Source organism: Tamlana flava, assembly GCF_041287255.1.
Lineage (GTDB): Bacteria > Bacteroidota > Bacteroidia > Flavobacteriales > Flavobacteriaceae > Tamlana > Tamlana flava.
The window spans coordinates 288,357-346,027 of record NZ_JBGGTX010000002.1 but is presented as its reverse complement, the minus strand read 5'-3'; the positions used below and the strand labels follow the sequence as shown (position 1 = coordinate 346,027).

Below are 57,671 nucleotides of genomic sequence, written 5' to 3'. Positions count from 1 at the left end.
TGGCCACAAAGTTTAAATCTGTATAGTTTATTATGGCATCTCCGTTAACATCCAGAGGAGGGGTTCCTCCCTGCGTGGTTTGATATGGAGCAAAAAATCCATTGTAATAATCTATTGGAACATTGTTATAAGCATCGCAAAAAACAGATATTACGTCCCCTGGAGCTCTGTTGGGTGGTATTGGGGCAAAGTCGAATGGCCCTGTAACATCCAAAGCAAGTGAACCTGAAGCCTCAACATCACCTATTCTTGCTGAAATAGTAGCGGTTCCAACATTTAACACCGATACAATCCCGTTTTCGTTTACCGTAGCAACATTAGTGTTAGAGGATTCAAAATTAAAATATGATGGCATTGCAAGAACTGATACATTCCCTTCTGGGGTGCTTAATGTCTGTGAAAGTCCAGTAATCTGAATCGGGATATCAAGAAAAGCACGTTGCTCTAAATCTTCACCATTTAAAATTGCTGGACGCGCTTGGGCAACAGTGCCCAATTTTTCAAATTTTACCTCATCTAACCAAAATGTGTACGCAAACCCACCCGTGTCCTGTGAACCGGCAGCGTACCAAAGCATTCCTCGTTCTTCTGTTAACTTGGATGGGTCAGGAATTGGAATGATGTATTTTACCCAATTAGTGCCTAAAGATATATTGGTTCTGGTAACCTGGTACTTGTTCCCCAAAAAGTCCTGTCCGAAACCAATTTCTCCTATATTTACACCTTGCGAAGCTCTAGCCCAAAATGTGAGCGCATCAAACTCAGTTAGATTTCTACCAGCTCCATCTATTCTAAAAATGGCGCCTGCAAAATTTCCTTCAGGATCGTTAGCATTGGGCACATCAAAACGCATAGATGCGCTACTTTCATAACCTTCATCCTCATCAACGCTCCAGGCTGTTGCTTTTGAGCCTGAAAAGGGGAAATAGAAATTTGTTCCTAAACCAACAGGTGAGTCTGTAAATATTTCTCCTTGTTTGCCAAATGTGGCAGGCTCGGCCTTATCTGATAAATCTCTTTCGCAACCTGTAACGACAATGAAAAGGAAGCTAAAAAAGACTGTTATATTTCTGTAAGTGAATTTAATATTTTTCATTTTCATTTCGATTTATTTGCCAATATTAATGTGAACGTAAGTTCTTATTTCCCATTCTTGTCCATCATCAAATCCTACTGAACTCAACCTAGGTTCTGGAGGAAATGTGTTTGGAATCGCAGCGTTTGGAGAATAACGAGGTGAAAACTCGTTAAGGGAGCGCCAAGTGCCTCGTAATCCTATTTTCGTGTCTGGAAGAATAAACCAATCAGGCTTACCCAAACTTGTAGAAATATCTAGCATTAACTGAACCGGAAAGGTCAAGTTGAAATCTCGATGATAATCATAAGGACCCCAATCGTCAATCTTAAATGAATGCTCAACCTTCCATTTTTTGTATATAAGCCTTATATCACCTCCTATTCTTTCTATAACCCTTTTGTCATCACCATTGGCTTGACCGTTACCTACATATAAATTACCTATTAATGCCAAATCTGGACTTACTTTTGAAACTATGCGCGAATGGGCTTCCCATAAATCTTCCGCCGGTGCAGAATTACCAAATGGTGCACCAATACGAGAGTTCTCAAAAAAGCCAATCGCGGCATCCATTGTAGTTGGTAAATGACGATAAACAAACCCAAGATTAAAAGCAAGTTTAGCGTCTTCGCTTCTGTCATTATCCCACTCATAAAACCAAGATCCAGGTGTGGGGTCATAGGTAAATAAAATCTCTCCGGCAGTAGTTTTCCTGTTGGCCCTGACAGCAAAAGGGTCATCCTGTATATTTCTCAACCTAGCTGGAGCTGGAGCATCATTTGGTATGGCATCAACAAGAGGTTCTTGCCATAAAAAATTTGGCGCTATTTGCACATTACCTATTGTATAGGCAAATCCGGTTAAGAAACTGTTTTGGTTTCCACTTCCATTGTCCTTCAATTTCCATCCTGTAAATGTTCTTGTTTGATCGTAACCTCCATTAGCTACCAAACCTGCTGTAGCGCCAAGGGCATACCAATTAAATTTTCCCTTTTGGTATGTAATTTTGGCTTTTGCCCCCCAATTGTCTTCAGTGCCTATTTCATCATCATAAACCGTGTAATTTCCGGGTGAACCTGTAACGTATTGAAATTCTCGGCCGTTTAGAGGCTGTCCTCCCCAAATTCCGCCGGCTTCCAATTTAAAACTGCCCATTTCTCGTTCCACATGTAAAGTTGCCCTTCTGGTTTTCGGCATAGGTATGGCAATCGATGAAACAGCTGCACCTGCATTATCAACATCCTCATGATACAAACCTGTTAATCCCCAATGCCCTAAATGTGTGCTATACTTAACTAAAAATGCCGGATTTGCACCCCACCATAACTGTGGCCCAAAAGCTGCTTTGAAGCCTTTAAATGCTCTGTGTCCATCAATTTCCATACCTAATATTTCACCTTGATAGATGTCCAAATTAGGTCCATAATTCGCTTCTGGATATAAGCCAAAAAAATCACCCTCATATCCCCAATGGTAATGGCCTGTTCTGTAAAATCCTCTAACATCGGCTTGTTTTGTCTTCCATTCATATTCTGCACTGTAAACCTGTAAACGGTTGATATCGGGTATCGTTACCACATCACCGTCTTCACCCCTTACTGAAACAGGGCGACCACGATTTTCGTAAAAAATTTCATTAATAGGATTTGATGCTACATTACCAATAACATTGAAGTTTACATCGGCATGCATATTAGGTGCTGGATTTCCCTCAACACCAATATAAAAAGATTGCATGTGGTCAAACCCTAATTCATCAGGAAAGACCGTACTATTTGGATCGGCAGTTTTAGGGGTAGTAATCAAGGAACCACCTGTGCTGAAGGTTGTAAACTCGGCCCTTAGATTGCTCAATTTTATTTTTCCTCCGCCTTTAGCTTCAAGAGCCGCTTTATCTCCACGAGCTCTTAAAACCGCATCCATTAAGTTGATGTTATTAAAATAATTTTGAATAAAATCTGCGTCAACACCATCTTCATATGGATTTAATTGATGTGCTTCCTTTAAGGCATAATAAGCGGCTCGTGGATATAATTCGTAAAGCCCTCTTGGACTAGTTGGTCCTTTGGCACAGATACCAAACCACTCCTCGTTCATATTGTTTTCTCCTGGGGCAAGGTCAATTGAATAACCACCGTTCGCCCAAGAAGCATTGGTATCATGCACATCTGCATTCTCACGATTATCAAAACCATACTTCCACCAACCATCACTAAACTGAAATGTAAAACCCCCTATGGAATTTTCGGCTTTACCCAATCCCGCCGCATTAGCGTAAATTTCTCTCCAATTCTCAACCATATAATAAGCCTGTGATTTTTGATCCTCTTTATTTTCAATGGCATTAAATGCATCAGCCCCAAATTCAGTAAACATAATAGGCTTATCGAACTTTTTCTTTACAACATCGAACATGTCTGTAAATGAAGGGCCCCGATAACAATTTACCCCGTAGATATCAACATCTTTGCATTCATCCGCAACAATGTCAATAAACAATACATCTCCGTTACAAATAGCTACTGGATGAGAGGCATCCATCTCTTTCATCATTTTAGCTGCTGTGTTCATCAAACGATACATAGGCCTCCCTCGGCTTTCACCAATAAAATTTATTCTGCCTTCATCGTCTGGAAAATCTTCGGTTTCGGCTCCAGCCCAGAACAACCCATAATTATTTTCGTTACCTAAGAGGTATAGCAATAACCCAGGTGTGTTCTTATATTCTTGAACCAAGGTTTTTATATCGTTTAGAAGATGTTCCTCAGTTGTTGGGTCGTCGTAAATGGTTACGGGAGTCCAAACACCATTTAAGGTTAGCCCATAACGTCCAAAGGAGTGGTTCAACATGGTGTAAATACCGTAATTTTCATAGATGTATTTAATCCATCTTGCCGGAACACCAGTATATTGACGAATTACATTTACATTCATGTTTTTGAGGAGTGACATCTCGGTGTCTAGACCCGCTCTGATAACATCGTCAGGCTTATTCCAGAAATCGGCATTTACAGTATTTGTACCTATTGGTATATAGTCCCAGTTTACACCGTTAATCATAAATTTCTTATTATTAACAGTTAGATACTTGCCCTCACTGTTACTTTCAACTTTCACCCTATCTGTCTGAGCAAAAAAAGTGGTTGTAAACAAAATCAAGGCTAATTTTAAAAGGTGTTTATTCATGATGTTTCAGTTTAACTTCTCTATTCGTTTTATTTAGTTGACTACCCAAAAAAGGTAATTAAAGATTGTTAATCGGTGGAAGGTTAAGGTGGGGTGGGGCGTGGTTTAGTAAATTTAGGCCTTTAAAATATCAAATTCGCATTTTAAACCACTACAAAAAGAATACATCACAAAAAAAATTAAATATTATTACAAAAACCTCAATAAAGCCAATGTTTTAATGCAATTCTTACTATTCTTAAACAATGTTAATTTGAAAGAAAAGCGAACAATGTTGTGGTGTTGTATGGGTGGAAGCTCCTTTTTTATCAAAAATGTTTTAAAGAGAGTATTTGCCAAAAGGCAAATACTCTCTACTATCATTACATTTAACTTGATAAGTTGGCTACATCACAGGTTTTTCGGTTTGGTAAAAACAATACCAAGCCCTAGGACCTTCTTCAATTCTAACTTTTAAAGTGTTGTTTGTGATTTCTATAATTTCCAATTTACTCGAGGTTTCGCCAACATACCAACACATAAACCCTCCGTCAGAAATATTTATTGTAGTACCTCTGTAGGTAGGATCAACCGCATCCTCTGTTGCAATTGAAGATGATGGGGTGAACTTGACCTTCTTAATTCCGTTAACCGATGGTGCAACTTCTGGCCCGTGGCATGTGTCTCCAGCGACACCAATGGACCCGGCGTAGTCTCCTGGTGTATAGACTATATCAGTCAATTGCTCGAAAGTTAACTCGCCGTCAACAGATTGTGTGAATTCAAACTCTGCATCATACATACATAATTTGTCTGGCCACCAAGGCCCAGCATCAAACCAATTTGCATACGTGTGCTCGCCACCTGACATCACATCATTTGGTCCTAATCCAATGTTACCGGTTTTATCCGCAGCCCAATACCAGATTTTGCTATTTCCTGCACCGCCACTTAAAAAATCTTTAGCCTCTTCGTCTTCAAAAGAGCTAAAAACATCAATATTCATTGATTTTGCTGTAGTAACACCTCCACGCCCAGATGCCAAAACGGTTACTGAATAGGTGTTTAAATCTGTTAAGCTAAACCTATGTGTCACTTTGCCCGAAGGTGCTGCGACTAAACCTGAATCATCACCAAAATCAAACAAATAGGTTATAGCTCCTGTGGCCGATGCTTCAAAATTTACAAATCCAGAACCATCTCCATTAGGGTTATCCGCATCTACACCAACTATCTCTGCTGTAAGTGTTACATTGGTTGGCGGGATAAGTTCTCCAAATTCCCCTTCATCGTCTTGACAGCCTGTTAATAAAAACAAGCTTAAGAAAGGAATTAAAATATATTTTAAGTTTTTCATAATTATCTTTGTTTAATGCATTAGTTAGAGGTTAAAGCAACATTGTCAATATTAACTTGCCCAGCTTCAGCACCCATGTCAAATATTACTCTAGCATCTAGGGCGCCCCAATCTGCAGCTAATAATGTTAAGGTGTATGTTGTTCTGGTTGTCGTGATATTAACAGTTTCTACAGTACTTGACCACGGAGCTGCGCTCAACCCAATACCAGATATTATTGCTCTGTTGGTATCTGACCAAGCATCAAAGGTCAAAGTATAGGTATTGCCTGAAATAATTTCAACTTTCTGGCTCATGTTTACATCCCATGGGTTTCCGGCTGCGGCAACATCTACCGAAAAGTATGTGTTTCCTCCATCCGTTACAACGCTTATAGGCGCGTTATCATCTGTTCCAACAATCCATGGGTCTGCCCCTGCTTCAAAATCGCCATTTACCAATAACCCATCATCAAAAGGACCATCTCCTAAAAACAGACCAACGTTATCAATATTTACCATACCTGCTTCGGCTCCTAAATCGAATATCACTCTAGCATCAGGTGCGCCCCAATCTGTAGCCACTAGGGTTAGTGAATAAGTTGTTCTTGTAGGTGTAATATTTACAGTTTCTACACTGCTAGACCACGGCGCCGCACTCAATCCGATACCAGTAACAATCGACCTATTAGTATCTGACCAAGCATCGAAAATAAAGGTATAGGTTTCGCCTTGAATTATTTCAACCTTCTGGCTCATGTTTACATCCCAAGGATTTCCGGCTGCGGCAACATCTACAGAGTAGTAGGTGTTTCCTCCATCTGTTACGACATTTACCGGTGTATTATCATCGGTTCCTACAATCCATGAATCACTACCAAAATCAAAGTTTCCATTGTTTAGTAAGCCATCGTTGAAAGGCGCTGCACTTGGTTTATAGAAGTAAAGGTTGTCTATAAATACCGTTCCTGTTGCCCAAGGTTCACCAACAAATTTTAACTGGAATATTTCCGTTACCGTAAGTCCTTGGTCGGTATATTCTGAAATAGGAATGTCCAGGCTTGTCCATTCTCCAGCGGTTAAATCACTCCATACTGGTTTTTCAGTTACAGTGCCAGAAGCATTATTGATTAAAGAGGTTTCTAATGATAAACCTTCGTCCGCAGTCCATACATCCAAATGCAGGAATTCCATGCCAGAAACATCAATGGAAGTTCCGTCAGCCAAGGCAATACCTTGATAGCTTAGATTAATGTATTGTAACATTTTGTCTCCGTTTAAATCGAATTCTGCCCAAGAACTTCCTTGACCACCCTGACCCCAATCTGGGAAAAAGTTAGTGTCTGGTACATCGTTATATTTCTCACTGTAAAGTGAGATAACATCTGTTTCTTGTCTTGTTGGAGGCGCTGGTGCCGAAGCAATTGGTTGAAGTATTTCGGTCACTTGAAATTCTTCCACATACTCCGTTGTTTCAATTGCGGCTCCCATGACCACGACACGAATGGTGTAAGTTCCGGGCTCCTGATAACCATAAGAAACGGTGTCGCCAATATTGGCAATAACCGGGTCGTCGATTCCTTGTTCGCCAAAATAAACTTCATATGACACCGCAAAATCTGCATTGGCCGTAACGTTTACTTGTTTAGAAATGGCTAAATCGTTTTCAATAGTAACCACTACGTTTTCTGGAGCTTTGAAGGATACAACCAACTCTTGAGAAATTTGTGTTTTTAATCCAGTAATACCTAAAGCTTCAATGTTAACGGTATAGGTGCCTTCTTCGTAAACGTGCTCTACACTTTCACCTTGAAGTAAGTTTACCGTCTCTTCTGTACCATCTCCAAAAGAAACATTGAAATTTGAAGCTCCTGTAGCGTTTGGTGTAATTGTCACCAAACCTGTGTTGTCTTGAGTAACCTTAAACAACGCAGAAACATCTGTTGGAGCAACTACATTGTCTAAGAAACCTAAATCGTTATCGTCCTGCTCGCAATTGGTAGCTAAGACAACTACCATAAGAAGACTAAATATATATTTTAATGTTTTCATATCAATTTTTTATTAATTATCATATCCTGGGTTTTGTGCCCATGTTCCACCCGCCAATTCAATTTCTTCAAATGGAATTGGAAACAACTCATGCTTACCTTTTACAAAGCCAGGGATGGCTTGTTCAGCCCGATCTGTTCTTACAAGATCAAAGAAACGATGACCTTCGCCCATCAATTCCACACGACGCTCTTTAAAAATGTCATTAGTAAGGTTAGAACCCGAGGTTGTAACATTTGATAACATGGCTCTATTTCTTACCTGATTTAGATAAATTTTTGCTCTATCATCACTTATGTTTCCTCTGTTTAACGCTTCCGCTGCCATTAGTAAAACATCTGCATATCTAATTGCGCGCGTGTTATTAGGGTTTGTTAGCGCCGCATCTGGACGATTGGCATCTCCTTTTCTGGCAATATATTTTCTGTTAAAGTATCCTGTTTGCTCATAACCGGCTGTTTCGTCATAACTTGCCGTTGGGTTATCGGCTATCCACTGCTCGATATCAAGAATTGTGTAGCCCAATCTGATGTCGCCGTCTTCAAAAGCATCAACTGCCTCTTGAGTAGGTACGTTGAAACTATAGCCAAAGTCAAACACAGGACCTGAATAGCCTCTTACACCATTAAAGCCAATAGCGTAGTTGCCTTCAAGACAATAGAAACAATCGTAACTACCCCCGTCCACATCAGAATACTGAACTTCGAAAACAGATTCAATGTTGTTTTCATACTCATTCTCCCACATTAAAGGGGCAATATTTGACGGCAATAAATCATGTGGGCCATTATTAATAAGGTTTTCAAGTACTTCGGCAGCTTCAGGGAATTTATTTTGATACAAATAAGCTTTTCCCAATAAAGCCTGAGCCGCACCTTTTGTGATTCTTCCCGTTTCACTCTGTGTGTACGGTAAATTGTCTGCGGCAAAAATTAAGTCTTGCTCGATTAATTCATAAATGTCTGATGCGGGTGTTCTTGCAAGGTCAAATTGATCACCGAACTGAATGCGCTTATCAACCACCAATGGCACATCGCCGAACCATTTTACCAATTCAAAATAGTAAAAAGCTCTTAGAAAACGGGTTTGTGCCAACACGCTTTCTTTGCTTGGAAAATCTGTTTTGTCCTTGAACTCCATGATGTAATTTGCACGGTTAACTCCGGTATACATCCAGGTCCAAATATCTCTTAATTGCGCATTTACCGGCGTGTGTTCCATATCATCAATCTCCTGAAAACCAGGAGTATCGGTGGCACTTTCACCTCCACACAAGGTGTTGTCTGAAGCTATCTCGCCTAATTGAAAGTTTTTTGCTGTTGCCTGTAACATGTCATATGCAGCAACAAGCGCTTCTTGGTAATCTGCCTCTGAATTGAAAAAATCTTCAGAGTTTTTCTCAGGTGAGGGTACGTCTATAAAATCATCGGCACAAGAAAACACGAACACCAATGAGATTAACAGTATGTATTTAATTTTTAAAGTTTTCATAATTTCTTGTTTATAGTTTCACGTTTACACCAAATAGAAAGGTTTTTGCGCTTGGATAGAAGCCTTGGTCTATGCCTCCGCCAATAGGAGCTCCGCTTGAAGCTGTTGGATCAAAGCCTTTATACTTGGTTAGCGTAAACAAATTATTTGAAGACACATAAAGCCTTAAACTAGTAACTTTGGAATTTTCCAATAGTTTTTCAGGAAACGAATACCCTAATTGAATGTTTTGTAATCGAACAAAAGAACCGTCTTCAACATAAAAATCAGAGAACAAACCATTTGGCGTTGCTCCATTTGACACTCTCGGGAAAGAGTTGCTTGTGCCTTCTCCAGTCCATCGGTCTAAATAAGAAATAGTTCTATTTGTTAATTGTTGCCCACGTTCGTAGTTACGGACTATTTCGTTACCTATCGATGCGAACGCATAGGCTGAAAAATCAAAATTTTTGAATTCCAAAGAAACGTTCATACCCATAGTTGCATCAGGCAATGGATTTCCTAAATCAACACGGTCGTCTAAATTTATAACGCCATCATTATTTTGGTCAACATATTTTAAGTCTCCTGGCTGCGGCGCAATATCTCCTATTGCCGAAGCATCAATTTCTGCTTGGTTTTGAAATACACCCGCTGTTTGATAACCATAAAAATAACCTAGTGGAAAACCAGCTTCCATTCTTGATGGTGCAGGTTGGCTTATACCAAATGACCCACCAACAAGAAAACCATCGTCAGTGTTTACTGAAACAACTTCGTTTTTAAGGTAAGTAACGTTGTAATTAACACTAAGTTTAAAATTATCATTAAACCTGTTGCTATAGCCAATAGCAAACTCAAGCCCTTCGTTATCCACAACACCTCCATTAACCACTGGAGCGCCACCTACACCCAACAGACCCGATACTTGAGGCACTACAAGTAAATCCTCTGTTCTTCGTTTAAAATAATCGGCTGTTATATCAACCTTATTATCTAAAATCCTCATATCAACACCAACGTCAAAGGTTTTTTGTTTTTCCCATCTAATTTCCGGATTGGCAATACCTCCGGTAGCAGTTCCTATTACCTCTTGGTCGTTAAAAATGTATGTTCCCTCTCCGTTTAACAGAGAAACATATCTGTAATCTGGAATTCTATCGTTTCCTAAAATTCCATAAGAAGCTCTAAACTTTAACAGGTCGAAAAAATTATTGTTCTGAAGAAAATCTTCGTCTGAAGCAACCCAGCCAATAGATCCTGAAGGGAAATAACCGAACTGGTTTTCTGGACCAAACTTGGTTGACCCATCTCTACGAATAACTGCAGAAAGAAGGTATTTTCCTTTGTAATCGTATTGCAACCTTGAGAAATAGGACAATAACCTAGAATCAAAAGTTGGGTTTCTTCCGGTAAATCTATTGATGTTTTCTATATCTGAAGCTTGCTCCAAATTGGCGTTTGCTTCAATATTACCAACAATATCAAAACCTGTTGCGCCTGTAAACTCACCTGTGGTTTTAAACACCGATGTTCCTAAAAGTATGTTGACCTTGTGAATATCATTAAAAGTGTTCTCATATTTGATGAAGGCATCAAAAGTGTAATCTCTAAAATAATTTAACCCTTCGAAAACGCTGCTTCTTTCAACATTGCTGTTCTTTCCACTACCGAAAAAAGCTATGGGGTTAAACACTTTTGAATCTACCTCAGAATAATTAAACTGTATATTGGATTGGGCAGTAAAGTGGTCTAAAAAATTATAGGATAACCCAGCGTTTCCGCTCAACCTAACCACTTTGCTATAGTCGTAAGTGTCATCAATTTGGGCCAATGGGTTTATAACCTCGCCCCCTAAACCTTCTGCCAAGGTATAACGCCCGTTTGCATCTCTAACACTAAATGTTGGTGCCATGTTAATGGCATTGAAAAGCACTGATGAGTTTGAATTTTCAGGAAGGTTCTTCTTGTTGGTACGCATCAACGTAAGTCCTGCATTAAATTTAAAGTTATCTAAAAAATCTAGGCTATAGCTCGCATTGTTTGTAAAACGTCTAAAAGCTGATTTGCGACCTCCTACTATACCGTTCTGATTTAAGAATGAACCACTATAGGAATATGTTGATTTTTTACCACCACCTTTGAACATAATGTTATGGTTGGTCATGGGTGCGGTTTCAAAAACCTCGTCTTGCCAATCGGTACCCACGCCCAAGCTAGACACATCTGTAAAAGGAATGGCACTTCCTCCTGCCGCAAATGCCTCATTAACCAATAAAGCATATTCTGTAGCATTTAACAATGGTATCTTTCTTGTAGTTTCTTGAATACCATAATAAGCATTGTACTCTACCGTAATAGGCATTTCCTTTCGGCCTGTTTTGGTTTTAATTAAAACCACACCATTCGCCGCACGCACACCATAGATCCCTGCAGTTGCGTCTTTAAGAATGTTAATGCTTTCAATGTCGCCAGGATTTACAACGCTTAAATCTTCAATAACGTTTCCGTCTACCAAAATCAACGGTCTACTGTCTCCGTTTGTGGAAACACCTCTGATACTGATGGTAGAAGCTCCACCAGGGGTACCGGTCTGTGAAGTAATGTTCACCCCTGCAACTTGACCTTGCAGAGCTTGCTCAATTCTGGTGGGCTTTAAAGCTTCAATGCTTTCACTAGACACCACACTTACAGCACCTGTTACTTCTTTTTTGGTTTGTGTACCGTAACCTATTACCACAACTTCATCTAGTTGTGCTAAATCTTCTTTTAATTGAATGGTCAATTGTTGGTTACTTGAAATAGTAATTTCCTGAGTTACATAACCTATATAACTTACCGAAATTACATTACCTATTTCAACCCCTGCTAAAGTAAAGTTACCATCAAAATCGGTGGTTGTACCTTTACTTGTATTCTTTACAATGATATTGGCTCCAGGAATAGGGAACCCTGTTTCATCTTGAACAACTCCAGATAGGTCAATAGTTTGAGCACTGGAGAATGCCACAAAGAAAAAGGCTAAAATTTTAATTAGCGTTTGTCTCATAAATTTTAGTTTTAAGTTTCGGTAAAATTATAAACACATTTTGCTGAATTGAAATTTTTAGCCACAACAAAAAATATACAATATAAAAAATGTCGTTGTTTTTTAAGGATATCTTAAAAAAACACGATGTTTATTGGCTTTTTCAATTATTGATGTTTGATCGTGTATTATGAAAAACCTATAAATGTTGTGTGGTTGTATAGGTAAAAATAAATAATGTAGTGTTGTTATATTTCTAAAATGTAGTCTGTTAAGCTAGCTTCATGCTCTAATTCTAGCTTTTTTCTAAGTCTATATCGTTTTACCTCTACACTCCGGGGTGATATATTTAATAATGGGGCTATCTCTTTGGAGGATAAATTTAACCTTAGGTAAGCACACAACCTTAAGTCGTTTGAGGTTAATGAGGGGTGCTCAGTCTTTATTTTCTTTAGAAAATCCTTATCAGCATTGTTAAAAGCTTCTTCAAACAATTGCCAATCATCCGTATTATTTAAGTTTCTGTCTATTATCTTTATAACCCTTTTAATATTCCTTTCATCATCCGCATGCTGCAGCTCCTTCTTTATACTGTTTAAAAACTCATTCTTTTTTATTAGGCTCATTGTAGATATGGCCAACTCATTGTTTTTATTCTCAATATCCTGCCTTAGTTTATCATTGTTAAAACGCATAAGTTGCTGCTTATTTTCAAGCTCCTTTAATTCCAACTCTCTTTGAGCTTTCAACAATAAGCGCTCTCTTTGTTTTCTGTAGTAACGCTTGTATATGTTATGCATTAGTAATGAAAAAAGTAGTACTATAAGAATGTATGTGGCTATCATTATATTAGACAGAAGCCACGGCCGTTGTATTATAAAACTATAGGACGCTGTGTTGGCCGACATTGTACTTCCTACCCGCGCCCTTATCTTAAAGGTATAATTACCGTATGGAAGGTTTTCAAAAGTTGCATTTGGTTCTGAAAACCAATTGCTCCAATCATTTTGTAAACCTATTAATTGATATTGGTACTCGGTATCCAAGTATTTTTCGAATTCAATAACATTAAATGTAAAGCTTAAATTCTTAAACCTGTTCTCAAAGTCGCCCATTTCAGCAGCTCTATTAAACTCGATGCTTTCGCCCTTAAGGCTGCTTACCGAAATATTATTTATTGATATATTATATGTTTTTTCCTTTAATTTTTCCAAATCCAGTAAAATGTAACCTGAAGAGGTTCCTATTAAATATTTTTCATCCTCTAAATATGATATGTTTTCATATCCTGTAAGTGCCCTGGGCAAGGCTTTAGATAATGGTATTTTATCTATTTTTGGCACACCACTTAACGAACTAACCGATAAATGGTTTAAATTTCTGCTCGAAAAAGCCCACAGCGTATTTGTTTCTGTAACTGAGATTAATCTTCCTGAGGTATATTCTTCCCCGTCAAAAAGATTCGATAGAATTGAATCTCTAACAAAAGTGTCGTTTTCTAATTTATACTTAAAAACACCTGTTTTAAACCCTAAAAACAAATCGTCTTTATAGGCAATAATGCTTGAATACTTTTCTCTGTCAAATATTGGGTTTTTATCAGCTTCAATAATTTTTTTGAAATCATCGTCAACCGTTAGCCTAAAAACTCCTTTATATTCATGACTCACAAAAATATAGCCTTTATAAAATTCAAAAAACCTACTGGACAGATCAAATCCTTCAATTTTATTTCTCAGACCCCAATTCCCATTAATCTTTTGTAATATGTAAAGCCCGTCATAACTCCCTTGAAGTATTAAGTCATTATTTACTGGAATTGGTTTTAAGTTCCAGGTCCCCTGATTAATGCCTTCTATTTTGGTAACTTTCTTTGTATTAATAATTGAAGTCCCGGTATCGTGGCCACAAAAAAGCGTGTCATCAATAATCGTAAGACTCCAAACAGCCTCTTGAACAGTATTGATATTAACAAAGTTAGATTTTGAATCATAAGGTTTATAAAACAACCCTTGGTTAGTGCCAACATACATAAAACCTTTATGAACGGCTGAAGTATAAATAGTTCCTATTTTGCCTTTGTCATCATTATAAATTCGAAATGGTGAGGACATATTAATGCAGTTTATTCCATTTTCCAATGCCAACCAAATATTGTGCTCAGCGTCTTCAAATATCCAGTGTACTGTGTTGTTGCTCAATCCATTTACAACATCCATTCTCAAAATAATTTCCCCATTGGCCGAAATATGTAAAATACCATTTGATCGTGTTCCTAAAATATAGCTTCCGTCATGAAGTTTTAAACTTCTAAAAACACTTAAATCAGACAAGGTTTTATTAGCCGGTATATCCCATTTAATTAAACTACTTTCATCAAAAATGTAAAATCCATCATTTTCTGTTTCGAGCAGCAATTTTCCGTTTTGCATAAACACATTTACCAACCTATTTTTGTTTAAAATAGGATGATTTGAGACTAGTTTTGGTTTACCTTTTTCTATTTTAAACAGGCCTTCTTTGGTCATCTGGAAATAAATATCTCCATCAACTTCAAAAACTTTGTAAATGATTGAATCAGAATTAATAATTTTAAAAGTCTCATTTACCGTATCGAAAATATAAATGCGTTTTAGCGATTGAAACAAAATATAATCATCAATATTAATGATATTCCAAAACTCTTCATCTTCCATTAAGGGAGTTTCTAAAGTTTTAGACAAGGAAGTATACTTAAGTGCTTCATTTTTGTTTTTTTTCCAATAGCCAAAATCCCCATTACAACCAGTATAAATCGAATCATCGATAATCTTTACCGACCTGATGATAGTTTCATTGGGCGATGGATATAATTCCCAATGAGCACCATTGAACTCCAACAATCCTCTATTGTTGGCTACATATATATAATTATTTGCAGCTTGAGAAATAGACCAATTTTGTGTTTCTGCTTTGTAGTCTTTGGTTGAATAAACTTTTATCGGTGGATGCTCTTGAGCATTGATAAAAATACTTGCTAAAAAGAATAAAAAATTTGCTAAAGAAAACCTCAAAACTTATAACAATTATTTTTGTTGTAGCACTAAGGTAGTGAAAATATAGCTTTCTCGGTTATCTGTATAGTGGATGTATGGTAAAAAAATAGAGCCTGTAAAACTACAGGCTCTATTAATTATATTGGTATACAGTTAGTCCATTCGTTTTACCCTACCGCCGAGCATACGGTTTTCATTTATTGTTTCTGGATTACCATAAATAAAAACATCGCCTCCTGCCCTTATTTTTGCATCCACTAATTTTGAGGCATTAACATAAGCTTCGCCAGCTGCGTTAATGGATACTTCCGTGGTTTCGGTTACCAATGTTTCGCCATTATAAATGCCACCCGTTAACAAGGAAACGTTCTGTATTTTTGACGTTCCTGTTGTAGTGATAGAACCGCCTGTAACGGCTTTGATATTGGCATATTTCACATTTACTGGCACATTAACCATACCTCCTTCTTGGGCTCTTAAGTCTATTTCGAACTGTTTAATAACATCTTTAGACTCCACTTTTGCTCCTTCATTAACATCAATAACATCAACAGAAGTGTAATATAAAACAACTTTGGTGTCTGAACCATCAAAGGCTTCTTCTAATTTCATTTTAATTTTTAGCTTGCCATTATTGTTGTTTACAATCACATCGGTTTTGTTTTCACCGGAAATGATGACTTTGTTTTCGGTTGATTTTATTAACTCTACCCGAATTAAATCAAATACCTTCAGTTCTGTAAATTCGCCAACGGTTTTTTCTATAGACTTTTGTGCAAATAATGTTGTGGTAAGGCAAAGCACAAAAATTTTAAATAGTGTTTTCATTTATTTTTGATTTGGTTTTTTAACATAACGCAAACCTATCAACAATTATTCCATTGATATAATATTTTATAAAATATTATATCAATAAGCTAAACTACCTTTACTGCAGTTCCTGTTATGGAAACAAAAAAGTAGGCTCCAGATTCTGATTCCAAATCTAATGTAATACCAACCACCGCGTTTGCCTTTAATTTTATCGCATTATCTCTTAACTGTTGAAATGCTTCTTCTTTGGCTTTATTGATAACGTCTGCAATTAGCTCCATATTTCTTTCTGTTTTAAAGGAAAAAGATCTTTTAAGATTACTGGAAACACCGGTGACTATACCCAAATAATTTTCAATTTTATGCCCCTCAATGTTGTTTGTAGTTGTTAGTATCATGATGGTTAATTTTTAATATTGGTATATAAAACAACGCTAAAGTTACATGTATTTAAAAACCTATAAAAGCAAATTGTATTGGTTCTGTAAAAATTTACTGCTATCTTGGCTTATTGCCTAATTTGTATAATCAAAAAAGCCAGATTATTGAAGTTGTACTTCATTCATAAACCACCAACCAAATGATAAAGTTCTTTAGTAAAATACGACACAACCTTATTAAGCAAAACAAAATAGGTAAATACTTTAAGTATGCTATTGGAGAAATTCTACTTGTAGTAATAGGCATTCTGATAGCATTAAATATCAACAACTCGAATGAGAAACGAAAAAATCATATGTTTCTAACTTCAAATCTTCAAGGAGTATTGGAAGAGTTAAAGATTGACAGTACCATAATTGATAAAAGGAGAATTGAATTAAATAAAAGAAATGAAAACAGAATAGCTTTTATAAACCATACAAATTATGAATGGTTTACTCGTGATAGTTTAGAACAAAGTATTGAAAATTATGTTAAAGAATTAAGTATTGAATACAGTTATTATCAAAAAATTCGAAATTCAAACATTACAGAATATGGAGTTTATTCAGGTATAATGGAAGATATAATTGTATATTATGATTTTATCTTGCCGTTTCTAAAAAAGATAACAGTTCATTTCGACCAACAAGTAGAAAGGGAAGATGAGTTTTGGCGTTATGAACAAAAAACCTATGAGTTTAATTATGTTGAAGGTTTAAGTTCTTTTCAAAATAATGAAGTGGCTAAAAAAGAGATAATTGAACTTATAAATTCAGTTACCGCTAGAAATATTATGAAAATTGATGTTAGACGAAATAACTATATGTTAGAGAATTTAGAAGGTGCTCAGAATTATTTAAAAGAAATGATTCTTAATCTGGATAAAGTTTTACAATAGAACGATAACTTAAGCACAGCATTGCCTATAAATTCCTTTCTTCAATTAATCAAAACTTAAAATCACTACTCAGGTTTCCCAATCAAATTAAAATCAAGATGTTTTTTAACTAAATCAGTGTTTTTAACTTTTACAATAACCTCGTCTCCTAATTGATACATATTTTTAGTGTTACGGCCAACCATAGCATATTGGTCTTGGTCAAAAGCATAATGATCATCAGTCATATCGCGAACACTCACCATGCCTTCACATTTATTGGAGATAATCTCCACATAAATGCCCCAATCCGTAACCCCTGAAATGACACCCAAAAACTCTTGGTCTTTGTGGTCTTCCATAAAACGAATTTGCATGTATTTAATGGAATCGCGCTCAGCTTTTGTGGCCAGCATTTCCATATTGCTGGAATGTTGACACTTTTCTTCATAAACTTCTTCATTGGCACTTTTTCCACCATCTAGATAATGTTGCAACAAACGGTGCGCCATCACATCCGGATATCGGCGAATGGGTGAAGTAAAGTGGCTGTAATAATCAAAAGCCAAACCGTAATGACCAATGTTGTGCGTGGTATATTCGGCTTTGCTCATGCTGCGAATGGCCAAAGTATCAACCAAATTTTGCTCTTTTTTTCCAACAACATCTTGCAATAAACCATTAAGTGAAGCTGTTGTAGATTTTCTGTCCTTAAAATTAAGCTTGTAGCCAAATTTGCTCACAATATTTTGTAAAGCAGCCAATTTACTGTCATCCGGCTCATCATGAACACGGTACACAAAAGTCTTTTTTGGTGATTGCTTCCCAATAAATTCAGCAACCTTTTTATTGGCCAACAGCATAAATTCCTCAATTAACTTATTGGCATCTTTAGTGGTTTTGAAATACACACCTTCAGGATTATTATTTTCGTCCAAATTGAATTTTACTTCAACTTTATCAAAAGAAATAGCACCGTTTTTCATGCGTCTTTGTCGCATAATTTTTGCCAATCTATCCAAAACCAAAACAGCTTCGGCAATTTCTAGTTTTGTTTGGTATGCTTTTCCTGTTAAGGAAACTTCCTGTGGAATTTCGGTTTTAATTTGAGACGTTTCCACTCCACTCAACGTGACGTTTGGGTTACTTTCAATAATGGCTTGGGCTTCTTCATAAGCAAAACGGGCATCGCTATAAGTAACTGTTCTGCCAAACCATTGGTTTTTTATTTCCGCTTGATTAGTTAACTGAAAAACTGCTGAAAATGTATATTTTTCCTCATTAGGCCTTAGTGAACAGGCATTGTTTGACAACACCTCTGGAAGCATCGGCACAACTCTATCTACCAAATAAATTGATGTAGCTCGCTCGTAAGCTTCGTCATCTAAAACAGTACCCTCTTTTACATAATGTGACACATCGGCAATATGAATGCCTATTTCATAAAGTCCGTTATCCAAAACCTTAAACGATAAGGCATCATCAAAATCCTTAGCATCTTTCGGGTCTATGGTAAAGGTTAAATCCTTTCGCATATCCCTGCGTTTGGCTATTTCTTCATTTGTAATTGAGGTATCTAATTTATTTGCGAATTCTTCAACTTCATAAGGAAATTCATGGGGCAAACCGTATTCAGCTAAAATAGCATGGATTTCGGTGCTGTGCTCTCCAGGTTTACCTAGTATTTTTAAAACCTTTCCATAAGGAGAATCTGCTTTTTCTGGCCAGTCTTCAAGTTTCACCAAAACCTTATCGCCATCTTCAGCTTTAAAGGTTTTATTTATAGGTACAAAAATATCTTTGTACATTTTAGAACTATCTGGCACCACAAAAGCATAATTACTATTCTTTTGAATTTGGATAACACCTACATACTCAGATTTGGCTCTTTTTAAAATCTTAGTGATTTCACCTTCCAGCTTACCACGCTTTCGTCGTTTATACAGGTAAAACTCAACTTCATCACCTTCCAGAGCTTTATTTATATTATTTGATGCAATAAATACATCTTCATTAAAATCATTTGAAATAACATATCCGGAACCACGTGCTGATAGATCTAAAATACCCACATGGTATTCGGCTGTAACAATCCCTTTAAACTTACCTCGATCTACTTGCTCTATTTCCTGTTTTGCCGCAAGTTTGGCAAGGGTTTTTATAATTTGGTTCCGGCTACTGGCATCATTTACACCCAATTTAGCCGCTATTTGTTTATAGTTATAGGATTGGTTTCTATCTTTTTTTAAAATACTAAGTATGGTATTTGTAAGGTTGGAAATTCCGTTTTTGGATTTCCTTTTTCTTTTTTTGCTCATTAATTATTGTAATCTTAAATGAATTTCTAAAGTTAATTGAAATTCGGTTATTAAATAGCTATAATTTAGGCGAAGAATTTGCTATTTGTTTTCACAAAGCTACGGTTTTAATATTTAACCATATTATTCTACTGTTAAATTCAAGTTATCCACACTATATATAACATTAATAAATTCTTTTTTAAAATTTAAAAAATAAATAATGGTTATTATAGCTTGTTAATAGCGGTATAACTTTTCTAAATTTTATTTTGATTACAATAAATTTACGTTCTGTTAAAAGGTAATTAACAATAAAAATTATTTTAAAAGCTTCATATATAACTTATTTCAAACTTGTATTCACAATTGTTAACAACTAAATTTCACGGGTTTTTATTGATAACTTTTAAAAATAATGTGTTTATAGATTCAAATGTTTAGACTGAAAACTTATCTAGAAAAAATGAATTAAAAATTTGCTTTTCATCTAGAGGTTTTGGTTTGAAAAAATTATTGAATTAACCCAATTTTTATTTCAGAAAATAATGAACACTTATTAACAAGTAATGAATAATATCATTCACAAGTTTATAATTATTACCTTTGTATTAGGTTATATTAAAATACAAAAAATGAATATTTCTATAGGAAACGACCACGCCGGAACCGATTATAAAAAAGCCATTGTTAAACATCTTGAAGCAAAAGGATATACCGTTAAAAACTATGGTACAGATAGAAGTGACAGTGTAGATTATGCCGATTTTGTTCACCCTGTTGCTGATGATGTTGAAAACGGAAAAGCCGATTTTGGTATTCTAATTTGTGGTAGTGCCAATGGTGTTGCCATGACGGCAAATAAACACCAAAAAATACGTGCTGGTTTGTGTTGGAACAAAGAAATTGTTCATTTAATACGCAGCCATAATAATGCTAATATTTTATGTATTCCTGCAAGATTTACGGCCATTCAACAGGCGATTGAAATGGTTGATGTTTTTTTAAATACTGATTTTGAAGGTGGCCGCCACCAAACTAGAATAGATAAAATGCCGGTATCTTGCTAAATGCCACATAACCATTCCCATAATCACAGCCATAGTCACCCCGATTTAAAAGGTAGAAATCTTTTTATATCCATTTTACTAAATATTCTTATCACGGCATCGCAAGTAATTGGTGGTATACTGTCTGGTAGTTTGGCTCTTTTAAGTGATGCGCTTCATAATTTCAGTGATGTGTTGTCTTTGATTGTTAGTTATGCGGCCAATAAACTTGCCAAAAAAGAAGCTTCCTTGCACAGAACGTTTGGTTATAAACGTGCCGAAATTTTGGCGGCATTTGTTAATGCCTCAACGTTAATTATAGTTGCTATATTATTGATTATAGAAGCTATAAAAAGATTCAGAAACCCTGAAGAAATTGAAAGTGGCTTGGTTATATGGTTGTCATTGTTAGGTATTGTGGCCAACGGCTTAAGTGTACTACTACTTAAAAAAGATTCAAAATTAAATATGAATATGCGTAGTGCCTATCTGCACTTATTAACCGATATGATGGCCAGTGTTGCGGTGTTAATAGGTGGTTTGCTCATGAAATTCTATCAAATTTATTGGGTAGACAGCGCATTAACTTTGGCCATAGCCCTTTATCTTATCTATATGGGCTATGATTTATTAAAAACATCCACCAAAGTATTAATGCTTTTTACGCCAGATAACATTCCTATTAAAAAAATTGTAGATGAAATAAATGCATTTGAAAGTATTAAAAATGTGCACCACGTACATGCTTGGCAATTAAATGAAGACGAAGTGCATTTAGAGGCCCATATAGATTTTACCGAAGACATTACGCTTTCTGAATTTGATTCTATTTTACGTAAAATAGAAGATTTGGTTTTCTCAAAATATGACATTAACCATGTAAACATTCAACCCGAGTTTGAAAAAGTTGATCCCAAAGATGTTATTGTACAGGATTGAGTCGTTATTCTAAGGAGGAACGACGTAGGAATCTGATAAATTTATCTAATAAAAATTCATTTTTAAAGATTGCCACGACTTTTTTAAAAAGTCTCGCTATGACGTTTTTTAAGATGTTAGAAATTAAAATAAAATCCTTCAAGGAATTAACCAAACAAGAACTTTACGATTTACTTCAGTTGCGTAGCGAAGTATTTGTGGTTGAGCAGAATTGTGTGTATCAAGATGTTGACGGAAAAGACGAAAAGGCTTTTCATGTATTAGGTTTTAAGCATGATAAATTAGTTGCATATTCTAGAATTTTTAAGCCAGGGGATTATTTTGAAAAAGCCAGTATAGGTAGGGTTGTGGTTGCCAAAAAAGAAAGACGCTATAAATATGGTTACGATATCATGGAAGCATCCATCAAAGCCATTAAAAACAACTTTAAGGAATCTATCATAAAAATTTCTGCACAATCCTATCTCAAACAATTTTATACAAATGTTGGGTTTAAGGCAATTGGCGAGGAATATCTTGAAGATGACATTCCGCATATAGCCATGATAGGTTCGTTCTGAAACTTCAAAACCTAATTACCGCTTCAATGCAAAATAGTAAGTAGGTTTTATAATGCATAAGCTTTTAATTAGCATTGCCAACGTAGGTAATAAGTATTTCTACGCGTCTATCAAATTTTGGATCGCCACCAAGCGGAAATTTTCTTCGCATACCTAAATGGCGCATACGTTTTGGGTCAACCCCTTTTTTAACAAAATAGTCGTAAACATATTTTGCTCGAGCTTCAGATAGGTTGCGTTTTTTGGTTCGTCTATCTACGGCATCCCTCGTATACTGGGTACAACAAACATGCCCTTGTATAGTGAAATAAATATCGTCGCGCTCCGCTAAAACCTTAGCTATTTCTTCCAATGTTTTTTTTGAAGCAGGCACAACGGCAGCATAACCTGTTTTAAACAATATGTTATTAAAAACTATTTTATCACCTTTTGAACTTTCCCTAATAAGATCTATAACATCTTTTTCTTTTGGCTCATCTCCATTCATCGCAAGAAGATCTTCTTTGGGTTTGGAAGGCTTTGGCTTAACAATAATTTCTACTTTTCTGTTTAAGCCCCTGATTTTCAATATATCTTTTTCCTCAACAATTTTTAAAAGAATTTCCCCTTTACCATCAACATTTGTAATTAAATCTTCACTTATTTCATTGTTGGAAAAAATTACTTTGATAGCATCGGCACGTTGTTGTGAGAGTTTTAGATTGTAATTATTGGCACCCCGATCATCACAAAAACCGAATATGGATATTGACTCAATGTCCAAATCGTTTAAGGTAGAAATAAATAAAAGCAAACGGTTTTCCTCGGTTGGCGGAACAACGTATTTATCAGTATCAAAATAGACCTCGTGTTTTAATTCTTTTTGGGAAAAACCAAACACGTGGCTGAGTATCAGTAATATTAATACCAATAATTTATTCATAGTAGGGTTTATAATAGGAGTTAAAGATACTATTTTTAATCGAAAACCATGTCAGAACCCTGTAAACAGTGGTTTTTACAAGTTGAACACATATGTTACAAAACTAAAATACCAGTTTTTTCGATAAAAAACACCTTCAATTTACTTTAAAAAGCCTTGATAAGTAGACAGGTTACCAAGAATTTCAGTTGCTTTTTTAATTTCAGCGTCATGAATTTTATAATAATCGTACAGGCCTTCTCTATACACATAACGCTTAACGATATCTTCGGTTAAAAGCTCCAACAAAAATTCTTTATTTTCGTCAATAACACTTGTTTTTGATTGCTCTAAATTTGAAATCAATACCGTATAATCCTTTTCAATATCATCATTCAATTCTTCCTTTTTAGCGGCTTCAAAAGCTTTTTTAAGAGCTTTTTCTGTATCGGTTTCAAATGAAAAATTATTGTGCTTTAGATAGTTTTTAAACTCAATAAAGTCTTGGTTTGAAAGCTTTAAGTTATTTATATCTTCGACTTTATGATTGTAATAATAGTTTGTGCAATAATCGAAAATTAAATTATTGTTAATGATGGCGTTAGTAATAGGCGAGGTCTTATACAATCCCATAGCAACGTCTGGAAAAACGCCACCGCCATCAAAAACCTTGCGCCCGTTTTTAGTTTTAAACTCATGGTAATTTTCTTGATTAATTTTAACAGCCTCACCTTTTTCGTTTCTGTTCCAATAATCCAAAGCTTGAAGGCACCTTCCGGATGGGGTATAATATCTAGAAATGGTTATTTTTACTTGGGTGCCGAAGGCCACTTCCATGGGCCGTTGCACTAAACCTTTTCCAAAACTACGCGCCCCAACAATAACTGCACGGTCCAAATCTTGTAAAGCTCCAGAAACAATTTCACTTGCTGATGCGCTTTTTCCATCTATTAAAATAACCAGTGGAATTTCTGTATCTATAGGCTCGTTTTTTGTTATGTAGGGACGATTGAATTGTTTAACCTTAGATTTTGTTGTTACCACCAACTGTCCTTTAGGGACAAAAAGGTTTACAATATCAATGGCTTCATTAACCAATCCACCAGGGTTGCCTCTTAAATCCAATATGATTCTTTGAGCCCCTTGGGCCTTTAAATCGCGCAGAGCATAATTAGTTTCATCGTGTGCTTTTCTACTAAACCTGCTCAAAACAATATAACCTGTTTTGTCGTTGACCATTGAAAAATGAGGAACAGCCTTTATTTCAACTTCGGCGCGATTAATGGTAGCTGTTTGTGTTTTCCCTTGGCGTTTATAAGTTACTTCAACCGACGTATCTGGGGAGCCTTTAAGTAAATCGCCAGCATTTTCTTTATAGTTTTCAACCAATACATTCCCTACTTTAATGATTTCATCGCCGGCTTTTAAGCCCGCTTTGTCTGCTGGATAATCTTTATAAGGCTCTACCACTACCAACTTATCTTTAAGGGTTTGAATTTTGGCACCAATACCAGTATAATCGCCCGTATTATTAATTCTGGCAGCCTCAACATCTTGCTCATTCATAAAATTGGTATAGGGATCTAAATCTTCCAACATACTTTTTATGGCTGTGTCCATTAAATCTCCAGGGTTAGTTTCATCAACGTAGTTCATGTTAAGTTCTTTGAACAACGTGGTGAAAATTTCAATTTGCTTAGCTATTTCAAAAAAGTCATTTTTAAAGGCTGTGGTGCTAAAAAATATAATACCAGCCAATAGCGGAATAATAATTTTCTTTTTGGATAATTTCATGATTTTCATTTTTATTGATTCCCTAAAGGTTTTCAGAAACTTTGCTTAAAAATTTGGCAAACAAAAGGTTCATAAATTTTTCAATTTGGCCAAACGTGGGTTTGTCTTTGCCAATGTACAAAATCATAAACGCATGTTGTGCTTTTAAATTGTTAAAATAAGTGGCTTTGTTTAAACGATAAGCTTCTCGCATTAAACGTTTTATACGATTTCTGTCAACAGCTGTTTTAAAACTGCGCTTACTTACAGAAACACTTGCTTTGGCCATTACATCGTCTTCAAAGGAGGTTTTTAGATACACCAAACGCAAGGGAAATGCCGAAACCGATTGCCCTTCGGCAAACAATTGGTCAATCAGCTTTTTGCCTTTTAATTTTTCTTTTTTAGGAAACGATGCCCGCATAAACAATTTTGTGAACACAAATGTAGCAATATCAATTAACACAGTAATTCACATTTTGCCATATGATAAAAATCATATTTAAAATGTGTGAATCCAAGTACTTTTAATTGTTTAAACCGTAATTAAAATTTGTGACCATGGGAGATTTGAATGTTGCTAAACTTAAAACAAAAAAAGATAGGGCTAACTACATACACCATTTATTAAATGATATTAAGGCTTTAGATTTGATGTGTGAAAAAGGACTAATTGAAGATGGTCCCTTACGTATTGGGGCAGAGCAGGAGTTTTGTATTGTGAACAATGAGTTTTTACCCGTAAACAAGTCGTTGGAGCTACTTGAAGATATTAACGACGAGCACTTTACCACAGAAATAAGCAACTATAATCTCGAAATAAACTTAGATACTTTTCAATTGGGATCAGACAGTTTTTCTAAACTACATGAGCAATTGGATGAATTATTCAATAAAGCAAAGCAGGCGGCTTTCAGAAAGAACACAAAACTGATTTTAACGGGTATTTTACCTTCGCTTTCTGTTAATAATGTTGACGAAAAAAGCATGACGGCCGTAGAGCGTTATTCCTTTTTGAACGAGGCCATAAAACAACACAGAAGAAAAAGTTTTGACATTCATATTAAGGGTGTCGATGAGCTTAATTTATTACACGATTCCGTTATGCTGGAAGGTTGCAACACAAGTTTTCAGGTACATTTACAATTAAGTCCCAAAACATTTGTGGATGATTATAATTGGGCACAGGCTATTGCGGGGCCAATTTTGAGTGCTTGTACAAATTCACCCATTTTATTTGGTAAAGAATTGTGGAGCGAAACCAGAATTGCATTATTCACCCAAAGCATTGATACACGGGCTAATTCCTATTTGTTGAATGAAAAACAGTCGCGCGTAAGTTTTGGCAATCATTGGCAAACAGGTTCCATTTCAGATATTTTTAAAGACAACATTTCAAGGTTCAGAAGTTTTTTAACCACTCATTTTATAAAGGATAGTGTTGAAATGATAGAAAACAATGAAACTCCAAAGTTGCGAGCACTTGGTTTGCACAATGGCACGGTCTATCCATGGAACAGGGTTTGTTATGGCGTCATAGATGGAAAACCTAACCTTAGGATTGAAAACCGATACCTCCCCTCGGGACCAACTACTACTGATGAAATTGCCAATATGATGTTTTGGGTAGGCGTGATGCTGGGTAAACCAAAAAAATATGAAAACATCCACAAACAGTGGGATTTCAAAGATATTAAAACCAATTTTTTCAATGCAGCACGATATGGGTCTGCTACCCAATTTTATTGGAACGGTAAATACATCCCTAGTCAAGCCCTTATTTTAAACGAACTGTTACCTATGGCTTATAAAGGGCTCTACAGATATGGTGTAACTCCCAAGGATGCGGAATATTATTTAAAGGTGATTAAAGACCGTGTTCGTGGAAACAATGGTTCAGAGTGGCTTACACGCAACTTTAGGGCTTTATTACAAACCCATAAAAGGTTTGAAGCCATGCAGGTGCTTACGGCTAACATGTATGAAAAACAGGAAAGAGGATATCCTGTTTCAACCTGGGATAAACTATATCCTGAAAATGACGCAACATTTATAAAGACTAAATTGGTGAAACACGCCATGAGCTCAGATATTTTTTCTGTTGATAAAAATGATAGCATTGAGCTAGTTTTAAACATTATGAAATGGAAGAACATTCACCACCTACCAGTTATAAACACCGATAGCGGTCTTGTTGGGCTTTTAACTTGGACAGATGTTGAAACTTATTTGAATCAACCAAAGAGGCAAAACTATAGTGTTTCCAAATTAATGAAAACAGAACTTTTAACAACAGGAGAATACACCACATTGGAAGAAGCAAAACGTTTAATGATGGATAATGCCATTGGCTGTCTTCCGGTTGTAAAGGATAACAAACTTGTTGGTTTAATAACGAAGAACGATTTAGACTAAAAAGATTCTAAAAAAACGAAATAGTCAAATTTGCTTCTTCTATTAGAAAACAGTTCAGCTAATTTAAGATAGTGTATCATGATTGATTTATATAGCAAAGCACTAAGTTCTAGTTTAAAAGTTGACCGAATATTGGGTAAAATAGAAGGCTCAGATTCCGGGCCTACGGTTGTCTTTTTTGGCGGTATTCATGGCAATGAAAACTCAGGTGTTTTTGCTTTAAAGGATGTGTTTCTTGGAATAAATGCGGCCTACTTAAAAGGAACTGTTTACGGCATTTCAGGAAATTTAAGAGCGCTAAGGGAACACAAACGATACATTGATCAAGATTTAAACAGGTTATGGACTAAGGCCAATATAGAGGAAATTAAAAGCAAATCCATTCTAAATGCTGATGAAACAGAGCTAGTGGAATTGCTTGATATATTGGATGCCATTTTAGAAAACAATTGCCCCCCGTTTTACTTCATTGATTTACATTCAACCTCAAGTAAAACGCTTCCATTTATAACCATAAACGATGCCTTAATAAACCGAAAATTCTCAGAGCAATTCCCGGTGCCCATTGTCTTAGGTATTGAAGAATACTTGGAAGGTCCACTGTTGAGTTACATCAATACACTTGGTTATGTATCATTAGGGTTTGAGTCTGGTCAGCATGATGATTTTTTTGCCATTACCAATCATATTGCTTTTATCCATTTAGCGTTGGTGTATTCCGGTATTTTGGAAGTAGCAGCAGTTATGGATTTTTCTAAATATTACCAGCAATTAAAACAGCATTCTGAAAATACTTTTGATGTTTTTGAAATAGTCTATTTACATACTATTAAACCGAAAGAGGAATTCAAAATGCTAAATGGTTTTAAAAGTTTTGAGCACGTTAAAAAAGGAACCAAATTGGCTATTAGTAACAATAAGGAAATCAGAGCACCTTCAAACGGCAGCATTTTTATGCCACTTTACCAAAAAAGAGGAGCCGAAGGCTTTTTTATTATTAAACCCATAAAACCATTCTTTTTGAAACTGTCTGCGGTTTTAAGAGATATTAAAATAGATGGTTTTTTGGTACTATTGCCGGGTGTTTCTTGGGCAAATAAAACAGAGGGAATTTTACAGGTAAACCTAAAAGTAGCCAAATTTTTCGCTAAAGCCATTTTTCATTTGCTGGGTTATAGAAACCGACAATTAACCGAAACCCATTTAAGACTTAATAATAGGGAACGTGTTGCAAAAACAGCAATTTATAAAAAGGAGCCTTGGTATTAAAAGTCAAGAACGCTAAAGAAATAGATTAATTTTTCTTTGCGTTCCGGATACGTTTTACATAATCCTTGTACAACTGTCGCCAACTTCGGCCGTTATTGTTAAGGTATTGCTCATTTTTAGTTTTGTAAATTTCAAAAATGGCAGAAATCTGCTTCATACTTTTAAAATCTATGGCCATCTCACGTGCTTCTTTTAGATTTTTTAGAAGCTCAGCATCTTCCTCAGGGGTCATATCAGTTACAATTTCGCGATAGGCTTTCATTGTAAAAGCCACTTTGCCTATGGTGTATTTATCAAGAATAGTTTCAATCTGGGCTTCAGCTAAATTGTCATTCAGTACTACCATTAATGCGCCGTGAACGCTTTTTGGCATGGCCGAATCTGCAATAATAGAACGGTCTAAATTAGATAAGGATTCTCCGGTTCTTGGGTTTATTCCAGCAGGGACGGTAGTGTAAGGATGGCTATTGTGCCAGTTCCTTACTTCAGTTAAGTGGGTTGCAATTGCATTTGCAACATTGTTTTCTTTCTCTAAGTTCTCAAGATTTAATTCCTTAACCCAAGATTTTGCTTTTTCTAAAAGTTCTTCATTTTGTGCTAAGCTAACATTGGCAAAGAATAGCAGCAGAGATAGTACGATTACTTTATTTTTCATTTTCATAATGACCTAATAATTTTTTGGTTTACATTTTGTTGTTTTCCTTTTTAATATCAGCCATCATATTTTTTGGGTCTATCTCAACAGATTTTATTGGTTTTGTGGTTTCAAAAGTATAGGTAGGATAAGCCCAAGCCCAGTCTTTAATAATGGTGGCGCTTGTTGGTTTTTCACCGCGCATCATTTGTAGCGGAATATAAAAATCTTCGAAAGTTCCATCGTTGTAGGTAACTGTTAAATCAATAGGCATTGGCATTAAACCTATACGTTCTAGGGTTACGGTATTTTCATCTACCGATTTAACTCCATAATCAATGGTATTAATAGTGCGCGTCCAATCGTTTAGGTACCAGTCAAGCTCTAGTCCAGAAACTTTTTCGGCAACTCTAATAAAGTCGTTGCGTGTTGGATGCTTAAAGGCCCAATCTTTAAAATACTGTTTGATGGTTTCCTTTTGGTTATCTTCACCTATCACGTAGGCCAACTGATTTAAGAATACATAGCCTTTATAATAAGCCGATATTGCCGAAGACTGATTAAAATTAAAACGGTCTGCGTGGGTGGTTTGTGACTGTTCAGCTCCCGAATTTACATAGTAAAAATAAATATCGTAAACACGCATGGTGGGTTTTTCAAATGGTTTGTTGAAAATGGCACATTCAGCCAATTCGCCAAAATATTCTGTAAAGCCTTCGTCCATCCAATAATTTGTTAACTCATTGGTGGCCAATAAAAATTGAAACCAAGAATGGGCCATTTCATGCGCCGTAACACCAAATAAGCCATTAAAATCACCTTCACCAACTATCAAGGTACACATACCATATTCCATACCACCATCTCCTCCTTGAATAATGGAGTATTGCTCATAAGGATATTGACCAATATTTTCGCTATAAAATTGCATCAATTCCACAGCCTTTGGCTGCAACTTTTTCCAGTTGTCGCGCTTTTCGTTGGTCATGGTGCTTTTATACAAAAAGTGCAACAGCGGTCCATTGGTCACTTGTTTGGTGTCGTGAATGTAATTAGGATCTGCAGCCCAAGTAAAATCATGTACATTTGGTGCCACAAAGTGCCAAGTTAATTTTTCTGAATTTGGTTTTTTCACGACATCGGTTTCGTAGCCATGGCCAATTTCGTTCGGGTTTTGTAAATAGCCCGTGCCGCCAACGGTATAAGTTTTATCGATGGAGATTTTTACATCAAAATCACCCCAAACGCCATGAAACTCTCTACCAATATAGGGGTCAGCATGCCATCCTTCATAATCATATTCTGCCAATTTTGGGTACCATTGCGCCATTGACAAGACTACACCTTCACTATTATTTCTTCCAGAACGACGAATTTGTACTGGAACTTGCGCATCAAAAAGCATATCAAAAGTTACGCTTTCACCCTGTTTTATAGGTGTTGACAAATTTACTTCCAAAATGGTCCCAACAGTTTCGTACTTTAACTCTGTACCGTTTTGTTTTAGGGAATTTACCTTTATATAACCAATTTCGTCTGGTTTTAGTTTACTTATACGGTCTTTAACACGTCCGTCCGGGTCTGCTATGGTGCGCGAGCGAACATCCATTTCACTTCCAGGCTGAAAGGCGTTAAAATATAAGTGATAAAACACTTTATCCAACACGTCTGGAGAGTTATTGGTGTAAACCAAGGTTTGTTTTCCTTTATATTGGTAATTGTTCACATCCATGTCTATTTCCATTTTATAATCCACATGTTGTTGCCAATAACATGGATTAGAATTCGAAACAATTTTTGGTGGTTTTGGAGGTTCGGGAGCATTGGGAGCTTCAACCCCTTGAGAACTACCACATGACAATAGGATTAAAATGGATAATAAGGAAACAAAAAAGCGATTCATAGATACTGAAATTAAAAAGAGGCTGTTCGTCTTAAGTTTTGCAATGAACAACCTCTAAATTTAAAATTATTATTTAGACACCTGAGCAGCCTTAATTAAAGCGTTGTAGGCATTTACCATTTTTGAAGATTTGCTTAAATCTGCAAACGGACGGATATCATTGGTATTGCCGCCCACAATGACTTTAGTTTTTATGGCCAAACCAGAATCCATAAGAATTTGTTTGACTTGTGCTGCTGATAAGTCTGGATAATAAGAACGAATTAAGGCTGCTACACCGGCTACTCCCGGAGCAGCCATAGATGTACCACCCTTGGTTTGGTATTCGTTTTCTGGTGTGGTGGAGTAAATGTCTGCACCAGGCGCAAAGACATCCACATTGTTTTTTCCATAATTGGAAAAACTGGCCACCATGCTTGAGCCATATTTTGGCCCCAATGCCCCAACTCTTATGTAATTATCGGACACTTCCACACCGTTAACATTATCATCTGGGAAGTTTGGTTTTGCATCTATATCTTTGCTGTCGTTTCCTGCTGCGTGTACAAACAGCACATCATTTTCCCCAGCATAAGTAATAGCATCGCGAACCCAATCGCTATGTGGTGAATAGTATTTGCCAAAGCTTCCATTAATTATTTTTGCACCGTTATCAACAGCATATCTAATGGCCAAAGCAATATCTTTATCGTATTCGTCACCATTGGGAACGGCTCTAATTGGCATAATTTCAACATTATTGGCAACACCATTGGCACCTTTGCCGTTGTTGCGTTCTGCCGCAATAATTCCTGCAACATGGGTGCCGTGGCTTTCGCTTTTCTTAACAGGTTTTACGTTACCGTTTCCATAGTATTTTGTAGACATATCATTTGGGTCATCTCCAGTAACACGTCCTTTTAAATCTTTGTTTAGGTTGTAGTTTAGGCGGCTATTGATGGATTCAAGACCATTTTCAATTTCTTCAATCGCCTCTGCCATAGACTCAAGGCCATTGTTGAACATGTATTGGGCCATTTGCTTAGACTGATTTAAACCTTGATCTTCCGTTTTAATGGCATTTACATCTTCTTTGGTATAATCCTTTTTGCCCAAGTGCTTGGAAAGTGTTTCGTCTGCACTTTTTATTTGCATATAAATTTGATCGTATTGGGTTTTTCTGCTCATCCATGTTTGGTATTCTTCTTCATATTCAGCTTTTGCTCTTGCATAATCAGGATTACTTGTATCGCCACTCACCAAAAGTCTAACTAATTCTAATTGTTCGTCATAACCGTCTCCTAAAAAATTCCAACCATGAACATCATCAACATACCCGTTGTTATCATCATCTTTTCCGTTATTGGGAATTTCATCTTTATTGGTCCATATGACCTTATCCAAATCTTCATGGTCTATGTCTACACCAGAGTCAATAACCGCAACCAGCACTTTTTTGCCTTTTTTGTTTTTAATAAGTTCGTCGTAAGCTTTGTCAACGCTCATACCGGGTATGGTGTCTTTAGCCAAATCTAAATGCCCCCAATGATGTTTTTCTGCTTCAGTTAATTCAGAAACCTTAAGTGGAGAGGTGTCTATATTTTCCACAGGTGTAGATAAAATATCTGCAGCACCACCGCAGCCATAAAATAAAGTGGCAAAAAGAGCCAAAGAGAATATTGTTTTTATTGTTTTCATCTGTTTATTTTTATTTGTTTTTTTGGTCAGATGTAATTCGCCAATCATCATCTAGGTGTGTATCAAGATTGGTAATGGCTCATTTCATTTTGCTATTGAATTAGTCTATTTTTATTTAATTGAAAATATCTTTTGCGGTAAATGTATCTTTTAGCCGGACGCCTTTTTCAGTTTTTTGCACTGAGATGATTTCATTATGCGCATCGTGTTCCAAAAACAAATAGAAATTGTTTTCAGCGGCCAAGTTCAAAAACTTTTCTTTTTCATCAAGTGTTAAAAGCGGACGGGTATCGTAACCCATAATATAGGGCAGTGGCAGATGCCCAACGGTTGGTAACAAATCGGCCATAAAGGCTATGGTCTTACCTTTGTATTTAATAAGCGGAATCATTTGTTTGTCTGTGTGCCCATCTGCAAAAAAAATGTCAAAGCCCAATTCGGAATTTATTAGCATATCTTGCTGAGGTAGCGACACGAAGTTTAGCTGGCCACTTTCATACATGGGCATGATGTTTTCTTTTAAAAAAGAAGCTTTCTCTCGCCTGTTGGGCTGTGTCGCCCATTTCCAGTGGTCTTTATTGCTCCAAAAATGCGCTTTTTTAAACACGGGCTCATAACCTGTTCTATCTTTATTCCACTGAATACTTCCACCGCAGTGGTCAAAATGCAAATGGGTCATAAAAACATCGGTAATATCATCCCGATGAAAACCACATTCCCGCAAGGATTTGTCAATACTGAAATCACCCCACAGGTAGTAATATCCAAAAAATTTATCAGATTGCTTGTTGCCCATGCCCGTATCAATCAGCGTTAGCCTATTTCCTTCTTCAATTAAAAGGCAACGTGTGGCAATGTCTATCATGTTGTTGGTATCGGCAGGATTGGTTTTGTTCCAAATGGATTTTGGTACAACGCCAAACATGGCACCACCATCAAGCTTGAAATTTCCGGCATTTATCGGGTATAATTTCATTAAATTTTAATAGGTCACGCAAATTACTAAAAGCATTAAAAATATTAGGATTTAGGCGTAAATAATAGCTTTATTTTAACACTTTGACTATCGTTTTTGAAATACTTATGAAGTCAAAAAGAAAACCAACTTAACCATCTCTTTAATTTAAACCATCATTATTCTGTAACAACTTGCCTTAAACGTTTACCGTAATCATAAAGGCTTTTTATTTCCTTAATACTGGCCAAACGCTCTCTTCCAAATATAAGAAGTGCCTCTCCGTTTGACTCAATATGATAATAGGGGTTGCTTTCAAAAAAGTGGGTAACGTCATCATTAAAAAATTCGGCTATTTGGGTTTCATTTTCACCCAATAAATAAAAGCGTCTTGAAAAATCTTCATGTTTTTCAATGGGAATATCCTTGAAACCCGCCAAAGCTGATACTTTCTCCAACAAGCCTTCCCTATCTAAAGTGAATTTGGGGATACTTTGGCCCAAATCAATATGCATCATGGTAGTGCGCACAACCTCTTTGGCAATAAACTCTCCTTCAGAAAACTCAATATCAAATAACTTGATGCTGTTCTTTTCATTTGAAAGTACATTGTAAATGTACTCAATGTGTTTTGTGGTGAAAAATGAAAAATTATTTAAAAACGATAGTGGTTTTTGTTTTTTTGAACGATAATTCAAACCGTAACTTTCTGCAAGCGACTCCATACTGGTTTGGCGGCGAGTTAAGCTTTTTTTGATGATATTTGGTACGGGCAATAATCGTCTTGATGCAAAAGGATGCTTTGTTTCGGTATCGTGCAAATCCAACCCGATAACATCAAAGTGGCCGCCACGTTTCGCAAACAGCTCTTGATAATTGCTCATGTTTTCAAGCACAGTATCATCAACAAATTCACATAGCGAAAAATCTACAATAACATCTAGGTCCTCTGGAACGGCATCCAATTTATTTTTCAGCCTGAAATAGTTCAAAAAACTGCAAAAATGTTTCACACTGACATAATAATTGTGCCTGCTATCCTGCTCTTTAAACATGAGCACGTTGGGTTTAAGTATATTTCTTATAAACAAACCGGCGCTTTTATTAATGGAAATATGAATAATTAAAGTAGTTAAAACACCAGCCAAAATGCCTGTGATTAAGCCAATTTTTAAAGTGGTTACAAGGGTTACAAAAAAAATGATGAGTTGCTCTTTCCCAATCGACGACATTTTTCTTATGACCTTTGGCGAGGCCAGTTTGTAGCCTGTATAAACCAAAATAGCCATTAATGCGGGTAGTGGTATTCGGGTAAGTTGGGAACTAAAAAACACAATAAATACCACCAAAAAAAGCGCATGAAAAAAGTTTGATGACCGATTGCTAGCACCATTGTTAACATTAACGGAACTTCGTGCAATTACAGCTACAACATTCAAACCCCCCAATAGGCCGCTCCCAACAGTAGCCAAGCCTAATGCTTTAAGATCGCGATTTACATTGGAGCGTCGTTTTTCCGGGTCTAGCTTGTCAACAGCTTTAATACTTAAAAGTGATTCAATACTGGAAATAAGTGTTAGAGCCAAAACGCTACCCAAAAAAGAAAAGCTCCAAATACCATTAAAATTTGGGGTTGGCAAATCGGCTATAATTTGCTGAATTTCGGGAATATCCGAAATCATGTATTCTTTGGCAATGGGGTTGGATTCGTGTAGGCCGAATTCGAAATAATAACTAAAGCCTATGGACAGTATAACTATCCACATAGGCGCTGGAATAAGCTGTAAATATTTGTTCCTTATTTTAGGATAAAAAAACATAATGCCCAAACTTATTACCCCAGCAGCCGCGGCATAAATCAGCCCTCTTCTTCCGTAGTGCAAGGCATCGTTGATGGTCAATGGAATTTCAAATAGATAGTCTACGGTTTCAGACCTATTTATTTTATGGGCAAGCATAATGTGAAATTGCTTTCCCAAAATAATAAGGCCAATGGCAGCCAACATACCCTGAATGGCCGAGGAAGGAAAAAAATCAGCAAGTTTTCCCATTCTAAAAAACCCCAAAAGCATCAGTAAAACTCCTGAGAACATGATGGCCACATAAGCATTTTCCAGTCCAAGAGTTGAAATGGCAACCAAAAGTACACCTACCAACCCGTTACCTGGCCCAGAAATAGTAACATGGCTTCCTCCAAAAATAGACACCAAAACACCCCCAACAATGGCCGCAATTACCCCGGCTATTGGCGGAGCATCACTAGCCATGGCAAGGCCTAATCCCAAGGGCAATGCAATTAGGCTCACCACGAAGCCTGAGAATATGTTTTGCGGTAAGGCTTTAAAAAACGCTTTTATGTTGTTTTTTTTCGGGCTCATTGCAAAATCAAAACATCGGTTGGCAATTCAGTTAAAATATGCTCAATATCGTGAGGAAACAACCGGTCCCAAAAGGTCATTTTTGTTGGGGCATTCATCACCAATAAATCAGCACGCGAAATTTGGGCATAGTGGCCAATGGAATAGCCTTGTTTTCCAAAAATTGGCTGCAATTTTATGATTTTATCTTTTGTGTATTCTTCCGGAATATGGCTAATAATGTCCTTAATCCTTGAGTTTTCGCGCATCCTAATACGCTCTTTCATAATATTCGCCCGTCGTAAAGATTTATCGTCATCGACCTTTACGGCTATTTGGTCCTGCTTAATTTCTTCAACAATGGTTATTTTATTAGAATTGAGCTTGTTGGCAACATAAAATGCAGCTGTGATGGTTTGTTCGGTTTTGGGGTCTTTTAAGCCGTTTACCACAATGTGTTGGCAAGGTACACGCGCTACCGAAGGTTTTATTAAAAGCAGAACGGAGCATTTCGCCTGACGGGTTATTTTTCTGGCAATGGAACCCAAATAGTATTTAAAGAATCGTTCACGCTGAACGGCACCAAGCACCAAGAGGTCTATTTTTTTTTCTTCGGAAGTCGATAAAATAACATCAACAGGGTTGCCCGTTTTAAAAACCACCTCATATTTTAGATTATCTTTTTCAAAGCTTTTTAGGATAATGTTCAGCATGTTTGTTTTTTCTTCTGAAGCTTCCCCAACATGAATCAAGAATAGTTTGGCTCCAAAAAAAACGGATAGTCTAGCCGCTTCAAACAGGTTTGCTTTTAAGTTTGGGGAATAGGCTACCCCAATTCCAATACTTTTAAAAGGCTTTAATGACACTGCGGTTACTTTGGTTTTAAACGTGAATGCTGAAAGATAACATTTTTTAAAAACATGAAAGCCGGTAAAGGGCATTTGTAGTGCAATAAAAGAATTAGCCAAAATATTTACCGAGGTATAGCACAGTATCGAAAAGCAACAAACATAAACTTATGAAATGGCTATTACCGAAAATTGCAAACTTACCAGCGATGATAATTTGGGCATTAAAGATGACCGATAAAAATCTAATAAATAATAACAGATGAAATCATCTGTTTTTACTTAAATTAGTCATTTTAATAGGAAAACATTATATGTTAGAACTGGCAGGCATAATTATATTTGGGATTTTGGCGCAATGGGTAGCATGGAAGCTTAAGCTACCGGCAATTTTACCCTTAATACTTATAGGTTTATTGGTAGGCCCTATTGCTGCCGAGTATTTGTCTGAAGACGGCTCAAAGTGGATTGAACCCGTTTGGAACGGAAAAAAGGGCTTGTTCCCTGGTGAGGGTCTTTTTTATTTCGTCTCATTGGCCATTAGTATTATTCTTTTTGAAGGAGGTCTAACATTAAAGCGTTCCGAAATAAGAAATGTGGGGCCAGTAATCACTAAATTGATTACTTTGGGCTCTGCCACAACCTTTATAGGCGGTGGTATTCTGGCACATTTTATTTTCAATCTTAGTTGGGAACTGTCTTTTTTATTTTCAGGATTGATAATTGTTACTGGGCCAACAGTTATAACACCAATTTTGAGAAACATTCCGCTTAAAAAAGATGTTTCAACAGTATTAAAATGGGAAGGTATTTTAATAGATCCCATCGGTGCTTTGGTTGCCGTATTGGTTTTTGAATTTATAAGTGTTGAGGGTGGAAGCGGTTTTACCAAAACAGCATTGATAGAATTTGGCAAGATTATTCTTTTTGGCACTACCTTTGGTTTTACGTTTGCCCACGCATTGGCTTTTGCAATCAACAAGGGGCTTGTCCCTCATTATCTATTAAACGTTGTGTCTTTGTCAACGGTTTTGCTGGTTTTTGTTGAGTCTGAAATTTTTGCCCACGAGTCTGGCTTGCTTGCGGTTGTGGTCATGGGTATGGTTTTGGGCAATGGTAAGCTTGAGAACATTAAGGAGCTATTGTATTTCAAGGAATCCTTAAGCGTTCTATTAATATCCATCTTATTTATCCTTTTGGCGGCAAACATGAATATGGATGATTTGTTGCTGTTATATAATTGGAATACGGTTTATTTGTTTTTGGCAGTTGTATTTATTGTTAGGCCTTTGGCAGTTTTTTTAAGCACCATAAACTCCAATTTATCGATAAGGGAAAAATTATTTATCAGTTGGGTGGGACCAAGGGGTATTGTTGCCGCGGGTATAGCGTCCCTTTTTGGTAGTAAGCTTATAAAAAATGGAGAGTTAGGCGCAGAATATCTAACACCGTTGGTTTTTATGATTGTTTTAGGCACAGTACTCCTTAACGCTACCACCGCCAGGGTGTTTGCCAAATTAGTAGGTGTATTCTTGAAGAATTCAGAAGGCATATTAATTGTTGGGGCATCAAAAGTGTCACGATTAATTGGAAAGTATTTAGTGGATAACGGAAGGCATGTCGTCTTAATTGACAGTAATCAAAATAATGTTCAATTGTCCCAAGAAATGGGTCTTGATGCCATTGATACGGACATCTATTCGGTAAACCTTGAAGACAATCTGGAATTAAATGACGTTGGGTTTTTAATGGCATTGACAGGTAGTGCAGACATTAATGAATTTGCTATTAACAAATTTAGTGAGCAATTTGGGGAAAACGGTTCTTTTAGACTAATTACTGTTGAGGAAATGCAGGATCCCAACAATAATCCCCAACAAGGCTTATTCTCACATACCGATGATTTTATAGCACTTACTGAGGTGGCTAGAAAATACCCTAAAATTCATGAAATTGAAATTTCAAGCAGGCAACATTACGAAGAGCTTATTGAAATCACCAATGAAGATGAAGATATCGTACCTTTATTTGTAAAAGACAAGAAGGGGGTATTGGAGATTATTTCTTCGTATAACAAGGCTATTGAAAACGTGGCTAAAGGATTTAAGTTGGTTTATTTAGGAAAACCAATGAACAAACGAAAGGCTCCCTAATTTTTAGGAAAACGACATTCTTTACTATACTTGGCGAGAACAAATCCATTACATAGCTATTTAAAGCCTAAATAAGCCAAGGAATAGGCAAGTAGTTTATTACACATATTGTCTAAAACATCAAAACGGGTAATTAATAGTTTCGGGCATAGAAAAGCCCCGCTTTTTAAAGCGAGGCCATTAAGTGTTTTTTGTTTAAAATATTCTTTAGGCCATAATATGAAGCTCGGTAAAATCTTTGGTAACGACTAAGGTATTATCGCCGTTTATCTTTAAGACTTTAAATGGAATTTCAACGTTATCCACTTCAATTTTAGAAATTTTAAAAGGCAATCCGTGTAACTTCAACTTAAAGGTTTTGTAAGTGGTTATATATTTACCCGATTTATGTTGTTGGATAATCAATTCGTCCTTTTTACCCTGTAATTTAAAGTCCCTTTGGCTGTATCTGCCCTTTATGTAATCATAGCCATCACCAGCATCTTCAAAAACCATAGATGATTCTTTACCCAATTTGTAATAAACATCTAGCAACAACTCATTAATGGCTTTTTCACCTACATATTGCTGAATAGGATATTTAGGTATAATGGCACCTTCTTTAACAAAAACAGGCATGCTGTCTAAATCAGCATCAACCCAATGCTCTTGGCCGCCTTTTACAACTTCATCGGTCCAGAAATTATACCATTTACCTCTTGGTATATACATGCGCCTTCCTTTTTGGTTCGGCCCTGTAACTGGGCACGCCAAAATCTTTTCGCCAAAAATGAATTCGTCGTTTCGGTAATGCGTTTGTACGTCTTCCTGGTCATATAAAACCAACGATTTTAAGATTGGAATACCTTCGTCTGCATAACGCCAAAAAGCCGTGTACAAGTAAGGCAATAATTGGTATCTTAATTCAATAAACTTCCTAACAACATCGGTTATGGTATCGCCAAAAGCCCATGGTTCCTGGTCGCCATGGTCTCCAGAAGAGTGGGTTCTGCAAAATGGATGAAAGATTCCTAACTGAATCCAACGCGCGTAAAGTTCGCCATTGGGTTGTTCGGCAAAACCACCAATGTCAGAACCTATAAACGAAAAGCCCGACATGGCCATGCGTTGTGCTTGAAGGTTAGCTATAGTTAAGTGGTCCCAACTGGCAACATTATCGCCTGTCCAACTAGACGTATAGCGCTGTGTGCCTGAATAGGCCGCTCTTGTAATAACAAAAGGCCGTTTTGGGTATGAAAACTTTTTTAAGCCTTGATATGTGGCGCGAGCCATTTGCATACCATAAACGTTATGTGCTTTTCTGTGGCTACAAGGGTTGCCTTCGTAATCATGGCGCACATCGTCAGGGAAAGACTTGCCGGGAACATCCATTACAGCAGGCTCGTTCATGTCGTTCCAAACGCCTTTTACACCTATGTCTTCAATAAGTTCCTTAAATAAATTAGACCACCAATCTCTTACTTCAGGTCTTGTAAAATCTGGGAAATAACATTCACCAGGCCATACCTTACCTTTCATATATGGGCCATCGGCACGTTTACAGAAGTAATCTTTGTCAAGACCTTCCTTAAACACTGAATATTCCATGTCTATTTTGATGCCTGGGTCTATGATGACAATAGTTTTAAAGCCATCCTCAGCCAATTCCTTTATCATTCTTTTTGGGTCTGGAAAATACTCTTTACTCCATGTAAAACACCTAAACCCTTCCATATAATCGATATCCAAATAAATGGCATCACACGGAATTTTTAACTCCCTGAATTTTGATGTGATTTCCTTTACGTTGGATTCTGGGTAGTAACTCCATTTACATTGGTGGTAACCAAGTGCCCAAAGTGCCGGCATTTCGTGGGGTTTGCCCGTTAAATCGGTATAGTTGGCAACAACTTCAGACATTTCGGGGCCATAAATGAAATAGTAGTTCATTTCGCCACCATGAGCCCAAAAACTAGTTATGTTTCTACGTTCGCTACAAAAATCAAAAAAAGAACGGAATGTATTATCGAAAAATATACCGTATGATTTTTTGCTGTGCAGTGCAGTGTAGAATGGAATAGCTTTATAAATGGGGTCTGTGTCTCTGCCATAAGCGTAAGAATCGGTTACCCAGTTTTCAAACCTCTTTCCTTTTAGGTTATTGTCCACGGGCTTATCACCCAAACCGTAATAGCTTTCACCGGGTTGAGCTGTTTTTGACATTTTTACCACATCACCGCCAAACTCATAGCTTTCTTCCCAATGAAAACCAAGTTCGTCTTCACAAATAAGGGTCTTATCTACAGCATCATAAATAGATGAACGCAAGTCTAACTTTGAAATGTGGCAAATAAGTTTTGCCGTGGTAATAATGTAGTGGTCTTTATCTTCGGTAACTTCAAGGTGGTTGTAGCCTCTACTCGCATATTTTGTAATGGCATAAGAGAAATCGTTTTCAAAAATGCCTGTGGTAGTAAATCTAAATCTAAGAACACTGTCGCGACGTACCGTAATCTCTAAAATAACACCATTTTCAGCGGTAAATGAAAGTACGTTAAGATTCTTTTCGTATTTAATTATTTTTGAAGGAAACAGGTTTCCCTTGTATTCCAACTCTGTGTTTAATATCATAAATATTAGGGATGAATATTAATCCACGAAATTAGTAAAATTAATAAACCTTATATGTTACATTTCTTTAAAAATTTAAACAAATAATTGTGTAAAAATCAATTAATCAGGGATTTAATTATTAAAACATTAAGGGGTAATCCTTAATAGGTTTAAAAAATTAAACAATTCGTAATTTTCTTACCTTTATAGACCGAATTTCTGTAAGTATTCAATACGTGTCAGAACAAAAAAGCCACGAATTTTATATCATGGCTTTATATATGGCGCTGTGTTTATTTTTATCATTTGAATTCAAAGATTGTAACAGCTAGTGGCGGCAAAGTCACTTCAACCGAATAGTCCTTGCCTAACCAAGGTTCTTTTTTTATGGTTATGTTCTTCTTGTTTTTAACACCGCTACCGCCAAACTCTACGGCATCACTATTGAAAACTTCAGACAACTTGCCTCCAATAGGTGTGCCTATTCGATAATTTTCTCTAATAGTTGGTGTTAAATTGCAGATAACAACAACGTCGTTTTTATCCTCATAACCTTTTCTGAGATATGAAATCACGCAATTTTCATAATCGCCGTAATTTATCCATTCAAAACCTTCACCTGTGAATGGTTTTTCATAAAGCGCAGGTGTGCTTCTGTAAAACTTATTGAGTTCTTTATAATAGTTTTGAGCGTCTTGGTGTGGTTTAAAATCCAACAAGTTCCAGTCCAAGCTTTCTTGGAAATTCCATTCGTTATAATGACCAAACTCACCACCCATAAACAGCAGCTTTGTTCCCGGATGTGTAAACATATAGCCATATAATAGGCGAAGGTTGGCAAAACGCTGCCACTCATCACCTGGCATTCGGCCTAAAATTGAGTTTTTACCATAAACCACTTCATCATGTGATAAGGGCAACATAAAGTTTTCGGTAAACGCATAGGCCAAACTAAACGTAATTTCGTTGTGATGATATTTTCTGTAAACAGGGTCTTTGGCAAAATACTCCAATGTATCGTGCATCCAGCCCATCATCCATTTCATGCCAAAGCCTAAACCGCCAATATAAGTTGGTTTAGAAACCATTGGGAATGCCGTAGATTCCTCTGCAATAGTCTGTACATCTGGGAACGATGCATAGACTTCTTCATTCAATTCTTTCAAGAAGCTTATTACCGCAAGATTTTCTCTTCCTCCATAGATATTAGGTTCCCATTCGCCATCTTCACGAGAATAATCTAAAAACAACATAGAGGCTACGGCATCAACACGCAAACCATCGGCATGGTATTGGTCCAACCAAAAAACGGCATTACTGATTAAAAACGAACGGACTTCGTTACGTTCATAATTGAAAATTAAACTTTTCCAATCTTGATGGTAGCCTTTTCGTCTGTCGGGGTGCTCATATAAGTGTGAGCCATCAAAAAATCCAAGACCATGGGCGTCTTCTGGAAAATGGGATGGCACCCAATCTAAAATAATACCTATGTCGTTTTGATGTAGTTTATCAACCAAGTATTTGAATTCTTCAGGATAACCATAACGAGATGTAGGTGCAAAGTACCCTGTAAGTTGGTAGCCCCAAGAGGGATCGTAAGGATATTCCATTATTGGCATGAGCTCAACATGTGTAAAATTCATTTCTTTAACATACTTCACTAAATCATCTGCCAACTCAAAATAGGATAAAAATCGACCTTCTTCAACATGTTTTTTCCAAGAGCCTAAATGAACCTCGTAAACCGAATATGGTGCGTCTAAAGCATTATGCTTTTTTCGGGTTTTCATCCAATCCTTATCTTTCCATTTGTAGTTGTCATCCCATACAATGGAGGCGGTTTGTGGCGGGTGCTCATAGCGCCTTCCATATGGGTCGGCCTTTTCCGTTTTTATGTCGTTGTGGTGACTCTGTATTTTGTATTTATACTTGGTTCCTTTTCCAATTAATGGAATAAAACCTTCCCAAATACCGCTGGAATCCCATCTTACATTGAGTTGATGTTCTCCTTCAATCCAATAATTAAAATCACCTATAACAGAAACTTGTTTTGCAGAAGGCGCCCAAACGGCAAAATAAACTCCCTCAATGCCATCAACGGTAACAAGGTGAGAACCAAATTTTTCATACAAACGAAAGTGTTTGCCTGCCTTAAAAAGATTGATGTCAAATTCTGTAAATAAACTGTGAACTTTTACGTGTGCCATATATTTTAATGATTTATAATATTAGATATTCCTTTTAACGGAATGACTGCCCATTGTGGGCGCGAATTGAGTTCGTAACCTAATTCGTAAACTGCTTTTTCAAGTAAGCAATATTTCAGAATAAAAATACGCTCTTGGTTATATCCTAAATTTAAATTTGCGTTTTGCGTTTCGGTAACATAAGTGCCCAAAAACAAACCGGTAATATATCTGTATAATATTTCGGAAGCCTTAAACATCGTGTCTAAAGATGCTTTGTAATGTTCCTTATGGTTATTGAAAACGTTGGCATAAATAGCATAATGAAACGACCTAAATAAACCCGCAACATCTTTTAACGGTGGTTGTTTTACTTTTCTATCGCGGATGGTGCTTTCTGGCTCGCCCTCAAAATCAAGAATGTAAAAATCGCTGTCCTTTACCAGTATTTGACCTAAATGATAGTCGCCGTGAATCCTAATGCGTTCGCCTTTAAGTTTTGTCCAATTGAAATCAACAAAACGTTTTCTAATCTCGTTTTTCTTATCAAGGAATTCATTTGCTAGGTCTAATGCCAAGCCTTCAAGTTTGTGAAGGTTGTTCTCAATGGTATTCAATCTGTTTTGAAATTGATGCAGCATTTTATTCTTTAGCCAAACTTCGTAATCGCCATTGTAGTGGGCAGGTGTAAATGCCGTTTCTTCAAACTCAGAGCCCAACGCGATGTGCATTTCTGCCGTACGTTTAGCCAAAGTTTGTACTTGAGTAAAAAAAATTAAACCAACCCAGTCAATAATTTGAGGCGGAATGTCTTGAATTGTTAAACGTTGATATAATGCCGTATTTGGCAACGCATCAACATTAATATTTTTATACTCTAAATTAGAAAACACCTTGTGCAATTCCTTGAGTGTATAATCCCAAGCATCTCCTTCATTTCGAATCATTTCCTGCATTAAACCAATGGTAGTGTTCACATTATTTGAATCTACAACATTGATGCTTCCTAAATAGGCCGGAGTGTTTTTGTATCCCTTTTTTTCTGACAGAAAACGGCTCATTTCATAATCGGGATTCTTATCTGCAAAAATTCTCCTGAAAAATTTTAAAACATATTTTTCATTGTAAACCAAAGAAGTATTGCTTTGTTCCAATCCCATAAACCTTGAAGATTCATACTGGGCATTGTTGAACAAATGGCTTTTGTGGTACTGAACTTTTGTCATATCTATCGGCTCGGCAGTGGCAATACGTTCAAAGACCAATTTTCTGTAGGCCTCTAAGTTTGTGGCGTCAATAATATAACCTTTTTGGTCATTGATTTGAATGGGTAGAATCCTATCTTTTTTTGCAAAATTCTCATCAGTTACAAACGCAATAGGAAGGAAATAATGTTGGTAAAAAGCTTCAACAAAGTTAACTTCCAAGATTAGCCCATAATACACTTCACCGCTTTGTTGAATTTTGAAAAACTCAGCCAGTTCAATATATTTTAGCTTGCTTGATTTACCGCCGTACCAACGTTGCTTAACAATGTATGTTTCTAGAACATCAGACAAAAACGTTTTAACAAAATCGCGACTATCCAACAAGTCCTCCCAAGGCATTTTACTTTGGAAAATCGGTTGAAAAGTAGATGTTGAAACGTTGTTGGCCATATTACTTATTTATTTTAAAAATATGGAACGGCATTGTGGGTTGCAGTTCTACAAAGTTCCACTCATTATTCCAATTGTAACGACTGTCTGTAATTAAATCGTGCATTTCAATATTGTCTCCCGGATTAACACCTAAATCGTACAAAGGCATCTGTACCACGCCTTGTTGCGAATTGTGGGCATCTAAACTAATGACCACAAAAATCTCATTGGTTTTGTCGTCATTCCATTTATAGAATGCCATTAAATTATCATTATGGATATCGCAAAATTTAATATTGTTGGTTTGTTGCAACGCAGGATTGTGATTCCTAATATAGTTTATTTTGGCTATTAGGGTAATGAGCTTGTTTTTTATACTCCAATCATAATGTGTGATTTGAAATTTTTCGGAATTTAAATATTCCTCCTTTCCTAATAAAGGTTTGGAAACCATATATTCAAACACAGGCCCATAAATACCAATACATGAGCTTAATGTTGCCGCAAGCGCATAACGTTGAATATGTTTCGATTCATTAGCGCCTTGCAAATGGTAGGGGTTAATGTCTGGTGTGTTGGGCCAAAAGTTGGGCTGCATGTACTCCCTTAACTCTGTTTTGGTCAACTCTTCAACATATTGAATAAGGTCGTATTTGCTTTCGCGCCATGTAAAATAGGTATAAGATTGCGTATAACCCTGTTTTGCCAACTGCTGCATAACCTTAGGCGCCGTAAAGGCCTCAGCCAAAAATATTACATCTTGGTGTTTTGCTTTTACTTGCGAAATAATCCAGTTCCAGAAATAGAAAGGTTTGGTATGTGGGTTATCTACCCTGAAGATTTTAATGCCACAATCTATCCAATACATTAAGATGTCCAAACACTCTTTCCAAAGGTTTTCATGGTCTTCGCTTTCCCAATAAATAGGAAGGATGTCTTGGTATTTCTTAGGAGGATTTTCAGCATATTGTACCGTGCCATCTGGTCGCCACTTAAACCATTTAGGGTGCTCTTTTACCCAAGGGTGGTCTGGTGCCGCCTGAAGCGCATAATCCATGGCAATTTCCAAATTATTGTCTTTTGCCGCTTGAATTAAGGATTTAAAATCGTCAAGTGTACCGAGTTGTGGATGAATATCTTTATGCCCACCGTATTGAGACCCAATACCCCAACAAGAGCCAACATCATCATGTTTGGCCTCTGTTGTGTTGTTTTTACCTTTTCTGTTAACTTCGCCTATAGGGTGTATGGGTGGGAAGTAAACCACGTCAAACCCCATATTTTTTACTCTGGGCAGCAATTGAGCACAATCATTGAATGTGCCATGTACACCTTCCTGTCTGGAAGTTGAACGCGGAAAAAACTCATACCACGTGCTGAACCTTGCTTTCTTTCTATCTACGTAAACTTGGTAATCTCTCGAGGTGTTAGCAAGAATTTTTGCCGGATTACCATAAAATATTTTATAAAGTCTGTCTTTGGCGGCTTCGGTAATGGCCTCGCCATAATCGTTTTCACTTTTAAAAATGCGATGAAGATGTTCTAAATAAGTTTTGTCTTCACCATTTACTTTTTCAATAAGAGGTTTAATCAATTCAGCGCCTTCCAAAAGCTCAGACACAACATGTTGCCCATCGTTAATTTTTCTAATTAAACCGTAGCGCCAATTCAGGGCATAATCAACCCAAGCTTCAACTTTATAGGTGTAAAATCCTTGTTTTTCCACTTTAAAGGACGCCTGCCATTCATCGTTATGCCGCAGTTTCATCCTAGTTTCCTTCCAGGTTTTGTCGTTTTCATGTTTGTATAATACTGAAACCCCTAAAACATCGTGGCCGTCAGCTAAAACATTTGCGTCAATATTAACAATTTCGTTTACAACACGTTTTATATAAAATTCACCACAATTTACGCTCGGTGAAACATAATCAATTAAAACTCTCTTTTGGTTTAGCATTACTTGGTTAGTTATATAATAAAATCAATAATTTTTTATTATTCTATAATAAATCCTTTTGGTATTGTTGCTCCATTTTTAATGACAACAATACCTTCTTTAACACAATAGGTATCTGTTTCTGTATCTTCTAAATGGTTGCCTCCGTTAATTTTTACATCGTCTCCAATTCGACAGTTTTTATCAATAATGCAGTTTTTTATAAAACAACGCTCGCCAATGCCCATTAGGATTTCAATTTTATTTTTTTCCATCTCTTCTAAAGTCTCGTAATAATCGCTTCCCATCATATAGGTATTGATAACGGTAGACTCTTTTCCTATTCTTGAACGAATACCAATAACTGATTTTTCAATTTTTGAAGCACTAATTATACAGCCTTCAGAGATAACCGCCTTATCCAATAAGGTTCCTGCCACCTTTGTAGTTGGAAGCATCCGGGCATGCGTGTAAATGCGTTTATCCCTATCATATAAATCGAATTTTGGGATATCATCTGTAAGGCCAAGATTAGCCTCAAAGAAGGACTCTACTGTTCCTATGTCTGTCCAATAGCCTTCATATTGATAACTTAAAGTTTTATGGGAATCAATAGATTGAGGAATAATTTCTTTGCCAAAATCTATGGTATTCGGGTTGTCCATCAGTTTAACTAAAAGGTCTTTATTAAAGACGTAAATTCCCATAGAGGCCAGATAATTTCTACCTTGAGCTTTCATCTCACCACTTACTTCCGATGTCCAATCTGGCAACAAACTTGCGTCAGGCTTTTCTATAAAGGAGGTTATAACATTTTCCTCGTTAGCTTTTAAAATACCAAAACCCGTGGCGTCTTTTGCATTTACAGGAATGGTTGCAATTGAAATTTTAGAACCACTTTTTTCATGCGCTTCAATCATTTTATCATAATCCATTTGATATAATTGGTCACCAGACAATATCAATGCATAATCAAAATCGTGACGTAAAAAATGGTGCATGCTTTGTCTTACCGCATCTGCTGTTCCCTGAAACCAAGTTTTGTTTTCGGGGGTTTGTTCTGCAGCCAATACATCAACAAAGGCACTGCTGAAAAAACTAAAGTGATAAGTGTTTTTTATGTGTTTGTTTAACCCAGCAGAATTAAATTGTGTTAACACAAAAATCCGTTTGATGTCTGCATTAATACAATTTGAAATGGGGATATCCACTAATCTGTATTTACCCGCAATTGGAACTGCAGGTTTTGATCTTCTGTCTGTTAATGGATAAAGTCTAGATCCTTGACCGCCACCTAAAACAATGGCCAATACTTTATTGTTAATCATATCTTTTTGATTTACTTGTTAGTGCTGAGTTTTATAATAAAGACTTATAAAGTCCTTCTACTTGTTTGGCAATTGCAACCCAATCGAAATATTCTTCCACACGTTTTCTACCCTTAATGGCCATAGACTCACGTAATGCTTTGTCGCCTATTACTTTGTTAATTCCTTCGGCCAAATCTCTTGAAAACTTATCTGGGTTTACTGGCTCAAAAGGAGCTTCGGTTTGTTGCTCCAAAGGAATTAAAAGCCCTGTTTCACCATGAACCACAACTTCCTTTATGCCACCAACGGCACTGGCAACAACGGCGGTTTTACATGCCATGGCTTCAACATTTATAATTCCGAAAGGCTCATAAATTGAAGGGCAACAAAATACATCGGCATGCGAGTATAGTTGAATAATCTCCTCTTTGGTAACCATTTTGTCAATCCACACAACGTTATCACGGGTCTTTTTTACTTCGTTAACAGCATCTTCCATTTCTTTGCCAATTTCTTTGGTATCGGGAGCCCCTGCACACAATACAATTTGAGTGTCTGGATTGATGTATTTTATGGCATTTACCAAATGGATAATCCCTTTTTGACGCGTAATTCTGCCAACAAAAAGCACATAAGGTTTAGTCTTGTCTACCCCATAGGCATCAAGTGTTTCGGTATTTGAAGTAGCTTGATATTGTTCCAGATTTATACCGTTGTAAATTACCTTAACTTTATCAGGGTTGACATCGAAGTATTTAAGAACATCCTCTTTTGTTTCTTCGGAAACGGCTATTAAGGCATCGGCCATTTCAATTGCGGTTTTTTCAACCCATGATGAAGCATCATACCCCCTGCCCAATTGCTCGCGTTTCCAAGGTCTAAGAGGTTCTAATGAGTGCGTTGTGATTACCAAGGGAGTGCCATAGCAAAGTTTTGAGACAATTCCAGCAAAATGTGCATACCAAGTGTGGCAGTGCACTACGTCGGCATCAGTTGGCTCGGCATTCATATGTAAGCATGTACTAAGCGTTTTAAAAACGGATTTTAATTTGTCATCCGAAGCAGCAAAAACGCCATCATCAAAAGGATATCCAGTTACAGTGAGATTGCCCGATTTTTGGTCTTGGTCACCAAAGCACCTCACGTCCATTTCCATTAATTTGGATAATTCCTCAGCCAAGTATTCAACATGAACCCCTGCTCCACCATAAACATAAGGTGGAAACTCCCTGGTGTAAAAAAGTGCTTTCATATAATTATTGTCTCATAAAATTGGTTAATAGCCAGTCAAAAGAAAGAAAATTAACGAACAAACCAGACATTTTAATGTTACAAAATCGAAAAATTATAACAACGGGACTTTGTTTTGTGTTTCATTGCCAATCAAGCAAAACAAAGTAGAGTAATTATAAAATTGTTAATAACAATTATTGGGTTTGAATTCAATTCCGTTAAGGCTTAAATTCACCTAAGCTAAGTAAATTAAAGGCTTTTTGTGGGTTTGTTAGTTTTATTTAATTCCTATGTTATAAACATACAAAATAATTATTAACAATTTGAGTCAATTTTATTTTTTGAAGAAAATAAGGCAAAATTCCAATTCGAGAAAATTATCAATAACAAAATAGGATAAAACCGTTGAATTAGTTCAAATTTTTCAAACAAATAAATCCAAGATTGGATTCAGAGAGAGTTTTGATACAAAATCAATTATTAAACACCATCCAACCTAAATTAAAAATGGCTCATTTTACATAAAATTTCAGGAGGTTAATATGATTTTGAATTAAAAAAATCCTGTTCTATATTAATTTTATGGGCTTTTGAACAATAATAAGGCTATTATTTTTAACCAAACTACAGTTTGATTTGCATGGCTTTATTACGCTGGGCCACACTTGCAATTTTTAAAAACAAACTAATCATTCAGTTTTAAAACGGCCATAAAAGCTTGTTGGGGTATTTCAACATTGCCCACTTGGCGCATACGTTTTTTACCCTTTTTCTGCTTTTCAAGAAGTTTACGTTTACGGGAAATATCACCACCATAACATTTTGCCGTTACGTCTTTTCGGAGGGCCTTAATGGTTTCGCGCGAAATAATTTTTGCGCCAATTGCTGCTTGAATAGGAATATCGAATTGCTGACGTGGAATCAATTCTTTCAACTTTTCACACATTTTTCGACCAATAGTTTGCGCATTGTCAGCATGAATTAGTGCAGAAAGCGCGTCAACAGGTTGGGCGTTCAGTAAAATATCCAATCGAACCAATTTTGAAGGTTTCATACCAATTGGATGGTAATCAAAAGAGGCGTATCCTTTTGAAACGGTTTTTAGTCTATCGTAAAAATCAAAAACTATTTCCGCTAAGGGCATTTCAAAAGTCAGCTCCACACGCTCCGGAGTTAAATAGGTTTGATTGGTGATGATGCCACGTTTTTCAATACATAATGACATTACGTTACCAATAAAATCAGATTTTGTAATGATGGTTGCCTTAATATAAGGTTCCTCAACACGATTTAAAGTAGCTGGTTCCGGAAGGTCTGATGGATTATTTACTATAATAACTTCATCAAAATTTTTATTGGTAAAAGCATGGTATGACACATTGGGAACAGTAGTGATTACGGTCATATCAAACTCGCGTTCCAGGCGCTCTTGGATAATTTCCATGTGAAGCATACCTAAGAAACCACAACGGAATCCAAAGCCCAATGCCGCTGAACTTTCAGGTTGAAACACTAATGACGCATCGTTTAACTGCAGTTTTTCCATGGATGCGCGAAGCTCTTCGTAATCCTCAGTATCAACAGGGTAAATGCCAGCAAAAACCATTGGCTTTACATTCTCAAAACCTTCAACAATGTTTTTTGTAGGATTGGCAAAATCGGTAATGGTATCACCAACTTTTACTTCCTTTGCTGTTTTAATTCCTGTAATTAAATAGCCTACATCACCAGTTTTAATGCTTTGTTTGGCGACTTGACTCAGTTTTAAAGTGCCTACCTCATCGGCATAATAGTCCTTACCTGTAGCAACAAATTTAATATGTTGCCCTTTTTTAATCTCCCCATTGAAAACTCTAAAATAGGTTTCAATGCCCCTAAACGAGTTATAAACCGAATCGAAAATCAATGCTTGCAAAGACGCATTTGGGTCTCCTTTTGGCGCAGGAATACGTTCAATAATGGCTTTTAAAATATTATCTACACCAAAACCGGTTTTTCCACTGGCATGTATTACTTCGTCAGGGCTACACCCCAATAAATCAACAATATCGTCGGTAACTTCCTCTGGATTGGCACTTGGTAAATCTACCTTATTAAGCACAGGAATAATCTCCAGGTCATTTTCTAGGGCTAAGTATAAATTAGAAATGGTTTGCGCTTGAATGCTTTGGGCGGCATCAACAATTAGTAGCGCACCTTCACAGGCGGCTATACTTCTGGAAACTTCATATGAAAAATCCACATGACCGGGGGTGTCAATCAGGTTCAAAACATAAGGCTCGCCTTCAAAAACATAATCCATTTGTATGGCGTGTGATTTTATGGTAATTCCACGCTCACGTTCCAAATCCATATTATCCAACAGCTGGTCCTGTTTTTCACGTGCGGTTACAGAACCTGTGTGGTCCAGTAAACGGTCTGCGAGCGTACTCTTTCCGTGGTCAATATGTGCAATAATGCAAAAGTTTCTGATGTTTTTCATAAAGCAATCTATACCTAGATATAATTGCAAATATAGATGTTTTTAAATGAGTTCTTGGTATAATTTTTTTTTGGCAATTAAACTTAAAGCCGTTTTTAAAGTCTTATTTTTACTACTAAAATCAATAACTTAAGTTTTTTAATATTGAATTCATTAATCAGAATCGCAAAATACGTATTGGGTTTTATTCTTTTAAGCTCTGTGGGCACTTCAATTTTACACGGACAGAAGGAAAAATCAATTCCAGATATTGAAAAAATATACTTGCACACCGACAGGTCCACTTACATTTTGGGAGAGGATTTGTGGTATAAAGCCTATTCGGTTTTCGCTTATAATAATTTACTTTTTAGTAAAGGCAATGTGCTTTATGTAGACCTTATTGCGCCCGATTCTAAAATTATTGCTACCAATAAAACCTTGATTAAGGATGGGTTAGGCCATGGTGATTTTAAATTGACTGATTCCATCGGAGTAAAACCAGGGATGTACCAAATTAGGGCGTACACGAACTGGAGCCGTAATTATGGCGAAGATTTTGTTTTTAAAAAGGAAGTTGAAATACTGGATGTTTTTAAAGATGCTGCTGATAGAAACAATACCGATATGCCAAAAAATCAACCTTCAAACCAAACAAAAAATAAGGGTGTTACAGAATCACTAACCATAATCTTTTTTCCTGAAGGTGGCTCATTGTTGGAAGATGCCATTAACGTTGTTGCTTTTAAAGCAACGGATAATTACGGAAACGCTTTAAAAGTTAAAGGAAAAGTATTTGACTCTGATAACGCATTGGTTAGTTTATTTGTAAGCACCCACGACGGCATGGGTAAATTTCAGTTTAGTCCCGTCTCCGGCAAAAGTTATTATGCTACCATATCAATTTCAGCTCAAAAGGAGGTGAAACAAGAACTGCCAAAAGTTAACCAGCAAGGGTATCTGTTGAGCCATAAAAAGCTTAATAGTAAGCGTATTATATCCATCAAAACAAACGAAGAAACCCTTTCAAAAAACCCAGATGCACCTGTTACTTTAATATGTCGAACACGTGGGGTTACCTATTTCTCGGGTACTCAACCGTTAGCTAATAAGACGCTTTCTTTTGAATTGCGCGATACCGATTTTCCAGAAGGCATCAGCCAATTAACGCTCTACGACCATGCCAATAGGCCGCAAAGTGAACGACTCGTTTATATTGAAAAAGAGCATGATTTTGATGTGACTTTAACCACCAATAAAACCAGTTATAAACCTGAAGAGATGGTAGAAGTCAATGTTTCTTCAAAGTCCAATACAGGTGATGGTGTGCCTGCAAGTTTTTCATTGAGTGTTACCGATATGAACGGCATGAAAATCGATAAAGATTTGGGAACCAATATCTGCTCCAATTTTTTGTTGGAATCTGATATCCGAGGAAAAGTGCATAACCCAGGCTATTATTTTGACAAAAGCAATAAAAGAAGATTGCAAAATTTAGATTTATTGCTCTTAACCCAAGGCTGGCGTAATTTTATATGGAAAACTATACCTCAACCAAATGACACGATATCGTACAAAGCCGAAAAAGGATTTGTGATATCTGGCAAAGTAGAGCAGCTTTTAGGAGAAAAACCCAAAGCAGACCAAAATGTTAACTTAGTTTTAATGGCTGAAAGCGGAATGAACATTCATGATACACAAACCGATACATTGGGCATATTTAAGTTTAAAGACCTTGTGTTTTTTGGAAAAACAAAAATGTTTTTGAACACAAGGAACGAGAAGGGAAAAGCTAGGGGCGAACTTCTCTTAGATGAATTTGATAAGGAGCCATTGCCTACAAACTACAGTAAGGACGAAATTAATTTGCCCAAAACAGATTCAGTAGAGCAGGCCATATCTGAACATGTCTACAAAAAGTTTGTAACCAACGGTATTGCCCCTGAGAACATTTTAGATGAAGTTGAAATTATTGCAAAGAAAAAACCAGAAGGCCCCGAAAGTTTATATGGCACGGCCGACAACACTTATGTGGTAGATGATAAAACGCCATATTTCAACAACATGTTTCAGTTCATTCAAAATACCTTGCCCGGAATGTCCTTTGGGGACACCCTGGGTTTTATGCGTTTTGGTGGTGCACCAGCTATGATTTTAGTTGATGGTTCGGAGTACCCTCAGGATGTTGTAAGAAGTATGAGTGTGGACGATGTGGCCAAAATAGAAGCCTTTAAAGGCCCAAGTGCTGCGCTTTTTGGGTCAAGAGGAGGGAGCGGTGTTATTCTAATTTACACTAAAACAGGGACTATAAACAATCAACCAAAAAAAGTATTCCATTCTGTTAATAAAGAAATTGACGGCTTTTATAGCGCACGTATTTTTTATTCACCAAATCCTGAGGATGCAAAAGATGAATGGGGCGATAAATCGGCAGTAAGAAACACCATATACTGGAATCCTTATGTACACCCAGACGCCACAGGTAAGGCCAAAGAAACCTTTTACAATAGCGCTATACCAACCAAGGCAAAAGTGACTTTAGAGGGTATAACGGCCACTGGTATTCCTATTGTTAAGAAGGTGTTTTATACCATTGAAAAATAGCAAGACTTTTTTGAATTAATTCGAAAAATTTAGGAAAGCATCATACTGCCACAAATACCAAGACTTACAATAGCATAAACCACTGCGAGGATAAAAAAGATTTTAGCCGTTTTTTTATTGTTTTTTCTGAGCATGAAGCCAACAAAAGCCAACAAAATAGCCGGACCTAACAGAATGGCTAAAATGATATAAATCAAACCATCTAAACTCACTTCTAAAAAACGGGCCATTCGTTATTTTTTAAAGCATTGTGCTACCGCAAATCCCCAGACCTATTAAAACATAAACTACCGCAGAAATCAATAAATATTTTGAAGCTTTGGTGTTTTTGTTTCTTAAGGCAATGCCAAGAAAGATTAAAATTAAAGGGATACCAAATGCTAATAGCAATAACAAAAGAGCTAGCAAAAAATAACCTCCTTCTTCAAGTAATAATGAAATCATATTAGTTCTTTTTTAAGTTCTTGCAATCGTTGCTTTTTATCATCTCTGTAAAACAAATTCATGGTTTCAAATGGAATAATTTTATTGTCTTTATCGACAATATGAACGCATGATTTTTTTATGGCACGCACATCAAAGTTATAAGCATCAATAAATTGCATTATTATAATACGAAATAAATTGTCATATTCTAGATTTGGCGCATCAATATTTGGTAAGCAGCACATGATACTTTTTAGATTTTCTTCAGCCACTTCAACTGAATTTCCCGTACTAAAAAGTTCAATCATTTTTCCTTTAAGCCTCTCATCTTGCTCATAAATAATGGTGTTTTTGCTGTTATCCAACAAGTCGTTTGGATTGATATAACGCGTTAAAGGAAACACTTCTTCTCCCAATTTTAAAGCATAACCCATAACCAATGCGTCTGGATTGCACGGTACAGGCAACAAATCGTCTGGATTAAAAATATGGGTTTGTTCAAATATTTTTCGACGTACTTCCGTTAAGGTCATTCGGTCTGTTTCTGGATTAAAATTTTCCAATCGTCCCGCAATTTGTGTTGGCTGAAATGTGACACCACGAACACATTTTTGCTGCAGTGCAAAATCTATAATTTTTCCTATTTCCCCATCATTCAGACCTTTTTGAAGCGTAACAACTAAGGTTGTCGATAAGTTAAAAGCGTTTAAATGCTCTAAAGCTTGCTTTCTTATATCATTCAAATCAGCTCCACGCAATTCTTGCAAAACAGAATTCTCAAAAGAGTCGAACTGCAAATAGATTTCAAAATCTGGCGCATAGGTTTTTAAACGTTCCGCGAAAGCTACATCCTTTGCGATTTTTATCCCGTTGGTATTTAACATTAAGTGCCGAATGGGCAATGATTTGGCATAATCCAATATCTCCCAAAACTGCGGATGAATTGTGGGTTCTCCACCGCTAATTTGTACTACATCAGGCTCTTTTTCATTCTTCACAATAGCGTCAAGCATAGTCTTAACCTCGTCCAGAGTTCTGTGTCTACCATAAGTTGGCGAGGAACCTGCATAACAGGTGGGACAAGTTAAATTACAACGGTCTGTAACTTCAACAACCGTTAAACAACTATGCTGTTCGTGGTCTGGGCATAGACCGCAATCGTAAGGGCAACCATAGTGTGTTTTAGTGTTAAAGGTGTATGGTGTTTCACTGGGTTTGTTGTAGTTACGTATGTTTTTGTAATAGTCAATATCGTCCGCTATAAGCACTTTACTAGTACCATGTACGGCGCAACGCTTAAGCATGTATACGTTGCCATCTTCAAAAACAATTTTGGCATCCACACGCTGTAAACACTCAGGACAAAGGCTTAAAGTAAAATCATAATAGGTATACTTTCTAGTGGGCATTTTTAAGTTTTTGAAGGATGAATTTTGAATAATACAACCAACAAAGTACACATAAAATTTGAATGGAACTCAATGCGAAAACATAAAAAACATTAGGTTTTAAAAATTCAATAAAAAACCGAAAACCAAAATAACTTAACATGAAAACTTTGAACAGTTCGCCGTTTTTTAAAGCAGTCTTTTTTTGAAAGGTTTTTATAGAAAAAAACAGAATAATAAGGAAAATTAATTCATAAAGTGATGTTGGGTGGCGCATGATACCGTCGCCCAAATCCATTCCAAAAACTGAAGCCGTTTCTTTGCCATAGGTAAACTCATTGATTCCCGATAAAAAGCAACCAATTCTTCCAATAAAAATGCCCAAAATAATAGGAAAGACAAACAAATCGCCTGACGATTGTGGTTCTCCAATTATCTTTTTGGCTAATTCCACACCTAGTAAACCACCAAACAATCCGCCCATAATGGTTTTGGTGTTTAATAATTGGATAAGGTTTTCAGAGGAGAACTCAAATGTCGGGTTTTCCAAAAACCCCACCGATCGTGAGCCAATTAATGCCCCCAAAGCGGCACCAAGGATAATAGATAAACGGTTAATGGTAGAAATATGGTCGGTAACCTTTCGTCTTAAAACCACATAATACTTAAACGCCAAAAAGAACGCCAAGTACTCTAAAATCAAATGGATATTAATTTGATATCCGAATACTTGAGGTTCAAATGGAATTTGCAAGCGGCTTGTAATATTGAGATTTAAACCCTTAATATACACAATTACTCAAAAAGATGTAATTTTGCCACCAAAATTGTAATGTGGTAAAAATAGGTAATATAGAACTTCCTGATTTCCCGTTGCTTTTAGCAC

At 36.5% G+C, this 57,671-nt stretch carries 39 protein-coding genes (2 of these 39 cut by a window edge); 9 read left to right on the top strand and 30 right to left on the bottom strand.

Going from position 1 to position 57,671, the window contains the following annotated elements; genetic code table 11:
• From ACB104_RS06015 to ACB104_RS05975, 9 genes are all read right to left on the bottom strand, one after another.
• Positions 1–1,096 carry the 5' portion of an Ig-like domain-containing protein gene (locus tag ACB104_RS06015; RefSeq protein ID WP_370477380.1) on the bottom strand. It extends 314 nt beyond the left edge of the window, so 1,096 of the gene's 1,410 nt are visible here — the first part of the coding sequence; the start codon lies at positions 1,094–1,096; its stop codon lies beyond the left edge, outside the window.
• A gap of 12 nt (positions 1,097–1,108) precedes the next feature.
• On the bottom strand, positions 1,109–4,264 hold the full coding sequence (locus tag ACB104_RS06010; protein WP_370477379.1) for a glycoside hydrolase family 2 TIM barrel-domain containing protein: 3,156 nt from the start codon (positions 4,262–4,264) through the stop codon (positions 1,109–1,111).
• 385 nt (positions 4,265–4,649) lie between these two features.
• Positions 4,650–5,600 carry a PKD domain-containing protein gene (locus ACB104_RS06005; protein ID WP_370477378.1) on the bottom strand — a complete coding sequence of 317 codons (951 nt, stop codon included), beginning with the start codon at positions 5,598–5,600 and terminating at the stop codon, positions 4,650–4,652.
• Between the two features lie 20 nt (positions 5,601–5,620).
• Positions 5,621–7,630: a carbohydrate binding domain-containing protein gene (locus ACB104_RS06000; RefSeq protein ID WP_370477377.1), complete on the bottom strand. Its 2,010-nt coding sequence runs from the start codon at positions 7,628–7,630 to the stop codon at positions 5,621–5,623.
• A 12-nt stretch (positions 7,631–7,642) separates the two neighbouring features.
• Complete coding sequence (locus tag ACB104_RS05995) at positions 7,643–9,121, bottom strand: RagB/SusD family nutrient uptake outer membrane protein (protein ID WP_370477376.1); 1,479 nt, start codon at positions 9,119–9,121, stop codon at positions 7,643–7,645.
• Between the two features lie 10 nt (positions 9,122–9,131).
• On the bottom strand, positions 9,132–12,149 hold the full coding sequence (locus ACB104_RS05990; protein WP_370477375.1) for a SusC/RagA family TonB-linked outer membrane protein: 3,018 nt from the start codon (positions 12,147–12,149) through the stop codon (positions 9,132–9,134).
• A gap of 227 nt (positions 12,150–12,376) precedes the next feature.
• Positions 12,377–15,181 (bottom strand): helix-turn-helix and ligand-binding sensor domain-containing protein, encoded by a 2,805-nt coding sequence (locus ACB104_RS05985; protein ID WP_370477374.1) that lies wholly within the window; start codon positions 15,179–15,181, stop codon positions 12,377–12,379.
• 135 nt (positions 15,182–15,316) lie between these two features.
• Positions 15,317–15,991, bottom strand: coding sequence for a head GIN domain-containing protein (locus ACB104_RS05980; RefSeq protein WP_370477373.1), 675 nt, complete (start codon positions 15,989–15,991; stop codon positions 15,317–15,319).
• An 89-nt stretch (positions 15,992–16,080) separates the two neighbouring features.
• The gene (locus ACB104_RS05975; RefSeq protein ID WP_370477372.1) at positions 16,081–16,374 is read right to left on the bottom strand and encodes a heavy metal-binding domain-containing protein; all 294 of its coding nucleotides are present in this window, start codon (positions 16,372–16,374) and stop codon (positions 16,081–16,083) included.
• A 182-nt stretch (positions 16,375–16,556) separates the two neighbouring features.
• Between ACB104_RS05975 and ACB104_RS05970 the strand changes: the two genes are divergently transcribed.
• On the top strand, positions 16,557–17,297 hold the full coding sequence (locus ACB104_RS05970; RefSeq protein ID WP_370477371.1) for a hypothetical protein: 741 nt from the start codon (positions 16,557–16,559) through the stop codon (positions 17,295–17,297).
• Between the two features lie 65 nt (positions 17,298–17,362).
• On the opposite strand, the gene ACB104_RS05965 is transcribed toward ACB104_RS05970, so the two are convergent.
• A complete protein-coding gene (locus ACB104_RS05965) occupies positions 17,363–19,594 on the bottom strand; it encodes a ribonuclease R family protein (protein ID WP_370477370.1) in 2,232 nt (743 codons plus the stop codon).
• Positions 19,595–20,208: 614 nt separating this feature from the next.
• On the opposite strand from ACB104_RS05965, the gene rpiB reads away from it, so the two are divergent.
• The 3 genes from rpiB to ACB104_RS05950 all read left to right on the top strand — a co-directional run bounded on the left by rpiB (position 20,209) and on the right by ACB104_RS05950 (position 22,121).
• Positions 20,209–20,643, top strand: coding sequence for a ribose 5-phosphate isomerase B (rpiB, locus tag ACB104_RS05960; protein WP_370477369.1), 435 nt, complete (start codon positions 20,209–20,211; stop codon positions 20,641–20,643).
• Positions 20,644–21,561, top strand: coding sequence for a cation diffusion facilitator family transporter (locus ACB104_RS05955; protein WP_370477368.1), 918 nt, complete (start codon positions 20,644–20,646; stop codon positions 21,559–21,561). It abuts the gene before it with no gap.
• Between the two features lie 113 nt (positions 21,562–21,674).
• Positions 21,675–22,121, top strand: coding sequence for a GNAT family N-acetyltransferase (locus ACB104_RS05950; RefSeq protein WP_370478057.1), 447 nt, complete (start codon positions 21,675–21,677; stop codon positions 22,119–22,121).
• Positions 22,122–22,185: 64 nt separating this feature from the next.
• On the opposite strand, the gene ACB104_RS05945 is transcribed toward ACB104_RS05950, so the two are convergent.
• The 3 genes from ACB104_RS05945 to rnpA form a co-directional block, all read right to left on the bottom strand.
• On the bottom strand, positions 22,186–23,043 hold the full coding sequence (locus ACB104_RS05945; protein ID WP_370477367.1) for an OmpA family protein: 858 nt from the start codon (positions 23,041–23,043) through the stop codon (positions 22,186–22,188).
• Positions 23,044–23,184: 141 nt separating this feature from the next.
• A complete protein-coding gene (locus tag ACB104_RS05940) occupies positions 23,185–24,816 on the bottom strand; it encodes a S41 family peptidase (RefSeq protein ID WP_370477366.1) in 1,632 nt (543 codons plus the stop codon).
• Positions 24,817–24,838: 22 nt separating this feature from the next.
• Positions 24,839–25,261: a ribonuclease P protein component gene (gene rnpA / locus ACB104_RS05935; protein ID WP_370477365.1), complete on the bottom strand. Its 423-nt coding sequence runs from the start codon at positions 25,259–25,261 to the stop codon at positions 24,839–24,841.
• Positions 25,262–25,356: 95 nt separating this feature from the next.
• Here rnpA and ACB104_RS05930 point away from each other — a divergent pair, with 95 nt between their 5' ends.
• Together ACB104_RS05930 and ACB104_RS05925 are read left to right on the top strand one after the other, a co-directional pair.
• Positions 25,357–27,210 carry a CBS domain-containing protein gene (locus ACB104_RS05930; RefSeq protein WP_370477364.1) on the top strand — a complete coding sequence of 618 codons (1,854 nt, stop codon included), beginning with the start codon at positions 25,357–25,359 and terminating at the stop codon, positions 27,208–27,210.
• Positions 27,211–27,288: 78 nt separating this feature from the next.
• Entirely contained in the window at positions 27,289–28,479 is a 1,191-nt protein-coding gene (locus ACB104_RS05925; protein WP_370477363.1) for a succinylglutamate desuccinylase/aspartoacylase family protein, read from the top strand.
• Between the two features lie 25 nt (positions 28,480–28,504).
• Here ACB104_RS05925 and ACB104_RS05920 read toward each other — a convergent pair whose 3' ends face one another.
• From ACB104_RS05920 to ACB104_RS05895, 6 genes are all read right to left on the bottom strand, one after another.
• Positions 28,505–29,140, bottom strand: coding sequence for a DUF3826 domain-containing protein (locus ACB104_RS05920; RefSeq protein ID WP_370477362.1), 636 nt, complete (start codon positions 29,138–29,140; stop codon positions 28,505–28,507).
• 22 nt (positions 29,141–29,162) lie between these two features.
• On the bottom strand, positions 29,163–31,016 hold the full coding sequence (locus tag ACB104_RS05915) for a M1 family metallopeptidase (protein ID WP_370477361.1): 1,854 nt from the start codon (positions 31,014–31,016) through the stop codon (positions 29,163–29,165).
• A 69-nt stretch (positions 31,017–31,085) separates the two neighbouring features.
• Complete coding sequence (locus ACB104_RS05910) at positions 31,086–32,693, bottom strand: S8 family peptidase (protein ID WP_370477360.1); 1,608 nt, start codon at positions 32,691–32,693, stop codon at positions 31,086–31,088.
• Between the two features lie 115 nt (positions 32,694–32,808).
• Positions 32,809–33,669, bottom strand: coding sequence for an MBL fold metallo-hydrolase (locus ACB104_RS05905; protein WP_370477359.1), 861 nt, complete (start codon positions 33,667–33,669; stop codon positions 32,809–32,811).
• A 158-nt stretch (positions 33,670–33,827) separates the two neighbouring features.
• Positions 33,828–36,026: a SulP family inorganic anion transporter gene (locus tag ACB104_RS05900; RefSeq protein ID WP_370477358.1), complete on the bottom strand. Its 2,199-nt coding sequence runs from the start codon at positions 36,024–36,026 to the stop codon at positions 33,828–33,830.
• Positions 36,023–36,871: a universal stress protein gene (locus ACB104_RS05895; RefSeq protein ID WP_370478056.1), complete on the bottom strand. Its 849-nt coding sequence runs from the start codon at positions 36,869–36,871 to the stop codon at positions 36,023–36,025. The genes ACB104_RS05900 and ACB104_RS05895 overlap by 4 nt, the downstream gene beginning before the upstream one ends.
• 296 nt (positions 36,872–37,167) lie before the next feature.
• Between ACB104_RS05895 and ACB104_RS05890 the strand changes: the two genes are divergently transcribed.
• A complete protein-coding gene (locus ACB104_RS05890; protein ID WP_370477357.1) occupies positions 37,168–39,006 on the top strand; it encodes a cation:proton antiporter in 1,839 nt (612 codons plus the stop codon).
• A gap of 207 nt (positions 39,007–39,213) precedes the next feature.
• On the opposite strand, the gene ACB104_RS05885 is transcribed toward ACB104_RS05890, so the two are convergent.
• From ACB104_RS05885 to lepA, 7 genes are all read right to left on the bottom strand, one after another.
• Complete coding sequence (locus ACB104_RS05885) at positions 39,214–41,616, bottom strand: glycoside hydrolase family 31 protein (RefSeq protein WP_370477356.1); 2,403 nt, start codon at positions 41,614–41,616, stop codon at positions 39,214–39,216.
• A gap of 284 nt (positions 41,617–41,900) precedes the next feature.
• Complete coding sequence (gene glgB / locus ACB104_RS05880) at positions 41,901–43,808, bottom strand: 1,4-alpha-glucan branching protein GlgB (RefSeq protein WP_370477355.1); 1,908 nt, start codon at positions 43,806–43,808, stop codon at positions 41,901–41,903.
• 5 nt (positions 43,809–43,813) lie between these two features.
• Positions 43,814–45,445: a trehalose synthase gene (locus tag ACB104_RS05875; RefSeq protein ID WP_370477354.1), complete on the bottom strand. Its 1,632-nt coding sequence runs from the start codon at positions 45,443–45,445 to the stop codon at positions 43,814–43,816.
• 1 nt (position 45,446) lies between these two features.
• Positions 45,447–47,384 carry an alpha-1,4-glucan--maltose-1-phosphate maltosyltransferase gene (locus tag ACB104_RS05870; RefSeq protein ID WP_370477353.1) on the bottom strand — a complete coding sequence of 646 codons (1,938 nt, stop codon included), beginning with the start codon at positions 47,382–47,384 and terminating at the stop codon, positions 45,447–45,449.
• Positions 47,385–47,422: 38 nt separating this feature from the next.
• Positions 47,423–48,691 carry a glucose-1-phosphate adenylyltransferase gene (locus ACB104_RS05865; RefSeq protein ID WP_370477352.1) on the bottom strand — a complete coding sequence of 423 codons (1,269 nt, stop codon included), beginning with the start codon at positions 48,689–48,691 and terminating at the stop codon, positions 47,423–47,425.
• A gap of 31 nt (positions 48,692–48,722) precedes the next feature.
• Entirely contained in the window at positions 48,723–49,925 is a 1,203-nt protein-coding gene (gene glgA, locus ACB104_RS05860; RefSeq protein ID WP_370477351.1) for a glycogen synthase, read from the bottom strand.
• A gap of 666 nt (positions 49,926–50,591) precedes the next feature.
• Complete coding sequence (gene lepA, locus ACB104_RS05855) at positions 50,592–52,388, bottom strand: translation elongation factor 4 (protein WP_370477350.1); 1,797 nt, start codon at positions 52,386–52,388, stop codon at positions 50,592–50,594.
• Positions 52,389–52,532: 144 nt separating this feature from the next.
• Between lepA and ACB104_RS05850 the strand changes: the two genes are divergently transcribed.
• Entirely contained in the window at positions 52,533–54,971 is a 2,439-nt protein-coding gene (locus ACB104_RS05850; protein ID WP_370477349.1) for a TonB-dependent receptor, read from the top strand.
• A 29-nt stretch (positions 54,972–55,000) separates the two neighbouring features.
• Here ACB104_RS05850 and ACB104_RS05845 read toward each other — a convergent pair whose 3' ends face one another.
• The 4 genes from ACB104_RS05845 to ACB104_RS05830 are packed head-to-tail and all read right to left on the bottom strand — an operon-like array spanning position 55,001 to position 57,539.
• Positions 55,001–55,201: a hypothetical protein gene (locus ACB104_RS05845; RefSeq protein WP_370477348.1), complete on the bottom strand. Its 201-nt coding sequence runs from the start codon at positions 55,199–55,201 to the stop codon at positions 55,001–55,003.
• A 10-nt stretch (positions 55,202–55,211) separates the two neighbouring features.
• Positions 55,212–55,415 (bottom strand): hypothetical protein, encoded by a 204-nt coding sequence (locus ACB104_RS05840; RefSeq protein ID WP_370477347.1) that lies wholly within the window; start codon positions 55,413–55,415, stop codon positions 55,212–55,214.
• The gene (locus ACB104_RS05835; protein WP_370477346.1) at positions 55,412–56,806 is read right to left on the bottom strand and encodes a radical SAM protein; all 1,395 of its coding nucleotides are present in this window, start codon (positions 56,804–56,806) and stop codon (positions 55,412–55,414) included. Before ACB104_RS05835 ends, ACB104_RS05840 begins: the two co-directional genes overlap by 4 nt.
• Positions 56,796–57,539: a prolipoprotein diacylglyceryl transferase gene (locus ACB104_RS05830; RefSeq protein ID WP_370477345.1), complete on the bottom strand. Its 744-nt coding sequence runs from the start codon at positions 57,537–57,539 to the stop codon at positions 56,796–56,798. The genes ACB104_RS05835 and ACB104_RS05830 overlap by 11 nt, the downstream gene beginning before the upstream one ends.
• A gap of 80 nt (positions 57,540–57,619) precedes the next feature.
• Between ACB104_RS05830 and dusB the strand changes: the two genes are divergently transcribed.
• Positions 57,620–57,671: the start of a tRNA dihydrouridine synthase DusB gene (dusB, locus tag ACB104_RS05825; protein WP_370477344.1), read on the top strand. 944 nt of this gene lie beyond the right edge of the window; the window shows 52 of its 996 coding nt (coding positions 1–52); its start codon is at positions 57,620–57,622; its stop codon lies beyond the right edge, outside the window.

Excerpts from the sequence above, each read along its gene's own strand:
- ACB104_RS06010 (WP_370477379.1), bottom strand. The coding sequence starts at position 4,264 with ATGAATAAACACCTTTTAAAATTAGCCTTGATTTTGTTTACAACCACT.
- ACB104_RS06005 (WP_370477378.1), bottom strand. The coding sequence starts at position 5,600 with ATGAAAAACTTAAAATATATTTTAATTCCTTTCTTAAGCTTGTTTTTA.
- ACB104_RS06000 (WP_370477377.1), bottom strand. The coding sequence starts at position 7,630 with ATGAAAACATTAAAATATATATTTAGTCTTCTTATGGTAGTTGTCTTA.
- ACB104_RS05995 (WP_370477376.1), bottom strand. The coding sequence starts at position 9,121 with ATGAAAACTTTAAAAATTAAATACATACTGTTAATCTCATTGGTGTTC.
- ACB104_RS05990 (WP_370477375.1), bottom strand. The coding sequence starts at position 12,149 with ATGAGACAAACGCTAATTAAAATTTTAGCCTTTTTCTTTGTGGCATTC.
- ACB104_RS05980 (WP_370477373.1), bottom strand. The coding sequence starts at position 15,991 with ATGAAAACACTATTTAAAATTTTTGTGCTTTGCCTTACCACAACATTA.
- ACB104_RS05975 (WP_370477372.1), bottom strand. The coding sequence starts at position 16,374 with ATGATACTAACAACTACAAACAACATTGAGGGGCATAAAATTGAAAAT.
- ACB104_RS05970 (WP_370477371.1), top strand. The coding sequence starts at position 16,557 with ATGATAAAGTTCTTTAGTAAAATACGACACAACCTTATTAAGCAAAAC.
- ACB104_RS05965 (WP_370477370.1), bottom strand. The coding sequence starts at position 19,594 with ATGAGCAAAAAAAGAAAAAGGAAATCCAAAAACGGAATTTCCAACCTT.
- rpiB (WP_370477369.1), top strand. The coding sequence starts at position 20,209 with ATGAATATTTCTATAGGAAACGACCACGCCGGAACCGATTATAAAAAA.
- ACB104_RS05955 (WP_370477368.1), top strand. The coding sequence starts at position 20,644 with ATGCCACATAACCATTCCCATAATCACAGCCATAGTCACCCCGATTTA.
- ACB104_RS05950 (WP_370478057.1), top strand. The coding sequence starts at position 21,675 with ATGTTAGAAATTAAAATAAAATCCTTCAAGGAATTAACCAAACAAGAA.
- ACB104_RS05945 (WP_370477367.1), bottom strand. The coding sequence starts at position 23,043 with ATGAATAAATTATTGGTATTAATATTACTGATACTCAGCCACGTGTTT.
- ACB104_RS05940 (WP_370477366.1), bottom strand. The coding sequence starts at position 24,816 with ATGAAATTATCCAAAAAGAAAATTATTATTCCGCTATTGGCTGGTATT.
- ACB104_RS05930 (WP_370477364.1), top strand. The coding sequence starts at position 25,357 with ATGGGAGATTTGAATGTTGCTAAACTTAAAACAAAAAAAGATAGGGCT.
- ACB104_RS05925 (WP_370477363.1), top strand. The coding sequence starts at position 27,289 with ATGATTGATTTATATAGCAAAGCACTAAGTTCTAGTTTAAAAGTTGAC.
- ACB104_RS05920 (WP_370477362.1), bottom strand. The coding sequence starts at position 29,140 with ATGAAAATGAAAAATAAAGTAATCGTACTATCTCTGCTGCTATTCTTT.
- ACB104_RS05915 (WP_370477361.1), bottom strand. The coding sequence starts at position 31,016 with ATGAATCGCTTTTTTGTTTCCTTATTATCCATTTTAATCCTATTGTCA.
- ACB104_RS05910 (WP_370477360.1), bottom strand. The coding sequence starts at position 32,693 with ATGAAAACAATAAAAACAATATTCTCTTTGGCTCTTTTTGCCACTTTA.
- ACB104_RS05905 (WP_370477359.1), bottom strand. The coding sequence starts at position 33,669 with ATGAAATTATACCCGATAAATGCCGGAAATTTCAAGCTTGATGGTGGT.
- ACB104_RS05900 (WP_370477358.1), bottom strand. The coding sequence starts at position 36,026 with ATGAGCCCGAAAAAAAACAACATAAAAGCGTTTTTTAAAGCCTTACCG.
- ACB104_RS05890 (WP_370477357.1), top strand. The coding sequence starts at position 37,168 with ATGTTAGAACTGGCAGGCATAATTATATTTGGGATTTTGGCGCAATGG.
- ACB104_RS05885 (WP_370477356.1), bottom strand. The coding sequence starts at position 41,616 with ATGATATTAAACACAGAGTTGGAATACAAGGGAAACCTGTTTCCTTCA.
- glgB (WP_370477355.1), bottom strand. The coding sequence starts at position 43,808 with ATGGCACACGTAAAAGTTCACAGTTTATTTACAGAATTTGACATCAAT.
- ACB104_RS05875 (WP_370477354.1), bottom strand. The coding sequence starts at position 45,445 with ATGGCCAACAACGTTTCAACATCTACTTTTCAACCGATTTTCCAAAGT.
- ACB104_RS05870 (WP_370477353.1), bottom strand. The coding sequence starts at position 47,384 with ATGCTAAACCAAAAGAGAGTTTTAATTGATTATGTTTCACCGAGCGTA.
- ACB104_RS05865 (WP_370477352.1), bottom strand. The coding sequence starts at position 48,691 with ATGATTAACAATAAAGTATTGGCCATTGTTTTAGGTGGCGGTCAAGGA.
- glgA (WP_370477351.1), bottom strand. The coding sequence starts at position 49,925 with ATGAAAGCACTTTTTTACACCAGGGAGTTTCCACCTTATGTTTATGGT.
- lepA (WP_370477350.1), bottom strand. The coding sequence starts at position 52,388 with ATGAAAAACATCAGAAACTTTTGCATTATTGCACATATTGACCACGGA.
- ACB104_RS05845 (WP_370477348.1), bottom strand. The coding sequence starts at position 55,201 with ATGGCCCGTTTTTTAGAAGTGAGTTTAGATGGTTTGATTTATATCATT.
- ACB104_RS05840 (WP_370477347.1), bottom strand. The coding sequence starts at position 55,415 with ATGATTTCATTATTACTTGAAGAAGGAGGTTATTTTTTGCTAGCTCTT.
- ACB104_RS05835 (WP_370477346.1), bottom strand. The coding sequence starts at position 56,806 with ATGCCCACTAGAAAGTATACCTATTATGATTTTACTTTAAGCCTTTGT.